Below are 55643 nucleotides of genomic sequence, written 5' to 3'. Positions count from 1 at the left end.
GGTGTTCGCCGATCCGGCCAGGCGCAGCGCCAGGGGACGCACCTTCGACCCGATGGCCTACTCCCCCGCCTGGCCGGCCGTGCTCGAACTGGTCGCGCGGTCCCGCGCCGCCTGCGTGAAGGTCGCCCCGGGCATCCCGTACGAATTCATCCCGGACGGCGCCGAGGCCGAGTGGGTCTCCTACAAGGGGGAGGTGAAGGAGGCCGCGATCTGGGCCGGGACCGGATGCGCCGGGATGGAGCCGGGCCGCCGCCGGGCGACGCTGCTGCCCTCGGGGGCGACGCTGACGCCCAACGGCGCCGAGGCCGTCGCCGGGCCGGTGGGCCGCTACCTCTACGAGCCCGACGGAGCCGCGGTCCGGGCCCACCTGGTGGCGGAGGTCGCCGAAATCGTCAAAGGGCACCTGCTCGACCCGCGAATCGCCTACATAACCGGTGATCACGCCGTCGCGACCGAATGGGCGGCATGCTACGAGATCACCGAGGTCATGCCCTTCTCGCTCAAACGGCTGCGCGCGGCGCTCCGGGAACGAGATGTGGGAAACGTCACCATCAAGAAACGGGGCTCCGCTGTCGACATAGAGCGGCTGCGCAAAGACCTCCGGCTCTCCGGTGCGAATTCGGCGGTCGTCGCGCTGACCCGGATCGGCGACCGGCCGTACGCCCTGCTCTGCCGTACGGCCGGGCCGTGCTGAGTCCCGGCTCCCCCGGGAATGACGAACTGTCTGCGGCCGTTCAGACGTGGACGGTCGTGATCGGCAGGGACGAATCGGCCGGGATGTCCAGCGAGGACGGCGTGACGCCCGCCGCGACCAGGTTCGCGCCGAGCGCGGCGACCATCGCGCCGTTGTCCGTGCACAGCCCGGGCCGGGGCACCCGCAGCCGCACTCCGGCCGCCTCACAGCGCTCCTGCGCCAGCACCCGCAGCCGCGAGTTGGCGGCCACCCCGCCACCGATCAGCAGATCCTTGACGTCGTAACGCGCGCAGGCCTGCAGCGCCTTGCGGGTGAGCACGTCGACGACCGCCTCCTGGAACGACGCGGCCACGTCGGCGAGCGGCACGGGCTCCCCGGCCGCCTCACGGGCCTCCACCCACCGGGCCACCGCCGTCTTCAGGCCGGAGAAGGAGAAGTCCAGCGTGCCGTCGTCGTACTTGCCCCGGGGGAACGCGACGGCCGTGCCCGAGCCCTCGCGGGCGGCCCGGTCGATGTACGGACCACCGGGGAACGGCAGACCCAGCACGCGGGCGACCTTGTCGAACGCCTCGCCGGCCGCGTCGTCCACGGTGGAGCCCAGCGAGACCACGTCCTGGGCCACATCGGGCACCAGCAGCAGCGAGGAGTGGCCGCCGGAGACCAGCAGCGCGATCGACGGCTTGGGCAGCGGACCGTGTTCGAGCTGGTCGACGGCCACGTGCGCGGCGAGGTGGTTGACCCCGTAGAGCGGGACGCCGAGGCCCAGGGCGTACGCCTTGGCGGCGGCGACCCCGACCAGCAGGGCGCCCGCCAGGCCGGGCCCGGCGGTGACCGCGATCGCGTCGACGTCGGACAGCCGCAACCCGGCCGCCGCGAGCGCGCCCTCCACCGTGGGCGCCATGGCCTCCAGGTGGGCGCGCGAGGCCACCTCCGGGACCACACCGCCGAACCGGGCGTGCTCCTCCATGCTGGAGGCGATCGTATTGGCCAGCAGCGTGTGACCGCGGACGATGCCGACGCCGGTCTCGTCGCAGGAGGTCTCGATCCCCAAGACGATCGGCTCGTCAGTCACGCTCATGGCGCTCCCCCGTTCGATCCAGCTCCTTCACCATCGTTATCGCATCCGTCCCGTCGTCGTAGTAGCGTCGCCGCAGCCCGAGCGGCTCGAAGCCGAACCGCTCGTACATCGCCTGGGCGGGGGCGTTGTCGGCGCGCACCTCCAGGAACACCGACCTCGCGCCGCGTCGTACGGCCTCCGCCAGCAGCGCGTTCATCAGCGCGGCCCCGATGCCGGAGCGTCGGTGCCCGGCCGCGACCGCGATCGTCTGGACGTCGGCCTGATCCGCCGCAGCGGCGAGCCCGGCGTACCCGACGATCTCGCCGCCCGTCTCCGCGACCACGTAGTGCCGGGTGCGCGGCTGTTCCCGCAGCTCGCCGCGCATCATCGCCTCGCTCCACGCGTCGGCGGGGAACGTGGCGCGCTCGATCTCCATGACCGCGGGCAGGTCGGCCATGCCCATCTGGCGCAGGACGACGGCCTGCCCGGCCGCGCCGTCCCGCTGCGAGGTGCCTTCGGTCACGGGTCCACCACGTTCACGCCGTCACCCGCTTGGGCGCGCCGGGCACCTGGGCGTCCGGCCTGCGCAGGTAGATCGGTCTGGGCGCGCCGAGCACGCCCAGCTCACGCGCCTTCTCCACCGAGTCGATGCGACCCTCCGGCATATCGGCGAGCCCGGCGGCCTCCTCGGGCGTCAGCCCCGCGAGCCGCTCGGCCGCGAGAGCCGCCAGCGCACCGGCCGACGGATGCTCGGGGCCCACGACCCGGTCGGCGCCGATCGTCTCCGCGTACAGGCGGGCGCCGGCCCCGACCACGGGCAGGTCCGGCGGGAGGTCGTGCGGCCGGTCGACGCACGGTCCGTCCAGGCGGGTCACGGCGTCGCCGTACCTCGCCCAGAAGACCTCCTTGCGCCGCGCGTCGGTGGCGACCAGGAACGGCCCGGTGATCTCTCCGGTCCGCCCGGTCGCGTACGCGATCGCGTCGAGCGTGCACACCCCGAACGCCGGCGCCCCGATCGTCGAGGCGAGCGCCGTGGCGGTCATGAGGCCGACCCGCAGTCCCGTGTACGGCCCGGGCCCGGTCCCCGCGACGATCGCGGTGACGTCTCGGAGTCGTACTCGGGACTCCCGCAGGACCTGCTCGATCGCGGGCGCGAGCAGCTCGCCGTGGCGTCGCGCGTCGACCGTGGTCGACTCGGCCACCACGCGATCGCCGTCGTGCAGGGCGGCGGTGACGGCAGGGGTTGCGGTGTCGAAGGCCAAGACAAGCACGACAGCCAAGCGTAGTCGCTCCGGGAGTCCGGCGGAGTCAGGCGGAGTCGGCCGGGGACGCGTAGACGATGACGTTGTCCCGGTATTCGTGCCGCGACCAGTCGAAATCACCGCCGCAGGTGACCAGCCGCAGGCCGTCCTCCGTGTAGACCCGCTCGGCGGGGAACCGCTCCTTGGGCACGCGCTCGACCGAGTCGACCCGGTACGACACGGTCCTGCCGTCGCTGCGCAGCACCTTAACCACGGCGCCGGCCCGCAGATCGCGCAGGCGGAAGAACACGGCGGGCGCCGCCTTGGTGTCGACATGTCCGATGATCACCGATGCTCCGGGATCGCCCGGTACGGCACTGCCCGTGTACCAGCCCGCGGTGGACGGCCGGTCGAACGGCGGCAGCTCGACATCGCCCTCGTCGGTCAGGCCCAGCTTCATCAGCGGGGCCCGGATCTTCAGCGCCGGGATGTCGATCCGCTCGGGCACGACGGACGACGCCCGCCGGGGCGGGGCCGCGCTCTCCGTGTCGTCATGGGGGCCGCCCAGCACGAACATCGCGAACCCGGTGACGATGCCCGCCACGACCACCCACCGGGTGGGGACCGCCAACGTCAGATCCCCGGCGGCCGGGACACCCCGCGCCGGTCGGACACGGCCCGCCTGCGCACCACACCGATCCCGACACCGGCGGCGGCCAGCAGCGCGGCGACGGCCACGCCCACGGGCAGGGTGGAACCACCCTCCGGGCCGCCCGCCGCCATGCCGCCGCCGCCCGCGTGCGGCGCCCTGGTGGGGTAGTTCTTCGTCTTGGTCGGCTCGGGCTTGGGCTCGACGACACGGAACCGGGCCTCACCGATGTCGTTGGTGGCCTCGCAGCGCACCTGCACCCGGTAGCCGCCCGGCTTGGCGTTCTCCCTGATCACCGCGCTGCCGCGCAGCTCGGGCACGACGGTCGCGGCGGTGGGTGTGGTGGCCGGTTCCCCCGACCGTCTCGCCGGCGGCACCAGCGTGACCAGCCCCGTGAAGGCGTCCGACCTCGCGGTCGCGCGGTATTCGGGACCGCCCTGTGGCAGGGGGCACGCCGCGGTGATGTGGATGGTCTTGCCGGAACCGGCCACGATCCGTTTCGGCTCCACGGTGACACGGATGTCCTGCCGGGAGCTCCGCGGCGGCTCCGCCGACGTGGGCGAGGCGGATTGTGCGCCGGGAGCGGCGGATTCGGCCTGGGCCGTACATCCGATCGCGCCGAGGAGGATGATCCCCGCCGCGGCGCCCCGCGTGACCCTGCCCATCGGCCCCACCCCTCCCACGCCGGGTCCCTTACCCAGAAAATCTATGCCAATTCATGTCCAAAGATCTTCTTTTTCGGCCGCTGCCCGATCGCCCCCTCTCAGATGCGGGAGGAGCAGGTGGAGGGTGGAGGCAGGCGCGCCGGAGGCTTCTCGGGTACCCATCGCGTGCACGTGGTGTGCACGGACCGGAGGTCGGCAGGTTGCGAGCCAGGTCGGCATCCACACCCAGGATGCGCCGGACCAATGTGTCAGAGCGCCCAGATCAGGACCTGCTCGATGTCGTCACGCTCTCGCCAACTGGTGGCCGTCACCGCGAGGGCGACCAGTGGGCGGGTGATGTCGGGGATGAGCCGTTTGGCGATGAGCATCCGTTCGCGTGAACCAAAGGAGGTGTCGGCGGGGTGGAGATGATTGCATGTCCACTGCCGCGCCACCCAATCGGCTCCATCATGTGTCACACAGCGGCGCGGAGACGCTTTGAAGATAAATCGAAGGAGCGAGATGTGATGGACATGTCACGAGAGATGCCTACGGAGAGCCAGTGGGATCTCCTGGAGGAACACGGCTTGAACAGCTGGTTCGATGTGGCCTGGATCGACGTGCCTGACACCGGTCGGGCCGCCGAATGCTTCCGGGCGGATCCGGATTCCGCCATTCCTTGTGATCTCGATGCGGCTTTCGCCCGGGTCGGGGATGACACACAGGACAATCTGCTCTGGATCGGAGCACACTCGTCGGTCTGGTCTGTCGCGGTTGCCATGAGCGGAAGTCTCTCATTCGACAAGGAGGCGAGTGCGGCCGGCAGGCGTATTTTCACCCATAAGCATATGGCCGGCATCTACGAGCTCGGCAATGAAGGAATGCTCTATTACTTCGATGGGAAGTTCATAGGCACGCTGGGGGTGATCGAAGAGTTCCAGGAGTATACGCGAGATCTGGAAGTGGGCTGGGACGTCGGCTTCCAACAGACGGTGGAGAGTTTCTTGATCTTGGCGGGGCGAATCACGGGGCGGTTCCTCGACCGGAACTGGTTCGCGACGCCGCGCGTCCTGTATCGCATTCCCGGCGACGTCTGTTGAGTCTTACGGTGTGCAGCACGCCGCCGAAACCGATCAGCGACCTCGATGACCTGTGCGCCAGCAGAACGGAAGGTCAAACTGTGACGTAGCGGCTGATTTTGCGGCTCGTAAGCTCATCGACGCTTGCCCGGCGCCACCCCGCGGGCCATGGCGACCTTCCACCCGAACGGGCCGGATCAGCGTTGTTCAAGCCGTTGCGACAGATCATCGAGTCGATCGACCAGACCTTCAAGGGCCGGCTTGACCTGGAACGTCACACCGGACGCACGCCGGGCGGCCGAAAGCCCAACTTGCCTTCCTGCTGCAGGATCACGGGTGGGTGAGGGAGGTGGTGGCCCAGCGGGGGCCGACGGGGGTGAGCCGGATCATCCGCTCCTCGGCGTCGGCGGAATGCCCTTCCACGGGGTGCTCGTCGCCTTCGGCGCGTTCGATGAGGATCTCCAGGCGGTCGTCCGACAGCCCCTCGACCAGACCCTCACCCCATTCGACGACGGTGACGGACTCGTCCAGCGAGGCGTCGAGGTCGAGGTCGTCGACCTCCAGCGCGCCGCCGATCCGGTAGGCGTCCACGTGCACAAGCGCCGGGCCGCCGGACAGCGACGGGTGGACCCGGGCGATCACGAAGGTCGGCGACGTGATCGGACCGCGTACCTTCAGCCCCTCGGCGAGGCCCTGCACGAGCGTGGTCTTGCCCGCGCCGAGCGGGCCGGTGAGCACGACGAGATCGCCGGGGCCGAGGAGGGTGGCGATCCGCGCACCCAGCTCCCGTGTCTCCTCGGCGGTCGCCGCCCGGAACTCCAGGGACGCCGACATGTCGGTCATTCGTTCCCCCGTTCTGCTCGCTTCAGCAGCTCGCGCAGCGCCTCGTTGACGAGGTCCGGCCGTTCGAGCTGAACCATGTGAGATGTGTCCGGCACGGTGGTGAGCCGCGCGGTCGGTACGGCCGCCGCGATCGCCCGGCTGTGATCGACCGGAGTGAGCCAGTCGCGCTCGCCTACGATGATCGCGGTCGGCACCTTGTTCAGCACGTCGAGCGCGGTCAGCTTGTCATGCGACATGAGCGCGGGATAGAAGTCGGCGATCACCTCGGAGGGGGTCGCCCGGATCATCGACTCGACGAAGTCCACCAGGGTGGGGCTCACGTTCTTCGCGTCGCCGAAGGCGAGGTGGCGCAGCGCGAGGAAGGACAGGTCGGTCCCGGCCTCGCGGCCCCGGTCGACCAGTTCCCCGCGACGGCGCATGACCGAGACGGCCGACGGGATGGCGATGTGCACCACCTTGGACACCAGGGCGGGCAGGCCCAGCGTGACCTCGGCCAGCTTTCCGGCCGAGGTCGAGATGAGCGACACCCCGCGTACCTTGTCGCCGAACAGCTCGGGCCGCCGTTCCGCGAGCGCCATGATGGTCATGCCGCCCATCGAGTGGCCGACCAGCACGCACGGTCCGGGGACCAGTTCCTCCAGGACGAGGGCGAGATCCTCGCCGAGCCGGTCGATCGTGCAGTCGTCCGCCTGCGCCCGGGCCGAGGTGCCGTGACATCGCTGGTCCCACAGGACCAGCCGATGGGTGTCGCGCAGATCGCGCCGCTGGTAGTGCCAGGAGTCCGAGGACAGGCAGTAGCCGTGGCAGAGGACGACCGTGAGCGGGGCGTCCTCGACGCCGTCGACCTCGGCCTGGATCAACACCCCGTCGGAGGTCGTCAGCGTCACCGGACGGCCCCGCAGCTCACCGAAGGGCTCGCTCGCCTCCGGGTCGGGCCGCAGCCGGATCCGCCCGACGGCGTACCGCTTGGCGAGGGTGGCCACCGCCGCGCCGGCCGAAGCCGCACCGACGACCGCGCCAGCGATCCCGACCTTACGACGTGTGCCCATACCTGCCCTCCTCGCAACCGCGGCTCAGCGTCCGGCCGAGTGAACCCCGGCCAAGTGGACGCGGGGCACGCGGGATCCGATCCTCGTCACGATCTCATAGGTGATCGTGCCCAGGGAATCCGCCCAGTCTTGACATCTCGGCTCGCCGTTGTCCCCGGGCCCGAACAGGATCACCTCGTCTCCGGCCTCGGCCGCGTCGTCGCCGAGGTCGATGACGAACTGGTCCATGCACACCCGGCCGGCGACCCGCCGGCGCTTCCCAGCCGCCAGCACTTCGACCCGATTTGTACCAGATCGCATAATGCCGTCCGCATACCCGAGCGGAACGAGACCAAGCGTGGTCTCACGCTCCGTGACGTACAGATGACCGTAGGAAATACCCGAGCCGGCGGGCACCCGCTTCACGTTCGCCAGCCGCGCGGTGAGGGTCATGGCCGGGCGGAGTCCGAAATCGCCCTGATCGGGGACCGGGCTGAGGCCGTACGTCGCCAGGCCGGGGCGGACCATGTCGTACCTGGCCTGCGGAAGCGTCACGGTCGCCGCCGAGTTGGCGATATGCCGGATCACGCCGCTGGACACGCCCAGTTTGTCCGCGACGGCGAGCGCCTCGTCGAAGACCGCGAGCTGCCGGTGGTTGGACGGGTGATCGGGCATGTCCGCACAGGCGAAGTGCGACCAGATGCCGACGATCTCCATGGCGCCCTCCGCCTGTACGGCGAGCGCCTGCTTGACCAGTGAGGGCCAGTCGGCGGGCGACGCCCCGCCCCGGGACATCCCGGTGTCCACCTTGAGATGCACGCGCACCGGGCGGCCCGTACGGCGGGCGGCGGCGGAGATCTCGTCGATCGCCCAGGGGGCCCCCGCCGACAGTTCGATGTCCCGCAGCGCCGCCTCGTCGAGCGGTTCTCCGGGAGTGATGAGCCACGCGAGGATCGGCGCGGTGACACCGGCCTCGCGCAGCGCCAGGGCCTCGGGGAGGAGGGCGGTGCCGAGCCGGGAGACGCCCGCCTCGAGGCAGGCCGCCGCGACCGCGGCGGCGCCGTGGCCGTAGCCGTCGGACTTGACGATCGCCATCATCTCCGCCGGCCCGGCGTGCTCGGCCAGGACCCCGAGGTTATGCCGTACCGCGCCCAGATCGACCCGTGCTTCGGCATGGGTGACCAGGCGCGTTGTCGAAACGTTCACTTTCCCAGTCTGGCAGGTCGGCCGGACTGAACGGGACCCATCACAGTGTGCGCAACGCCTCTGGGAGCGCCTGAGCCACGTCGAGAGCGGCGATCGGGGCCTCGCCGCGCCCCATCTGATCGCCATGGACGGCGAGGCGCGCCGCCAGTCCGTGGACGTGCGCGGCGCAGGAGGCGGCGTCATAACAGCCGAGCCCGCCCGCCAGCAACGCCCCGGCGATGCCCGCCAGCACGTCGCCGGTGCCGCCGGTGGCCAGCCACGGCGTGCCCGTTGTGTTGACCCGCACGGGCCGGTCCTCCTCGGCGACCAGCGTGGTCGACCCCTTGAGCAGCACGGTCACGCCCAGCTCGACGGCGGCGCGCCGGACGTGCTCCAGCCGCCGCGCCTCGATCCGCTCCCTCGGCACGCCGAGCAGACGGGACAGCTCGCCGGCATGCGGAGTGATCAGGGTGGGGGCGTCCCGGCGCAGCAGCGTCCGATCGCGGGCGATCAGCGTCAGCCCGTCGGCGTCCACGAGCACCGGGACCCGGGTGGACAGCACGGCACGGGCCACCGCGTGCGCCTCGGGACCGGTCCCCAGGCCCGGGCCGAGCACCCACGCCTGCACCCGCCCGACCGCCTCGATGGGGTCTCCCGCGAGGGGATCGGCGATGACCGTGGTGACCGCCTCCGGCCAGCGGGCCCTGACCTGCCGCACCGGCTCGGCCGCACCCGCGAAGCGGACCAGGCCGGCCCCGGCCCGTACGGCTCCGCCGACCGCGAGCACGGCCGCACCCGTGTACAGATCGCTGCCCGCCGCGATGCCGACGACCCCGCGCCGGTATTTGTCGCTCTCGGCGCCCGGCCGGGGCAGCAGGTCGGCCACGTCCTCGTCGGTCGGCGCTGCGACGTCGGGGTCCGGGAGGTGCGGCCCGAGGCCGATGTCCACGAACTCCACGGCTCCGGCGAACCCCGCCCCCGGGTCGACGAGCAGGCCGTTCTTGTAGGCGCCGAAGGTCACGGTCACGTGGGCCCGCACCGCCGCGCCGTCCACCCGCCCGGTGCTCGCGTCGACCCCGCTCGGCACGTCCACCGCGACGACCAGGCCGGGGGCCTGCGCGGTCATCTCGGCCAGCGTGGCGTACGGCTCGCGCAGCGCTCCGCCGCCCCCGATGCCGACGAGGCCGTCCACGACGAGATCGGCGACCCGGATCGATCTGCGAACCCGGATCGATCCGAGGATCTCCTCCTCGCCGCTCAGACCGCGCAGGTCGATCACCCGGCCGCCGACCGCCAGCAGCGCGGCCAGGCCGCTCTCGTGCGCGCGCGACCCGGCGAGCACAGCCGTCACCCGGGCCCCACGACGGGCCAGCCGGGCTCCGGCGTACAACGCGTCACCGCCGTTGTCCCCGCTGCCGACGAGGAGGACGACGTGGGAGCCGTACACCCGGCCGCTGACCCCGGTGAGCAGCCCGGCGCAGACGACGGCGAGACCGGCGGCGGCACGCCCCATCAGCGTGCCCTCGGGCAGCTTCGCCATCAGCGCCTGCTCGGCCGTACGGATCTGATCTGAGGTGTAGGCGGTCCGCATGATCCGACGGTAGCCGCCCGCATGCGAGATCGCGATCACCCTGTGGACGACCGTCACATGGACTCGGCGATCACGTATGCGATGGCCACCCCGCCGTCGTGGGACAGGGACACGTGCCATCGGGTGACGCCGAGGCCGTCGGCCACCTCGGCCGCCCGGCCGGTGATCCGCAGCGCCGGCCTGCCGTACTCGCCTGTGACGATCTCGGCGTCGAGGTGGCTCAACCCGGGCGGTGCGCCGAGCGCCTTGGCGACCGCCTCCTTGGCGGCGAACCGCGCGGCCAGGGACGGCACCGCGAGCTCGCGCTCCGCCTCGGTGAACAGGCGGCCGCGCAGAGCGGGCGTGCGCTCCAGCGCGGCGGCGAAGCGGGCCACGTCCACCACGTCCACCCCGATGCCCACGATCACGCGGCCAGCGTACGCCGGGAAGACCGGGAAACGGCGGCATGGGAGACCGACGCGGAGAGCCCGGCCAGGAGGAGGATCATTCCCCTTCCCGCGCCGAAGTAATCCATCGATTTTCGTCCACAGGCTGTGCATACGGCACGCGCGCACCCTCCGGCGGCGGACCGGGAGGCCGTGGGTACGCTTGGCCGACGTGGCAGATGGGGACGCATACGTCGAACTCAGCCGAGAGCAGTGGCGTGACCGCCGGAAGAACACGCCGCTCACGCTGACCGAGGTGGAGCTGGCCGAGTTGCGCGGCGTCGACGATCCGATCGACCTCGCCGAGGTGACCGACATCTATCTGCCGCTCACCCGGCTGCTCAACCTGCACTTCACCGGCTCCCGGCAGCGCAGTGCGGCCGTCGGGGCGTTCCTGGGCGAGTCCGCCTCGCCGCTGCCGTACGTGCTGGGCATCGCGGGGAGCGTCGCGGTCGGCAAGTCGACCACGGCCCGTCTCCTGCACACGCTGCTGGCCCGCTGGCCCGAGCATCCGCGGGTCGACCTGATCACCACCGACAGCTTCCTCTACCCGAACAAGGTGCTGGAGGAGCGCGGGATCATGCACCGCAAAGGCTTCCCCGAGAGCTACGACAGGCGCGCGCTGGTGCGCTTCGTCGCCGCCGTCAAGGCGGGTAACCCGGCGGTCGACGCACCGGTCTACAGCCACCTGGAGTACGACATCGTGCCCGGCGCGGTGCAGACGGTGCGCCGTCCCGACATCCTCATCGTGGAGGGCCTCAACGTCCTGCAGCCGGCGCCGCCTGCCTCGCTCGCCGTGTGCGACTACTTCGACTTCTCCATCTACGTGGACGCCCGGGTCGAGGACATCAGGAACTGGTACGTCGACCGCTTCCACAAGCTGCGCCGTACGGCCTTCGCCGACCCCAAGTCGTACTTCAACCACATCGCGGCGCTCTCCCACGAGGAGGCGACCTCGTTCGCCGAGAACGTGTGGCGCGACATCAACGAGCGCAACCTGATCGAGAACATCGCGCCCACCCGCGGCCGGGCCGGCCTGATCCTCAGGAAGGGGCCCGACCACTCCGTCCGTCACGTACGGCTCCGCCGTACATAAACGCGCCCCGCGGAGGCCGCGCGCCGGGTCCGCCCGCTGGGTAGGGTGCGGATCATGACAGCGAGCACATGCTTCGCGACCGAGGGCCTGACCAAACGATTCCCCCGGGTCACGGCGCTCGATGAGCTGACGGTGTCGGCGGGGACGGGGGTGACCGGCCTGGTCGGCGCCAACGGCGCGGGCAAATCGACGCTGATCAAGATCCTGCTCGGCCTCGCCGCCCCGACGTCGGGACGGGCCTCCGTCCTCGGCATGGACACGCTCACCCAGGGCCCCCGGATCCGGCGGGCGGTGGGCTACATGCCCGAGCACGACTGCCTGCCGCCCGACATATCGGCCACGGAGTTCGTGGTCCACATGGCCAGGATGTCCGGCCTGCCGCGTACGGCGGCCCGCGAACGCGCGGCGGACACGCTGCGCCACGTGGGGCTCCAGGAGGAGCGCTACCGGCCCATCGGCGGCTACTCCACGGGCATGCGCCAGCGGGTCAAACTCGCCCAGGCGCTCGTCCACGACCCTCAGCTGATCTTCCTCGACGAGCCGACCAACGGCCTCGACCCGCAGGGCCGCGACGACATGCTCGCGCTGATCCGGCGCATCGGCACCGAGTTCGGCATCAGCGTGCTGGTCACCTCGCACCTGCTGGGCGAGCTGGAGCGGGTCTGCGACCACGTCATCGTGATCGACGGCGGGCGGCTGCTGCGTTCGTCGGCCATCCGGGAGTTCACCCAGACCACCCACGCGGTGGCCATCGAGGTGGAGGACGGGCTGGAGCCCCTGGCCGAGCGCCTCGGCCGGATGGGCGAGGCGGTGACCGTACAGGGCAGGCTGCTGACCGTGCAGGTGCCGGCGGACGCTGATCCGGCCCGTACGTTCGACGCGGTGCGCGACGCCGTCTGCGATCTCGACCTCCATCTCGTCCGGCTGGAGCAGCGCCGCGGCCGCATCGAGGATGTGTTCAGGGAACCCGTGCCGAAGGAGCCGGTGACGTCATGAGCTCCGAGCCGACCGCGGTCATCCACGACATCGGATACCGCCGCTATGAGGGCCCGAGACAGGGGCGCGCCGGCGCCGTGTACGCCCTGGCCGTACACAGTCTCCGCGGCGCGTTCGGCCTCGGCCGCCCGGCCCGCGCCAAGATCATCCCGTTCCTGCTGATGGTCATCATGCTGCTGCCGGCCGCGGTGACGATCGCCGTCATGGCCTACCTGAAGGAGCCGGGGGTGGGCATGCGGTATCCGACCTACGCGGTCGTCATGCAGGCCGTCGTCGCGATCTTCATGGCCGCGCAGTCGCCGTACCTGGTCGCACCCGACCTGCGGTTCCGTGTGCTGCCGCTGTACCTGTCCCGCCCGCTCGGCGTCGCCGACTACATCATCGCCAAGGTGGCCGCGCTGACGGTGGCGATCTTCCTGCTGATGGCCGTACCGCTCACGCTCCTGTTCGTCGGCGAGCTGCTCGTCGACATGCCCGGGCCGCCGCTCACCGGGGAGTACGCCGCCGCGATGGGCGGTGCGGTCATCCTGGCCCTGCTGCTCGCGCTGATCGGCATCGCGCTGGCGTCCGTCACGCCGCGCCGTGGGCTGGGCGTGGCGTCCGTGATCGCGTTCTATCTGTTCACCTCGGCCGTCTCGGGGGTGTTCTACCTCGTCCTGTCGGCGACCGGACGGGACGCCACCGCCGCCTGGGCATTGCTGATCAACCCGTTCTTCCTGGTCGAAGCCGTACAGTCCGCGTTGTTCGGCGTCGACGCCTCGAACGTCTACCCGCACGGACCCTGGGCGTCCCTGATCCTGGTGGCCGTGGGTGCCCTCGCGGCGGCCGGTATCCTCCTGCGCTACCGGAAGGCCGCCAACGCATGACCACGACGATCTCCCCCACGACCACCCGGCAGGGCGTCATCGAGCTCGGCCAGGTGTCCCGCTGGTACGGCAACGTCGTCGCGGTCAACGACGTCACGATGACGATCGGGCCCGGCGTCACCGGCCTGCTCGGCCCCAACGGCGCGGGCAAGTCCACGCTGCTGCACATGATGGCGGGCTTCCTCGCCCCCTCGACCGGTACGGCCACGCTGAACGGGCGGCCGATCTGGCGCAACCACGAGATCTACCGGCTGATCGGCCTGGTCCCCGAGAAGGAGGCGGTCTACGGCTTCCTGACCGGCTGGCAGTTCGTGCTCTCGGCCGCCCGGCTGCACCGGCTGCCGTCTCCGGCGGACGCCGCCCTGCGCGCGCTCGACCTGGTGGAGATGACCGCCGCCAAGGACCGCAGGATCGAGACCTACTCCAAGGGCATGCGGCAGCGGGTCAAGGTGGCCGCCGCCCTGGTGCACGACCCGATGGTGCTGCTCCTCGACGAGCCGTTCAACGGCATGGACCCCCGGCAGCGGATGCACCTCATGGACCTGGTCCGGGACATGGGCCGGGCGGGCCGTACGATCCTGTTCAGCTCGCACATCCTGGAAGAGGTCGAGCGGGTCGCCGAGCAGATCGAGGTGCTGGTGGCCGGACGGCACGCGGCGTCGGGCGACTACCGCGAGATCCGGCGCCGGATGACCGACCGGCCGCACCTGTTCCGCGTCAGGTCCAGCGACGATCGCCTCCTGGCCGCCGCGCTGATCTCGGACTCCTCCTCCAGCGCGGTCGCCCTGACGGGACAGGGCATCGAGATCCAGACGGTGGACTTCCACCGTTTCACCGGGCTGCTGCCCAAGGTCGCCCGCGACATCGGCGTCCACCTCTGGCAGGTCTCCCCCACGGACGAGGACCTGGAGAGCGTCTTCTCGTACCTGATCTCCGGCCCGACCTCTGGAGGATCCCGATGAACCCCGTGGTCGCGGGCATCACCTACCGCGCGATGCTCGGGCGCAAGCGGATCTGGCTGCTGGTGCTGCTGCCACTGGCGCTGATCGCCATGGCCGCGCTGCTCAGGGCGATCGACGGGCCCGATGAGCACACCGCCGTGATCCTGATGAAGACCTTCGCCGTCGGCACGATGCTGCCGCTGCTCGGGCTGATCGCGGGAACCGGTGTGATCGCGCCGGAGATCGAGGACGGCACGATCATCCACCTGCTGGCCAAGCCGATCTCCCGGCCGGTGATCGCGGTGACGAAGTTCGCCGTCGCCGCTTCGCTCCTCATCGTGTTCGCCGCGGTGCCGACGTTCGTCGCCGCCTACCTGCTCACCGGTCAGGAGTCGGGGGTCGCGTACGGTTTCACCCTCGGAGCGGTCTTCGGGGGCGTGGCCTACGCCGCGGTGTTCCTGCTGCTGGGGGTGGTGACCCGGCACGCCGTGACGGTGGGAGTGATCTACGCCCTGGTCTGGGAGGGCGTCGTCGGGGGCTACGTCCCGGGGGCGCGCAAGCTCTCCATCCAGCAGTGGGCCCAGTCGGTCGCCGACCACTTCTCGACATCGCCCTTCTTCTTCACCGACGTCACGCTCGGCTTCGCCATACCGGCGATGGTCGTCGTAACGGTCGGTGCGCTGCTGTGGGCCGGCCACCGCCTGCGCGGCCTGTCCCTGACCGGCGACGACTGACCCCCCTCCCCCCGACACCCTCACACCGTGATCTCGCGATTTCGCGCAGAGTGGCCCACCCACCTGCGCGATCACTCTCCATGATCTTGCAGAAACTCGCACACATGGCCATTGACCAGGACGGACACCATTCGTGATCTTGCAGTGCAAGATCACGAATGGTGAAACGCCTGACAGTCGCGGTCACAAGCGAGTTTCTTCAAGATCACGACAGGTGCTATCGCAGGTCGGGGGCCATCCCTGCGAGTTTTCGCAAGATCAAGCGCAGAGGGTGGGGGTCAGAGATCGGCACACTGGCCGGTCTTCGGACCGAGCACCGTGTTGGGCCTTCCGTCGTTGTCCGGTGCCGGGGAGTTGCCGCTGCACGACAGCGGACCGCCGACACGGTTGCCGGCGACGATCGGCGCCGTCGGCCCCGTGTTGTCCTTCAGCCGGACCGGGCCGTGCAGGGTCGCGCCGTCGATCGTCGTCCGGCCCGTCGTGCCGGTGACCGTCACCGAGCCGTGGACCGTCACCGGGCCGCAGTCGCCGTTCCGGTTGCCCACCCAGACCCGCGATCCGCCGGTCAGGGAGAGCGGGCCGGACACGGTGGTGTCGCACAGCAGCACATCGACGGCCCCGGACGCCGTCATCGGGCCGGTCAGCCGGGAACGGGACGCGTACAGTCCGGCGCCGGCCCGCACCACGACGGGACCGGAGATCGTCGCGCCGTCCAGGCACGTCACCCCCGAGGAGACGGTCAACGGGCCGCTCCGGCTCCCGGCGACCGTCAGCGTGCACGAGGGCGCACCGGTCGCCGTGACGTCGAAGCTCGCGGCGACCGAGTCGCCGCCGTCCGCCGACACCGTCACCTTCGCCGGGTAGCGGCCGCTGCCGCGGTAGGTGTGGTCGCCGCTGATCGTGTAAAGACCGTTGGCGGTCTGGCCGGTGGCCTCGGTGCCGGTCACCGTGCCCTTCGAGGCGGTGCCGTCGCCCCAGTCGATCACGGCCGACAGCTCGTCGAGCGCCCGGCCGGGAGCGGCGAGGGTGGCCAGCGCGCCGGAGATCTCGTTCCGGTCGTCGAGCGCCCTGTCTCCGGCGAGGAGGTCGAGGCGCCACGGCACCTGGGTGGAGGGGTAGAAGTTCTGGCCCTTCACCTGCCAGCGTCCGCCCTGGGCCGCTTCGCGTACCTTGAACGAGTCCAGGGTGCGATCGGGGTGATCGGGGCCGGGCTTCGGTGACCAACCGATCTCCGCTACGGCGGTGAGGCGGGGGAAGGCCATGAACTCGATCTGGGCGAGATTCTTGATCGTCTCCGTCCACAGCGGCGCCTCGACGCCGACGATGTCGGCATCGGTGACGGCCGGCAGCGTGGCGCCGCCGACCGTGCGCTCCGGGACCAGCGTGCTCGGCTCCCAGTCGTAGAAGACGTCGTTGTCGCAGACACAGGCCCAGGTGGTGCCGAGCGGCGTGTCGCGGTTGTACTTCATGTCCAGATAGGTCTTGTTGGCCGGGGACATGACGATCTTCATGCCCTTCTGGACCGCCGTGCGCGCCGAGTCGCCACCCGCGCCGGCCGGGGCGACCCCCCAGTACTGCACGACGCCCTCCGGCAGCTCCGGGTCCGACCCGAACGGCGCCACGCCGATCTCGTTCCAGCCCATCGCGGTCTTCCCCTGGACCTTGACGATCTTCGAGGCGCGGGTGACGAAGTCCCGATACTGGTCGTGGGACAGCAGCGCGGTGGAGACCTCGTCACCGCCGATGTGGAAGTACGGCCCCGGCGTCAGCGCGGACAACTGCTCGATCACGTCCGTGACGATCTGCCAGGTGAGCGGGCTCTCCGGACACAGCGCGCTGTAGTTGACCTGGTTGCTGAGGTTCCAGACCGGCGGTTTCCTGTTGCTGCAGTTGACGCTCGGGTCGTAGATCACGCCCCCCTTGTACGCCTGCGCCTCCGCTGAGGCGTACGACATGATGATCGCGTTGGTGTGCCCAGGCAGGTCGATCTCCGGCACGATCGTGACGAAGCGCGAAGCCGCGTACTCCACGAGATCGACGTAGTCGTCCCTGGTCCAGTAGCCGCCCGGGTCGGCGTTCTCGGCGCCGTCGCCCGGCCTGCTCGTGCCTCCCGAGTACTGTCCGCCGATGTCGGTGAGTTCGGGGCGGCCCTCGATCGCGATGCGGAAGCCCTGGTCATCGCTGAGATGCAGGTGAAGCGTGTTCACCTTGTACGCCGCGATCTCGTCGATATACGCCTTGACCACGGAAACCGGCTCGTAATGCCGGCCGATGTCGAGCATCGCGCCCCGGTAGGCGTAGCGCGGATGGTCGGAGATCCGCACCCCGGGGACGCGCCAGACGGCCGGCTGTGGCGTCCTGCTCTCGATCCAGACCGGGAACAGCTGCCGCAGCGACTGCACACCGTTGAACAGGCCGTGCCCGTTGGCCGCGACGATCTCGACTCCGCGGCGGGTGACCTCCAGCCGGTAGCCCTCGGCCTCCGGAACGCCGGGATCACCCACGACCAGGGAGATGTCGCCGATCGCGGCGGCGTCGCGCGAAACCGGCAGGGCGTAGCCCGTCGAGGGGCGCAGAATCTCCGCCAGCCGGTCGGCGACGGCGACGGCCGCTTCGTCGTTCACCACGATGCGGGCGTCCTCGCCGAGGGTGAAGTCATCCCCGGCCGATTCCGTCAGCGAAACCGGGAGCGGGACGAGCCGGGGTGCGGCGGGCCCCTCGGAAACGCCGACGGACACGCCGGTCGGGACGCCGCTCGGGGCGCTGCCGTCCACCGTGGCGCCGGTCAACGACGCGGTGAGCAGCACGCCGGCCGTCACCGCTGAGATCGTACGGGCCCGGGACCATCTCCTCGGGTCGCGGCTCCTCCACCGCTCCCACCTGGCGGCCGAGGCGGATAAGAACGAAATGCTCAAGTCAACTCCTTGACTCGCATACCTCGTGCTGTGATCCGGCCGCCTCGGGCGATGTCCGCCCGTCCCAGAAACAGACCTGCTACCAGTACTCCTCGACGCCCTCCCGCTCGGTCGGCTCTGACGGGCCGGTCCGGCCCGCGTACGGACACCGATCGCGGACGCGGCGGTGGAACGCGCGCGTCATCTGATCATCGCTGCGCAGCATCACCTAGATGGCGGGACAAATCAACGAATCGGGGATCTGACCCGGGACTCGTTACGAGAGCGTGACCCTGTCGGCCGCCATCCGGTCAAGTGGCCTGCAAACCCCCGGAGACCGGCGCCCCGGCCGCACTGGAAAGTCGCGGCGCGAAAGACGACTACGCTATGGGATTGATTCCGGGGCGTCACAGCGGATACGCCTGGTTGTCGAGGAAGGACACGCCGACAGTGGCTCGTAGCATCGAGGCCGACTGGGTCTCTCGTTTCGCGGATGAGGTCATCGCCGAAGCGGAGCGGCGTGCACCGGGCAAAACGATCGTCTGTGCGTCCGGGCTGAGCCCGTCCGGGCCGATCCACCTGGGCAACCTCCGTGAGGTCATGACCCCGCACCTGGTCGCCGACGAGATCCGGCGCCGGGGCCACGACTGCGAGCACATCATCTCCTGGGATGACTTCGACCGGTTCCGCAAGGTCCCCGCGGGCATCGACGAGGCCTGGAACGAGCACATCGGCAAGCCGCTGACCTCGGTGCCGGCTCCTCCCGGAAGCATCTATCCGAACTGGGCGGAACACTTCAAGGCGGCCATGGCCGCCGCGCTGGCCGAGCTGGGCGTCGAATACCGGGGCATCAGCCAGACCCAGATGTACACCTCCGGCGCCTATCGGGAGCAGATCCTCCTCGCGATGCGCGAGCGTGCCAGGATCGACGCGATCCTCGCCCAATATCGGACCAAGCCCAAGGCGACCAAGGTGATCACGGACGCCGACGAGGCCGCCGCGATGGAAGGGTCGGGCGCGGCCGGGGAGGACGACGGCTCGGCGGCGACCGGCTACTTCCCCTACAAGCCGTACTGCTCGGTCTGCGACCGCGACCTGACCACGGTCACGTCCTACGACGACGACACCACCGCGCTGTCCTACACCTGCGTCTGCGGGCACGCCGAGACCGTGCTGCTGTCCGAGCACGACCGCGGCAAGCTGGTGTGGAAGGTCGACTGGCCGATGCGCTGGGCCTACGAGGGCGTCGTGTTCGAGCCCTCCGGGGTCGACCACAGCTCCCCCGGGTCGTCGTTCGTCGTCGGCGGTCAGATCATCCGGGACGTCTTCAAGGCCGACCAGCCCATCGGGCCGATGTACGCCTTCGTCGGCATCTCCGGCATGGCCAAGATGAGCAGCTCGAGGGGCGGCGTGCCGACCCCGGGAGACGCGCTGCAGATCATGGAGCCGCCGCTGCTCCGCTGGATGTACGCCCGCCGCCGGCCGAACCAGTCCTTCAAGATCGCTTTCGATCAGGAGGTCCAGCGGATGTACGACGAGTGGGACTCACTCGTCAGGAAGGTCACGGAAGGTACGGCACAGCCGGCCGACATCGCGGCCTACCAGCGCTCGATCGGCACCGCCGCCGGCCCGCTCCCGACCACGCCGCGGCCGCTGCCGTACCGGACCCTGGCCTCGATCGTGGACATCACCACCGGCGACGAAGAGCAGACCCTGCGCATTCTGCGCGACCTGGACCCGGACAACCCGGTGACCTCCCTGGACGAGGTCCGGCCCCGGCTCGACCGCGCCGAACGGTGGATCACCACGCAGGTCCCGGCCGAGCAGCGCACCCAGGTCCGGGAGAACCCCGATGTCGATCTGCTGAACTCGCTGAGCGAGACCGAGCGCGAGTCGCTGCGCATCCTGCTGGGCGGCCTCGCCGAGCACTGGTCGCTCGACGGCCTGACCACGCTCGTGTACGGCGTGCCGAAGATCCAGGCGGGCCTCACCCCCGACGCCAAGCCCACCCCCGAGCTGAAGACCGCGCAGCGCGAGTTCTTCGCCCTGCTCTACAGGCTGCTCGTGGGCCGCGACACCGGGCCCCGGCTGCCGACCCTGCTGCTCGCCGTCGGCGCCGACCGCGTACGCAAGCTGCTCACCATCTGACGACCCAGACGCTTCGGAAGAGCGGGAACCACAGTGAAGCTGATCCACTCGGGCAAGGTCCGGGACGTTTACGAGGACCGCGGGGACGTCATCCTCGTCGCGTCGGACCGGGTGTCCGTCTATGACGTGATCCTGCCCACGCCCATCCCGGACAAGGGCAAGGTGCTCACGCGGCTCTCACTGTGGTGGTTCGAGCAGCTCGCGGACATCGTGCCGAACCACGTCATCTCCGCCACGGACGTGCCGGAGGAGTTCGCCGGCCGGGCCGTACGGTGCCGCAGGCTGGACATGATCCCGGTCGAGTGCATCGCCCGCGGCTACCTCGCCGGCATGGGACTGAAGGAGTACGAACGCGACGGCTCGGTGTCGGGCGTGCCGCTGCCGGCGGGGCTCCTGGAGGGGTCGCGGCTCCCCGAGCCGATCTTCACTCCCACCACCAAGGCCCAGCTCGGAGCGCACGACGAGTTCATCACGTTCGACGACGTGATGACCCAGGAAGGCTCGGACGTCGCCGCGGAGCTGCGCCGGATCACGCTGGAGATCTACCGGCGTGGCGCGGAGATCGCCCGCGAACGCGGGGTCATCATCGCGGACACCAAGCTGGAGTTCGGCCGGGACGCCGACGGCAGGCTCGTGCTCGGAGACGAGGTCCTCACCCCCGACTCCTCGCGGTTCTGGCCGCTGGACGACTGGAAGCCGGGCGGCTCGCAGTTCGCGTTCGACAAGCAGTACGTCCGCGACTGGGCGACCGGCACCGGCTGGGACAAGACCTCACCGGCCCCGGAGGTCCCGCAGGAGGTCGTCGACGTGACCCGAGCCCGCTACATCGAGGCGTACGAACGCATCACCGGACAATCCTGGTAAGAACACTGAGGGCCGTCCGGATCACCGGACGGCCCTCGATGGGTCTGTGATCACCGCACTAAGGAGTGTTGAAAAAGTGCTGCCCGTCGCGAGCGCGGGCCCAGATGGATGCATCGCAAGGCGGAGGAGGAGCCCGTAGCGGAGCTACGGGCGACGACGACAACGCAGCGAGGCGCCATCTGGACCGTGCGTAGCAGGGCATGACTTTTGAAACACGACCTAGCCGCAGACCGTACGGACGACCTCGGCGAGGTGGTTCGCGACGGAGGCGGCCCGCTCGTGCGACTCGGCCTCGACCATGACCCGGATGATCGGCTCGGTCCCGCTCGGCCGGAGCAGCACCCGGCCGGCGTCGCCCAGCGCCGCCTCGGCCTTCTCCACGGCGATGCGCAGCTCGGGCGCCGCCGCCTTCGACTTCGTCACGTCGCGGACGTTGATCAGCACCTGCGGCAGCTTGGTCATCACCGTGGCCAGCTCGGCCAGGGAACGCCCCGACCTCGCCACCTCGGCGATCAGATGGAGCGAGGTCAGCAGGCCGTCACCGGTGGTGGCGTGATCAAGCATGATCACGTGGCCCGACTGTTCCCCGCCCAGGTTGTAGCCGCCCTTCTGCATGGCCTCCAGGACGTACCGGTCGCCCACCGCGGTCTCCACCGTCGCCAGACCGGCGTTCCGCAGCGCGATCTTGAAACCGAGATTGGACATCACGGTGGCGACGACGGTGTCACCGGCCAGGCGGCCGTCGGCATGCATGGCCAGGGCCAGGATCGCCATGATCTGGTCGCCGTCGATCTCCTCACCCGCACCGGTCACCGCAAGGCACCGGTCCGCGTCTCCGTCGTAGGCGACCCCCAGATCGGCGCCGCGCTCGACGACGACCTCCTTCAGGGCGTCCAGGTGGGTGGAGCCCGCCCCGTCGTTGATGTTCAGGCCGTCCGGGGCGGCCCCGATGGTCTCGACCTCGGCGCCCGCGCGCAGCAGCGCCTCGGGAGCGACCATGTGGGCGGCGCCGTGTGCGCAGTCGACGACGACGCGCAACCCGTCGAGGCGGTGCGGCAGGGTGGTCAGCAGGTGCGAGACGTATCGATCCGCCTCGCCGTACGCGTCCCGGACCCGGCCGACGGACGAACCGATCGGGCGGTCCCACTTCTCCCCGAGCCGCCGTTCGATCTCGTTCTCGACCGCGTCGGGCAGCTTGTAGCCACCCCGGGTGAAGAACTTGATCCCGTTGTCGGGCGCGGGGTTGTGCGAGGCGGAGAGCATGACGCCGAGGTCGGCTCCCAGCGCTGAGGTGAGATACGCGACCGCCGGGGTGGGCAGCACGCCCAGCCGGAGCACGTCCACGCCGGACGACGCGAGGCCGGCGACCACGGCGGCCTCGAGGAATTCCCCCGAGGCTCGCGGGTCCCGGCCTACGACGGCGATCGGGCGGCCGCGCCGCCCGACGCTGGCGTGGAACGCACCGGCATCACCGAGGACGTGCGCCGCTGCCACGGACAGATCCATGGTCAGCTCGGCCGTGAGGTCGCGACCCGCGACCCCACGTACCCCGTCGGTGCCGAAGAGGCGACCCCTGTAGGAGTCGCTCTCGGACTCCGAAGAACTTCCGCAGGAGTCGCCTGCTGGCTCCTGAGACACCACTACTAGCGCTTGCTGTACTGCGGAGCCTTACGGGCCTTCTTGAGACCGTACTTCTTCCGCTCCGTGGCGCGGGCGTCACGGGTGAGGAAGCCGGCCTTCTTCAGCGGCGGGCGGTTGACCTCGACGTCCAGCAGGGCGAGCGCGCGGGACAGCCCCATGCGCAGCGCGCCGGCCTGGCCGGTCACGCCGCCGCCGTCGATGCGGGCGATGACGTCGAAGGCACCCTCGGCGCCGAGCACGACGAACGGCTCGTTGACGATCTGCTGGTGGACCTTGTTCGGGAAGTAGGCGTCGAGAGAACGCCCGTTGATCGTCCACTTTCCGGTGCCCGGCACGATCCGGACCCGGGCGATGGCCTGCTTGCGGCGGCCGGTGCCGTACGAGTTGCCGGTGGTGATGGGCTGGCGGACGGCGGCGTCGCCGGCGGGAGCGGACTCAGTGGTGTACTCGGAGGGGTACTCCTCCGTGGAAAGGTCTTCCTGCTCGCCCTCGACGAGCGTCTCGATACCGGTGGGCTCGGCCACGGTTCTCCTCTAACTTTCCTGGCTCGGCGATTACTGGGCGATCTGGGTGATCTGGTACGGCACCGGCTGCTGGGCCTGGTGCGGGTGCTCGGGGCCGGCGTAGACCTTGAGCTTCTTCGCCATCTTCCGGCCGAGCGAGTTCTTGGGCAGCATGCCGCGGACGGCCTTCTCGACGGCCCGGTCCGGACGCTTCTCCATGAGCTCGCCGTAGGTGACGGAGCGGAGACCGCCGGGGTAGCCCGAGTGGCGGTAGGCCTTCTTCTGCTGGAGCTTGTTGCCGGACAGGGCGATCTTGTCGGCGTTGACGACGATGACGAAGTCACCGGTGTCGACATGCGGAGCGAAGATCGGCTTGTGCTTGCCACGGAGCAGGGTCGCTACCTGACTGGCCAGCCGGCCGAGCACGACGTCGGTGGCGTCGATGACGTACCACTGACGCTCGACGTCGTTGGGCTTCGGTGAGAACGTGCGCACGGCAGTGCTGCCTTCTGTCGGGATGTGAACACTCGGTAGGTTGCGCAGGCACGGCACAGCACAACCTCCGTCTCCACATGTACGGGAGAAGACGCCGGACGCGCCGTGCACCGGTCCGCGCGGGCAGACCGATCCACACACAACGAACTAGCAGATTACCGATCCCGCGGCCCCCGGTCAAAACAGGCCGCCGCCCGTCTCCCGGGCGCGAAGACTACTCCGCAGATACGGCCTGCCGCACGGCCACCTGCCGAACGTTCTCAAATCCATATCTCACGCCACTACCTCCCCATCCGCCAGATCCCTATATTTGACTGCGGTATGTGGCAGACCCCTCACAACCGGCATACCCAACGGATGCCCCCGCGCGGCACTCTTTTGGGTCTGCTCGCATGCTCGACGGCGATCCTGCTGATCGGCGTCGTCATCGGCCGGGCCACCTCACCTGGTGAAGACATCGACGACGTCTACCTGCGCAACCAGGCCCCCTCCCCCACTCCGGCGAAGAGCGCGCAGGACTCCTCCCCCCGCAGAGACCGTCCGCCGCTGGACCACGTGCTGCGCACCGACACCCCCAAACCCGCCAAGACCTCATCGCCTCCCCGTCCGCGCCCGCGCCGGCCCTCCAACATGATCGACGGATCGAACGGCGACAGCCCGCAGTGGAGCACGTTCGGGCCCGGGAGCACCGGCGAGACGATCGACGGCCGCATCAGGCCGGACGCCTTCCCCTCACTGGAACGGGAGGTCGTGCGGCTGGTCAACGCCGAACGCGCCAGGCGTGGCTGTGCAGCGCTGCGGATGGACCGCCGCCTGGTCAGGTCGGCCCGCGCCCACTCCGCCGAGATGGCGGCGGCCAACCATTTCGCCCACTCCTCCCCGGACGGCTCCACGCCCTGGGACCGCATGGCCGCCGCCGGATACACCAACAGCGGCGCGGAGATCATCGCTCGCGGCTACCAGACCGCACAGGAGGTCGTACGCGGCTGGATGGCCGACCGCCGGGACCGTGCGACCCTACTCAACTGCCGTCTGGTGGCAACCGGCGTCGGCGTGAACATGGGACCCGGCGGCCCCTGGTGGACCGAGGACTTCGGTTATTCCTGACCGTTCCTCTCGTATCCGGATGGCCGACTAATCTCGGGGCATGGGTTACCCCGGCGACCAGCAACCGCCCCGCCAGCCGCCTCCATCGCCTTTCACGCCCCCACCCGGAAGGCGAGGCTCATCCCCCTACGGCAACGCCTCCCCCTACGGCGACACCGCCCAACGGCCGTACGGCGACAGGCCGTACGACCCCGTCGAATCGCCGCATGCCGCGCCGTCTTATGAGAACCCCTACGGGAATCCGTATGGGAATCCCCTCGATCAGCCGGAGAATCCGGGCGGGGAACCCTCGCGAGCACGGCGTGAGGAGATCGCGGAGGGCTCGCCGTACGCCGGCCTGCGTCGGGACCGGACCGGCCAGACCGGGGAGACGGCCGCCGTGCCACCGGCAGCGGAGCCCCCGCGCCCGGAGACCGCATGGGATCCGTACGCGCCGGCTCCCCTGTGGCGCCGGCCCATCGTGCTGGGCGGCGCCCTGCTCGCCATGATCGGCGCGCTCTTCCTCGGTCTGTGGGTCGCCGCGCGCAGCGAGAAGCCGCCGCCGCCACGTGTCCACCCGACGCCGACCACCGTCGTGCCCGAGACGCCCAAGGGCAAGTACGGCTATGCCGGCTCGCGCACCACGGACAAGATGCCGCTGACGATCAAGGAGATCTTCGGCGCGAAGAAGTTCGCCAAGAGCGGCCGCTCCTACGTCATGACCGTGCGGCGCAAGGAGAAGAGCTGCGACGACGGGGTCACCGGCGAGAGCATCAAGAAGGCCCTGAAGGCGGGCAGATGCACCCAGCTCATCCGGGCGAGCTTCGCCGGCGCCAAGGGCACGATCATCGGAACGGTCGGCGTGGCCAACCTCAGGACCTCGGCCCATGCCAAGAAGGTCACCTCGGCGGGAGGCGGGGGCGAGCGCAAGGACTACCTCAAACCGCTGCCGGGCACCGACGACGCCACCAAGCAACTGGGCGGCGCCGGAGAGGCCTACGCGGGCGGCTGGGCGTACGGACACTACGCCGTGCTGCTGTGGTTCCAGTTCAAGGACGGCCACAAGCCCACCAAGGCCGAGTTGAAACGGCTGTACCAGGCGGCTTCCGACATCACCGACAAGACAGTCTTCCCGGCCCTTGAGCACCGCTCGCTGACGGGACGCCGGGACTGAAAGCACCCGGTCAGGGCATCGTCGACCGCGTCGGCGCCGCGAGGCGTGCCGCCATCCGTGCCGACGCGGAAACGCCCATAGCGGCACGTCGATCTCGTCTGCGCCGATACGCTTCCGCGTATGCGTGGCCAGGATTCCGGTTCCGAGCACGAAAACGATCCGGCGTGGACTCGCCGAGAGTCGGACGCCGACGGCTCGGCGGCACCCCCCATGCCACCGCCGAGCTTCGGCCAGGCGCCGGCGGGCGAACCCGGCGTCCCGAACGAGTACGGCCCGGCCGAGCACTCCACGGCCGAGTACACCACGGCCGAGTACGGCCCGGCCGAGCACACCACGGCCGAGTACGGCCCGGCCGATGCCGCCTGGACCTACGGGCATGCCCCCGCGCCGGGATATCAGCAGGCGCACTGGCACCAGGAAGCCTGGCATCACGAACCACAGCACCACGAGATTCAGCACCACGAGATTCAGCACCACGAAGCCCGGCGCTCAGAAGTCCGGCACCCCGAGATTCAGCGGCAGAACCTCCCCGCTCTTCCGGACGGCGGGCCGCAGCCGGGCGACCCCGCGGGCCCCGGCGACACGGCGCCGGCGGACGACACGGCACGCTTCCGGGTGCCGAGCCCCGCCGACTTCCCCCAGTGGCCGCCACGCCTGCCCGGCGAGCCCGACCGGTCGTCGGCCGCCGCCCGTCCGTTCGGCGCCCCGTGGCCGCCGCCGGTCCCCCAGGAGAACGGTCAGAGCGTCAGGAGACCCGGGGAGGCGGCGCCCGCCGGGCCTCGGCACGCCCAGCTCCCGCCACCGGACGGACCGCCGCCCGGCCCGCCGGCCGATGGGGCCCAGGCGACGCCTCCCACCGCCGCGGCCGGCTCCCCGACGGCTCCCCCGCTCGGCGCCGGGCCGGGCGGCCCGGCCGACGGCGCTGACGGCGTTGCGAACGGCGTACCCGCTCCACTGGAGACGCCGGAGGAGCGGTCACCCGCGCCGCCGGACCCATCGCACGAGGCGCCGCACGAGGCGACAGATCAGAGATCCCCCCAGACACCCCCAGGACCGATGCCCGCTACCTCACCCCCCGCCGGACCCATGGCGCCCCAGCAGGGAACGCCGCCCGGCACGCCGCCACCAGGCCTTCCAACATTGGGCCCTCCCACACCAGGCCCTCCGACACCGGGCCCTCCGATACCGGGCTCCCCGGCAGCGGGCTCGACGCCGCTGGCCTTCACACCGGTGACGCCGGCCAGGGCCGGAAAGCCGTCCCCGCCGCCGGGGTTCGGACCGGCGTCCGCACCACCGTCGCAGGCGCCGTACGGCATGCCGGGCGGGCCGGGGGACGGGCGCCCGGGAGCGCCCAAGACGGGCGGCGGGGCCGGCCCCCTGCGGAAGGCGCTGCTGACCGTTGGCTCCGTGGCCGCGGTGGCCGCCATCGGCACGGCGGCCTATTTCGCCTACGCCGACCAGCCGGGCGGCTCCGCGAGCGGCGGGAGGGCCGGGGCGAGCGGCGCACCCGCCACGAACGCCGCCACCCCGGGCCCCGAGGCGACCGCCTTCCCCCAGCAGACCAACGCCGCCTCGGCGATCCTGGACTCGGAGACGACCGATCCGCGTACGCTGACCCTCTCCGAGACGTTCCCGACGCAGAAGGTCACGCTGGCCGGCCGGACCTATCGGCGGGTGAAGGTCGACATCACCGAGAAGTGCGAGCAGGCCGCCGCCGGGGCCTTCGCCAAGGCACTCGGCCAGCACCAGTGCCGGCGGGTGCTGCGCGCCACCTATGTGGACGGGAAACGGGCGTACGCCATCACGACGGGCATCGCCGTGCTCCCGTCGAAGGAGGCCGCACTCGCCGTCGACCAGGTCAAGGACCTCGACGGCAACGTCTGGTTCCGTGGCCTCGACGGCAGCGCGGCCAGCAGGGCCGACCGGGTCTCGATCTCCGGCGGCTACGCGGCGGGCATGGTGTGGGGGCGCTACATAGTGTTCAGCTACGCCACCTACGCCGACGGCCACACCCCGGACGCCAAGGACACGGTCCTCGGGCCGATCAGCGGGGCCTTCCGCGATCACACCGCCAAGGTGATCGAAAAGCGCGTCACGGGCTGAGCGGGCGTCGGCATGTCATGAGAGTGTGCGCACCCGGCGCGTCTCGATGGCGCGCCGGGCCAGCTCGTCAGCGGCCGGATAGCGCACCTCCTCCAACGTCAGGCCGTGCGCGGGCGCGACGTGCACCCCCGGATCCCGTACGGCCCGGCCCAGCACCTCTCCCGGCCACTCGACCGGCCGCCTGCCCTCTCCCACCGCCAGCAGCGACCCCACCAGGGCCCGGACCATCGAGTGGCAGAACGCGTCGGCCACGACGGTGACGAGGACGGTCCCGTCGGCTTCCCGCACCAGGTCGAGCCGCCGCAGCTCACGGATGGTGGTGGCGCCCTCGCGTCGCTTGCAGAAGGCGGCGAAGTCGTGCTCGCCCAGCAGCCGGGTGGCCGCCGCGTTCATCAGGCCGACGTCCAGCGGACGGGGGTGGCGCAGCACCTCGCGGCGGCGCAGCGGATCGACGCCCCCGGGCGCGTCGCACACGCGGTAGCCGTACCGGCGGGAAAGCGCGGAGAACCGGGCGTCGAAGCCCTCAGGAGCGGCGGAGACGGCGCGAACCCGGATATCGGGCGGCAGAACACCGGCCAGGCGCCTGATCAAGCCGGCGGTCACTTCAGCGGTCGGCGCGACGGTGTCCCCGGCCACCGTGCCCTCGGCCATGGCGCCGGAGGCGGCGGACGAGCGCGTGCCGACCGCCGCCAGCGCGGAGACGGGGACGTCCACGTGCGCCACCTGACCCCGGGCATGCACGCCGGCGTCGGTGCGTCCGGCCACGGTCAGAGAGGGCGGGTCGGCCAGCCGCAGGATCCGGCCGAGCGCGGCCTCCAGCTCGCCCTGGACGGTGCGCAGACCGGGCTGCCTGGCCCATCCGGAGAACTCGGTCCCGTCATAGCCCAGGTCCAGCCTCAGCCGCACGTCTCGATCCACGAAAGCCCTCCGCACGCGACCAGCCGTACATGAAAAAGCGGACCCGGGATCCCCCTGAGGGGAAGCCGGGTCCGCTCACCACACCTGAAATCAGGCCTTGGTCTCCCCGCTGCCCTCGGCGGGCGCGGTCTCCTCGGCGGACTCCGCCGCGGCGGCCTGCGGAGCCTCCTGAGCGGCGGCCTCCCCGGCGGGAGCCTCCTGAGCCGGGGCCTGTGCCTGCTCGGCCGGCTCGGCCACCGTCTCGGCGGGAGCCGTACGAGTGACGCTGACCGCGTTCAGCGGCTCGCTCACGAGCTCGATGACGGCCATCGGCGCGTTGTCGCCCCGACGCGGGCCGATCTTGGTGATCCGGGTGTAGCCACCGGGACGCTCGGCGAACGTCGGCGCGATCTCGGTGAAGAGGTGGTGGACGACGCTCTTGTCCCGGACGACGGTCAGCACCTGGCGCCGGTTGTGGATGTCGCCCTTCTTCGCCTTGGTGATCAGCTTCTCGGCGAGCGGGCGGAGGCGCTTGGCCTTGGCCTCGGTGGTGCGGATCCGGCCATGCTGGAACAGCTGGGTGGCGAGGTTCGCCAGGATCAGCCGCTCGTGCGCGGGGCTGCCGCCGAAACGGGTGCCCTTGGTGGGCTTGGGCATCTCATGCTCCTCATGAACAACCCGCCCCGGCCGTACGAGGTACCGGGGTCGGGCCGACCGGCGGACCGGTCGTGACTTATCATGACCGTCTCATCGGCTGAGACGGACAGTCGTGATCAGCGGATCGGCGGCCTGCGCCGATCAGTACTGCTCGGTCTCGATGAAGCCGCCGTCCTCATCGTCGAATCCGCCGCCGGCGACCGCTGTGGGGTCGAATCCGGGCGGGGAGTCTTTGAGGGCGAGGCCCATCTCGTGCAGCTTCTGCTTGACTTCCTCTATCGACTTGGCACCGAAGTTCCGGATGTCGAGGAGGTCCTGCTCGCTGCGGGCGACGAGCTCACCCACAGTGTGGATGCCCTCGCGCTTGAGGCAGTTGTAGGAGCGGACCGTGAGGTTGAGCTCCTCGATCGGCAGCGCCAGATCGGCGGCCAGGGCCGCGTCGGTCGGCGACGGGCCGATGTCGATGCCCTCGGCCTCGACGTTGAGCTCGCGGGCCAGGCCGAACAGCTCGACCAGGGTCTTGCCGGCCGAGGCCACCGCGTCGCGGGGCTTCATGGACGGCTTGGTCTCGACGTCGAGGATCAGGCGGTCGAAGTCCGTGCGCTGCTCGACACGGGTGGCCTCGACCTTGTAGGTGACCTTGAGAACCGGGGAGTAGATCGAGTCGATCGGAATCCGGCCGATCTCCTGGCCCGGCTGCTTGTTCTGCGCGGCGGAGACATAGCCGCGACCGCGCTCGACGGTCAGCTCCATCTCCAGCTTCGCCTTGCCGTTCAGCGTGGCGATGTGCAGGTCGGGGTTGTGCACCTCGACACCGGCCGGCGGCGCGATGTCGGCTGCGGTGACCTCACCGGGGCCCTGCTTGCGGAGATACATCACCACGGGCTCGTCGTGCTCCGACGAGACGACCAGCGACTTGAGGTTCAGGATGATGTCGGTGACGTCTTCCTTGACCCCCGGCACGGTCGAGAACTCGTGCAGCACGCCCTCGATGCGGATGCTGGTGACGGCCGCCCCCGGGATGGAGGACAGCAGCGTGCGCCGCAGCGAGTTGCCGATGGTGTAACCGAAGCCCGGCTCGAGCGGCTCGATGACGAACCTGGACCGGTGCTCCTCGAGCGACTCCTCCTGGAGGCTCGGGCGCTGTGCGATCAGCATGTGGGAACTCCCTGTCCCGATTACGGTGACGCCCGCTATTTGACGTCACTCGCCTACAACCATGATGCCGTACGGCTCGCCCGGAGCGGGCCGTACGGCGCCATGCGATCCCTAAACTGCGATCCCTACTTACTTCGAGTAGAGCTCGACGATCAGCTGCTCCTGGACCAGCGTGTCGATCTGCTGGCGGACCGGGAGCTGGTGCACGAGGACGCGCATCTGCTCGGCCGAGACGCCCAGCCACGCCGGGATCGTCTTGTCCCCGGCGACCGCGCGGGCCACCTCGTACGGCATCAGGTTGCGAGCCTTCTCGCGGACCTCGATGATGTCGTGCTCGCGCACCCGGTACGACGGGATGTCGACCTTCTTGCCGTTCACCAGGAAGTGACCGTGGCGCACCTGCTGGCGGGCGGCGTCGCGCGACTCGGCGAAACCGGCGCGGTAGACCACGTTGTCGAGACGGCTCTCCAGGATCTGGAGAAGGTTCTCACCGGTCTTGCCGGCCTTGCGGTTGGCTTCCTCGTAGTAGTTGTGGAACTGCTTCTCGAGGACGCCGTAGATGCGGCGGGTCTTCTGCTTCTCCCGAAGCTGGAGCTGGTACTCAGACTCCTTCGGACGGCCGCGGCCGTGCTCACCCGGCGGGTAAGGACGGATCTCGATGGGGCACTTGGCGGACTCGCACTTCTTGCCCTTGAGGAAGAGCTTGGTCTTCTCGCGGCGGCAGAGCTTGCAGTCCGGACCCGTGTAACGAGCCATTTCTTTCTATTCTCCTGAGCTCAGACGCGACGGCGCTTGGGCGGGCGGCAGCCGTTGTGCGGAACGGGGGTGACGTCCTGGATGGACCCGACCTCCAGGCCGGTGGCCTGAAGCGAACGGATCGCGGTCTCCCGGCCGGAGCCGGGACCCTTGACGAACACGTCGACCTTGCGCATGCCGTGCTCCATGGCCCGGCGAGCGGCGTTCTCGGCAGCCATCTGCGCGGCGAACGGGGTGGACTTGCGAGAGCCCTTGAACCCGACGTGACCGGCGCTGGCCCAGGAGATCACGTTCCCGTTGGGGTCGGTGATCGAAACGATGGTGTTGTTGAACGTGCTCTTGATGTGGGCGTGCCCGTGAGCGACGTTCTTCTTCTCCTTGCGGCGCACCTTCTTCGGTGCGCCCTGGCGGCTCTTCGGCGGCATTTAAGCGCTATCTCCTGGAATGGTGGCTGCTAGGACTACTTCTTGCCCGGCTTCTTCTTGCCGGCCACGGTCTTCTTCTTGCCCTTGCGGGTGCGGGCGTTCGTCTGCGTCCGCTGGCCGTGGACGGGCAGCCCCTTGCGGTGCCGGATGCCCTGGTAACAGCCGATTTCGATCTTGCGACGGATGTCGGCCTGAACCTCGCGACGGAGGTCACCCTCGATCTTGTAGTTCGCCTCGATGTAGTCACGCATCGGCACCAGCTCCGCATCGGTGAGCTGGTGAACGCGCATGTCGGGGCTGATCCCCGTCGCCTCCAGGATCTCCTGGGCACGGGTGCGGCCGATTCCGTAAATGTAGGTGAGAGCGATCTCCAGCCGCTTGTCGCGGGGGAGGTCGACGCCAACCAGGCGGGCCATGGTCGGGCATTCTCCTTCGGTGTGGCGGAGGTCCTGCGCCTCGCCTCCCCTCCCCATGCCCGGGGCGAGGGCCCCGGCCTCCGACCGGGGGTCTCCCGCGTGGTACGGCCTCCGCTACGGGAGACCGCCTGCGCGGGTGTGAGACGCGATTTCTGTTGTCCGGCCCCGGATTCCTCGGTCCGCTACGCGAGCGGACTCGGCGGGGCCGCCGCGACTAGCCCTGGCGCTGCTTGTGGCGCAGGTTGTCGCAGATCACCATGACGCGACCGTGCCGGCGGATCACCTTGCACTTGTCGCAGATCTTCTTGACGCTCGGCTTGACCTTCATAGTCCTAATTCGTTCCGCGTGGGCCCGCCCGCAGGGGACCTACTTGTACCGGTAGACGATCCGCCCACGACTCAGGTCGTAGGGACTCAGTTCGACCACAACTCGGTCGTCGGGGAGGATCCGGATGTAGTGCATCCGCATCCGTCCGCTGATGTGGGCAAGGACCTTGTGGCCATTGTCGAGCTGCACCCGGAACATCGCGTTCGGGAGCGACTCGATCACAGTGCCCTCAATCTCGATGGCGCCGTCTTTCTTGGCCATGGCCCTCGCGTTTCACTGATTGGTCGTCTGAGGCTTCGGAACACTAAGCAGCCGCGACCTTTCGGGCGCTTCCAGAGAGCAGCGGCCTGCCGGGCCGCCTTGGCGCAAAAGGTCATAGTGAACCGACAAAGGAGTGTACGACAACCCGGCGCAGAATGCGAAACGAACACACGATGTCAGGCCGAACGGGCCTCACGGGGAGGAGCCAGGCTATCGGCGACGACCCTGGTCGCCCCCGCCGAAAATCGTGCTCATGAGCAGCACGGCGCCCCACGGGCCCATCACCCACAGGGGCCACGGGTAGATCATGTCGCTGGAGCCGATGGACACGATCAGCCAGATCACCCAGTTGATGGCGCTGGCCGTCGCCCACGCGCCCCAGGCGGCCTTCAGGGCGGTCCGGCCGCGAGGGCTCGGCGGCCTCCCCGCGGTCCTGTCCAAGGCGGCAGGAAGGGTGTGCAGGTCGATCTCGGGCAGGTCTGACGTCAGCCTGGCGAGCTCGCCGTACGTCCGGCTCCCGTAGACCTGCTCCAGCCTCTCGTTGAACTCGTCGACGGTGAGCCTGCCCTCGGCCATGTGCTCACGCAGCGCGGCGGCGACCCGGTCCCGGTCGCCGTCGGAGGCCCGCATCTCCGGCGTCGCCGCCATCCCCAACTCCCGTTGATCGAGCGATAAAACCATTATCCCGCCATCCCGCGCGGACGCCCCCACCGTTCGCCGGAACGGCCGTACGGTCAGAGGCCGTCCGCGCCCGAGCCGAACCGGGAGGCGCCTCCGTCGAGAGCGGTCAGCACCAGCGGACCGTCCTCGGTCACCGCGACGCTGTGCTCGAAATGCGCCGAGGCCCTGCCGTCGAGTGTGACCACCGTCCAGTCGTCGCCGAGGACCTTCGTCCGCTCGGTCCCGAGGTTGACCATGGGCTCGACGGCGAAGCACATGCCCACCTCGAAGCGCGGCCCCCGGCCGGGCTTGCCGTGGTTGGCCACCCACGGGTCCATGTGCATCTCGGTGCCGATGCCGTGCCCGCCGTACTCGGGCGGGATCCCGTACCGACCCTGGGAGCGAACGTACTTCTCGACCCGGAAACCGATGTCCGACAGATGACCGCCCACCCGCAGGGCCGAGATGCCCCGCCACATGGCCTCCTCGGTCACTCGCATCAGCTCGGTCAGCTTCGGGTCGACCTCGCCGACCGGGACCGTGATGGCCGAGTCGCCGTGCCAGCCGTCGAGGATCGCGCCGCAGTCGATGGAGATGATGTCGCCCTCGCGCAGCTTGCGGCGATCGGTCGGGATGCCGTGGACGACCTCATCGTTCACCGAGGCGCAGATGGTCGCGGGAAAGCCCTGGTAGCCCTTGAACGACGGGATGGCGCCCTCGTCCCGGATGGCCTTCTCCGCGATGGCATCGAGATCGAGGGGGGTGAGTCCCGGTTCCACGGACGACCGGAGCAGTTCCAGCGTCCTGGCCACCACCAGGCCCGCGGCACGCATCTTGTCCAGCTGCTCCGCGGTCTTGATCTGGATTCCGTGCCGGCTCTTCTTGAACAATTCGCACCCCCTTTCATGAATTGTCCCATACAAGCTGAACGCCACTCCATGGTTCGGAGTGGCGTTCGAGCCTTTGGTAAGCAATCAGTCGGCGAACCGCCGTAGGACGGCCATGGCCCGCTGGGTTACCTCCTCGACCGGACCCGTCGCGTCCACTCCCACGAGGATGCCCTCGTCGGCGTAGAAGGCGACCAGCGGAGCCGTCTGCTCCTGATAGACCTCCAGGCGGTGCCTGATGGTCTCCTCCCGATCGTCGTCGCGCTGGAACAGCTCGCCGCCGCAGGCGTCGCAGACACCCGGCTGCGTGGGGGGATCGAACAGCTCGTGCCATACCTTGCCGCACGAGCGGCAGGTGCGCCGGCCCGCCAGCCGTCTGACGACCTCGTCGTCGTCGACGACCAGCTCCAGCACCAGGTCGAGTGCCGTGCCGAACTCGGCCAACATCTTCTTGAGCACTTCCGCCTGGGGCACGTTGCGCGGGAAGCCGTCGAGCAGGAAGCCCTCCTGCGCGTCGTCCTCTGACAGGCGGTCGCGGACCATGGCGACCGTGACCTCGTCGGGGACCAGGTCGCCGCGGTCCATGTACTCCTTGGCAAGCTTGCCGAGGGGCGTGCCCCCCGACACGTTGGCGCGGAAAATGTCACCGGTCGATATCTTCGGGATCGACAGGTGCGATGCGATGAACTGGGCCTGCGTCCCCTTGCCCGCTCCGGGGGGCCCGACCAAAACGAGGCGCACTATCTCAGGAAGCCCTCGTAGTTACGCTGCTGAAGCTGACTTTCGATCTGCTTGACCGTGTCCAGGCCCACACCAACCATGATCAGAATACTGGTCCCTCCGAACGGGAAGTTCGCGCTCGCGCCGACCGAGCCGAGCGCCACGATCGGGATCAGCGAGATGAAGCCCAGATACGGAGCGCCGGTGGCCGTGAGCCTGTTGAGCACAAAGCCCAGGTACTCGGCGGTCGGCCGACCCGGACGGATGCCCGGGATGAACCCACCGTACTTCTTCATGTTGTCCGCGACTTCAGTGGGGTTGAAGGTGATGGACACGTAGAAGTAGGTGAAGAAGATGATCAGCAGGAAGTAGGCGGCCGAGTAGACGGGGTCGTCCCCCTGGATCATGTTCTGTGCCAGCCACTCGATGACCACGTTGGGCTTCTCGGTGTTGCCCCACAGGGTGACCGCCAGCTGCGGCAGGTACAGCAGCGAGGACGCGAAGATGACCGGGATGATGCCGGCCTGGTTCACCTTCAGCGGGATGTAGGTGGAGGTCCCGCCGTACATCCGGCGGCCCACCATGCGCTTGGCGTACTGCACCGGGACGCGGCGCTGGGCCTGCTCGATGAAGACCACGAAAGCGATCATGGCGATACCGGTGATCATCACCACGGCGAACTTGAACGCGCTGACCCGGTAGATGTTGATCAGCTCGGCCGGGAAGACCGCGATGACCTGCGTGAAGATCAGGACCGACATGCCGTTGCCGACGCCGCGGTCGGTGATCAGCTCACCGAGCCACATGATCACGGCGGTGCCGGCGGTCATCACGACCACCATGGTCACGAGCGGGAAGATGTCATTGCTCAGCAGGACCGGCAGGTTGCTGTTCGGGAAGAGTTGCCCCGAGCGCGCCAGAGCGACGAAAGCAGTCGACTGGAGCACGGCGAGCCCGATGGTCAGATATCGCGTGTACTGTGTGATCTTCGCCTGGCCCGCCTGACCCTCCTTCTTGAGGGCCTCGAGACGGGGGATCACGACCACGAGCAACTGCAGGATGATGCTTGCGGTGATGTACGGCATGATGCCCAGGGCGAAGACTGAAAGTCTCAGCAGAGCGCCGCCGCTGAAGAGCTGCACCATCCCGTAGATGTTGCTTGACTCTCCGGCCTGCGCCTGCTCTAGCGCCTTGGCGACATTCTCAGAGTTGACGCCGGGCGTGGGAAGCACCGAGCCCAGCCGGAACAGCACGATGATGCCCAAGGTGAAGAGCAGCTTCTTGCGCAGGTCCGGCGTCCGGAATGCCCGGGTAATCGCGGTTAGCACGGTCCCTCCTGCGCGCCAGTGACGCGGTAATGGTCGGCGATGGGCTGGGGGGCGACCATCGACATTTCTACTTGCCAACAAGCTGGGTCGAACGGTGAGTCAACTGACTGCCCTGCGAACTCTAACGCACTACGGGCGCGGAGGCTCATAACGAACCTCCGCGCCTCGTGCACATCCTGACCAGACCTCGGTTCTAGAGCTCAGAAGTCGAACCACCGGCAGCGGTGATCTTCTCCTTGGCCGTGGCCGAGAATGCGTGCGCCTGCACGTTCAACGCCACGGAGATCTCACCGGTTCCCAGCACCTTGACGGGCTGGTTCTTGCGCACCGCACCCTTGGCGACCAGGTCGTCCAGGGTCACGGTCCCGCCTGCCGGGAACAGCTCACCGAGTCTGTCCAGGTTGACGACCTGATAGGTCGTCTTGAACAGGGCGTTGGAGAAGCCCTTCAGCTTCGGCAGCCGCCGCTGGAGGGGAATCTGGCCACCCTCGAAGCCGAGGGCGACGTTCTTACGGGCCTTGGTGCCCTTGGTGCCGCGACCGGCCGTCTTGCCCTTGGAAGCCTCGCCACGGCCCTTGCGGACCTTGGCCTTGTTGGCCCCGGGGGCGGGACGGAGGTCATGAATCTTAAGCGGAGTGTTTTCAGTCATGGCTAATCGACCTCTTCGACGTGGACGAGGTGCGCCACCGTGGCGACCATGCCCCGGATCTCCGGGCGGTCCTCCTTGACGACGACGTCGCCGATCCGCTTCAGGCCCAGCGAGCGCAGCGAGTCACGCTGGTTCTGCTTGCCACCGATCTTCGACCGGAGCTGGGTGATCTTCAGTCGGGCCATCGTCAGCTCACCGCCTTCGCCGCGGCGGCGGCCTCGGCGAGACCCTCCGCACGCGCCCTGAGCATCGCCTTGGGGGCGACGTCCTCGATCGGCAGCCCACGACGGGCGGCGATCTCCTCGGGCCTGCTGAGGTCCTTCAGAGCCCGCACGGTGGCGTGGACGATGTTGATCGGGTTCTGGGAGCCGAGCGACTTCGACAGCACGTCGTGGATCCCGGCGGCCTCCAGGACCGCGCGCACCGGACCACCCGCGATGACACCGGTACCGGGAGAGGCCGGACGCAGCAGGACGACGCCGGCGGCCTCCTCGCCCTGCACGGTGTGCGGGATCGTGCCCTGGATGCGGGGCACCTTGAAGAAGTGCTTCTTGGCCTCCTCGACGCCCTTGGCGATCGCCGCGGGCACCTCCTTGGCCTTGCCGTACCCGACCCCGACCATGCCGTTGCCGTCACCGACGACGACCAGCGCGGTGAAGCTGAAGCGCCGACCGCCCTTGACGACCTTGGCCACTCGGTTGATCTTTACGACGCGCTCGATGTACGAGACGCCCTTGTCGGCGGCGCCGCCGCGGCGATCGTCACGACGGTCCCGCCGCTCGCCACCGCCGCCTGCGCCGCGACGCGGAGCTGCAGCCATCAGTGGTTCCTCTTCTCGTTGCTCATGTCACGGGCCGGGATCATCAGAACTCCAGCCCGCCTTCACGGGCGCTGTCCGCGAGGGCGGCGATGCGCCCCGCGTAGCGGTTGCCACCACGATCGAAAACGACGGCGGTGATCCCGGCGGTCTTGGCCCGCTGAGCGAGAAGCTCGCCGACCTTCTTCGCCTTGTCGGTCTTGTCGCCCTCAGCGCCACGCAGCGAGGCGTCCATGGTGGACGCGCTCACCAGCGTGTGGCCCTTGGTGTCGTCGACGATCTGCACGAACAGGTGCCGCGACGACCGGTTGACGACGAGGCGCGGGCGCTGCTCTGTGCCGACGACCTTCTTGCGGACGCGGCGGTGGCGGCGGGCCCGCGAGACGACGCGGGCGGCCGTGTGCTTGCCGAACGCAGTCTTCCCAGCCATGCCTACTTACCAGCCTTTCCGACCTTGCGGCGGATAACTTCGCCCTGGTAGCGCACGCCCTTGCCCTTGTACGGGTCGGGCTTGCGCAGCTTCCTGATGTTCGCGGCGACCTCGCCGACCTTCTGCTTGTCGATGCCGTCCACGTGGAACAGCGTCGGCTTCTCGACGCGGAAGGTGACGCCCTCGGGGGCGTTCACGACCACCGGGTGGCTGAAGCCCAGCGCGAACTCGAGCTGGGTCGGGCCCTTGGCCTGGACGCGGTAACCCACGCCGACGATCTCCAGCGTTTTCGTGTATCCCTGCGTCACGCCCGTGACCATGTTGGCGATGAGCGTCCGGGACAGCCCGTGAAGCGCCCGCACCTTGTTCTCGTCGTTCGGGCGCGTGACGGCGATGGTGCCGTCCTCCGCCCTGGCGACCTCGATCGGCTCGACGACGGTGTGAGCGAGCGTGCCCTTGGGCCCCTTGACCTGGACATCCCGGCCGTTGATCGTGACCTCGACACCCGACGGTACGGGGATGGGCAGCCGTCCGATTCTCGACATGCTGTGGTTCCTCCCCTCGTTACCAGACGTAGGCGAGGACTTCCCCGCCCACTCCACGCTTGCCGGCCTGCTTGTCGGTCATCAGGCCGCTGGACGTCGAAATGATCGCAACGCCCAGCCCGCCCAGAACCCGGGGCAGGTTGTCCTTCCTTGCATAGACCCGCAGACCGGGCTTCGACACCCGGCGCAGGCCCGCGATCGCGCGCTCGCGGCTGGGCCCGAACTTGAGCTCAACCACGAGGTTCTTGCCGACTTTGGCGTCCTCCACGTTCCAGGCCTGGATGTAGCCCTCCTGCTGCAGGATCTCGGCGATGTGCGCCTTGATCTTGGAGTAGGGCATGCTCACGGTGTCGTGATAGGCCGAGTTCGCGTTACGCAGACGCGTCAGCATGTCTGCGATCGGGTCGGTCATCGTCATGGCCGGTGGCCCTCCTCACCGCGGTTTCCGCCCTGGTCCTCCCGCCTCGGCGGGCCCTGACACGCGCGGACCTTCGGTGTGGTCGTGGGCGCTGATGACAGCGCCCGGTTGGTTATGACTTCCCGCGGGGGGCTGGCCCCCCGCCTCCTCCCGCAAGCCCCTCAGGGCCCTCGGGAGGACAACTGACATCCGGCGGAGCGACCCCCGCCTCCCTCCGAAAGCCCCTCACGGTTCCTTCAGAAGGACCGCTGACATCCCTGGCGGGATGTCAGCGAGATGTCACCAGCTCGCCTTGGTGATGCCGGGCAGCTCACCGCGGTGCGCCATCTCACGGAAGCACACGCGGCACAGCCCGAACTTACGGTAGACAGCGCGCGGCCGGCCACAGCGGGAGCAACGAGTGTACGCCCGGACCTGGAACTTCTGCTTGCGCGCTGCCTTGACCTTCAGCGACGTCTTCGCCATGATCAGGTCTCCCTTACGCTTCCTTGAACGGGAAGCCGAGGTGCCTCAGCAGCGCCCGGCCCTGCTCGTCGTTCTTCGCGGTGGTCACGACCGTGATGTCCATGCCCCGCTGCCGGTCGACCTTGTCCTGGTCGACCTCGTGGAACATGACCTGCTCGGTGAGCCCGAAGGTGTAGTTGCCGTTGCCGTCGAACTGCTTCGGCGACAGGCCGCGGAAGTCCCGGATGCGGGGCAGCGCGAGCGAGAGCAGCCGGTCGAGGAACTCCCACATGCGGTCGCCGCGCAGCGTCACGTGCGCGCCGATCGGCATGCCCTCGCGCAGCTTGAACTGGGCGATGGACTTGCGGGCGCGGGCCACGGCGGGCTTCTGGCCGGTGATCGCGGTGAGGTCGCGTACGGCGCCCTCGATCAGCTTCGAGTCGCGAGCGGCCTCGCCGACGCCCATGTTCACCTTGATCTTGGTGATCGTGGGCACCTGCATGATGTTCTCGATGCCGAACTCCTCACGCAGCTTCGCGATGATCTCCTCGCGGTAGCGCTGCTTGAGGCGCGGAACGACGCGTTCTTCAGTCGTGGCGGTCATCAGTTGTCCTCACCCGTCTCGTCGGCGGCGTCGCTCTTCGCGGCGGCCTTCTTCTCGGGCTTGTCGGCCTTGTCCTCGTCCTTGAGCTTCTTCACGTTGCTCACGTGGATGGGGGCCTCCATGGTCCGCACGCCGCCCTCCTGAGCGCCGCGCGGGCCCTGGTGGGTCACCTTGGAGTGCTTCTTGATCATGTTGACGCCCTCGACCACCACACGCTCCTCGCGCGGGTAGGCGGCGATCACACGACCCTTGGCGCCCTTGTCCTTGCCGGCGATGACCTGGACGAGGTCACCCTTCTTCACATGCAGCTTCGGCATCACAGCACCTCCGGGGCGAGCGAGATGATGCGCATGAACTTCTTGTCACGCAGCTCCCGGCCCACGGGGCCGAAGATGCGGGTGCCCCTCGGGTCGCCGCTGTCCTTGATGATGACCGCCGCGTTCTCGTCGAAGCGGATGTAGGAGCCGTCGGGGCGGCGGCGCTCCTTGACGGTGCGCACCACGACAGCCTTGACAACGTCGCCCTTCTTCACGCCTCCGCCGGGAATGGCGTCTTTCACCGTGGCGACGATGATGTCGCCGATTCCCGCGTAGCGCCGACCGGAGCCGCCGAGAACACGGATGCAGAGGATCTCCTTCGCACCCGTGTTGTCGGCGACCTTGAGCCGCGACTCCTGCTGGATCACGTCAACTCCTGTTTGTCTCGCCGGTTCTCACCCTCGCGGGTGAGCCTGGCGGAACCGATGTGGTCTTGTTCCTCCGGCGACAGCCGTACGACCGCCGCCGCAGGCGGGCCGGGCGGGTGATCCGTCCGACCCCTTGGACACCGTCATGGGGGGTGGTCCGCCCACCCCCCACGAGGCGCGTTCGTGTTACTTGGCCTTCTCGAGGATCTCGACGATCCGCCAGCGCTTGGTGGCGGACATCGGCCGGGTCTCCATCAGGAGGACACGGTCGCCGACACCGCACGCGTTCTGCTCGTCGTGGGCCTTGTACTTGGTCGTCCGGCGGATGACCTTGCCGTACAGCGGGTGCTTGACGCGGTCCTCGACGGCGACGACGACGGTCTTGTCCATCTTGTCGCTCACCACGAGACCCTCACGGGTCTTGCGGTAGTTCCGCACGCTCTTGCGGCCGGTCTCGGTCGCCTCGGTTGCCTCAGTTGTCTCAGCCATCGCTCGACTCCTTCTCGACCGTGACGATGCCGAGCTCCCGCTCGCGCATCACGGTGTAGATACGGGCGATCTCGCGGCGGACGGCACGGAGCCGCCCGTGGCTCTCCAACTGGCCGGTCGCCGCCTGGAAGCGGAGGTTGAACAGCTCCTCCTTGGCTTCCTTCAGCTTCTGGACCAGGACGTCCTGATCCTCCACCCGCAGCTCAGCGGCGGTCAGACCCTTAGCCATCACGCCTCACCCACTTCACGCTTGACGAACCGGCACTTCATCGGGAGCTTGTGCATCGCGCGCCGCAGGGCCTCGCGGGCCACGGGCTCGGCGACACCGGACAGCTCGAACATGACGCGACCGGGCTTGACATTGGCGACCCACCACTCCGGCGAACCCTTACCGGAACCCATTCGGGTCTCGGCCGGCTTCTTCGTGAGCGGACGGTCCGGGAAGATGTTGATCCAGACCTTTCCACCACGGCGGATGTGCCGGGTCATGGCGATACGGGCAGCCTCGATCTGACGGTTCGTCACGTAGGCGTGCTCAAGCGCCTGAATGCCGAACTCGCCGAACGCGACCCTGGTGCCGCCCTTGGCGGCGCCGCTACGGTCGGGCCGGTGCTGCTTGCGGTGCTTGACCCTGCGCGGGATCAGCATGGTCAGCTCCCTTCAGCACCCGGCTGCTCCGCCGGGCCGGTCTCGGGGGCGGCCTGCACGGCCGCCTCACTCCTGGTTGCCTCGGTCCTGGCGCGGTCCCCACGGCCCGCACCGCCGCGGCGCGGACGGTCGCCACCGCGACGCGGGCGCTCGCCGCGCCGGTCCTCGCGGCGCTGACCCGCCCGGGCGCCGGCGGCAGCGGCGGCAGCCGCCTCACGCTCGGCGCGGCTGGTCGGGGCCTCGCCCTTGTAGATCCACACCTTCACGCCGATCCGGCCGAAGGTGGTGCGGGCCTCGAAGAAGCCGTAGTCGATGTCGGCGCGCAGCGTGTGCAGCGGCACCCGACCCTCACGGTAGAACTCCGAGCGCGACATCTCGGCGCCGCCCAGACGACCCGAGCACTGGACCCGGATGCCCTTGGCCCCGCTCTTCATCGCGGACTGCATCGCCTTGCGCATGGCCCGGCGGAACGACACACGGCTGGAGAGCTGCTCGGCCACGCCCTGCGCGACGAGCTGCGCGTCGATCTCGGGGTTCTTCACCTCGAGGATGTTGAGCTGGACCTGCTTCTTGGTCAGCTTCTCCAGGCTGCCCCGGATGCGGTCGGCCTCCGCGCCGCGGCGGCCGATGACGATGCCCGGCCGGGCGGTGTGGATGTCGACCTGGACCCGGTCGGTGGTGCGCTCGATCTCGATCTTCGAGACGCCGGCCCGCTCCAAGCCCTTCTCCCGGTCCGTGCCCTTCTGCAGCGTGCCCTTCAGCAGCAGGCGGCGGATCGCCACGTCCTCGGCGACGTACGACTTGTAGAGCTTGTCGGCGTACCACCGGCTCTTGAAGTCGGTCGTGATACCTAGGCGGAACCCGTGCGGGTTGACTTTCTGGCCCACTAGCGGGTCCTCCCCTTCGGCTCGCGGGACTCCACGATCACCGTGATGTGGCTCGTCCTCTTGTTGATCCGATAGGCGCGACCCTGGGCACGCGGGCGGAACCGCTTCAGCGTCGGCCCCTCGTCGACCCACGCGCGGCTCACGACCAGCGTGTCCCGGTCGAGCTTGAAATTGTGCTCGGCGTTCGCGATCGCGCTCGAGAGCACCTTGTAAACCGTCTCACTCGCCGACTGGGGAGCGAACTTCAGCACGGCCTGCGCCTCCGAAGCGGGCAGCCCGCGAATGAGGTCCACCACGCGGCGGGCCTTCCGGGGCGTGTGGCGCGCGTACCGCGCCTGTGCCCTGGCTTCCATCGCTGTCTCCTCTGATGCTTGCTTTGAAGGCGCTTACCGCCGGCTGCGGCGGTCTTCCTTGACGTGGCTGCGGAACGTCCGCGTCGGGGCGAACTCTCCGAGCTTGTGGCCGATCATCGACTCGGTGATGAAGACCGGAACGTGCTTGCGGCCGTCGTGCACGGCGATCGTGTGACCGATCATGTCCGGCACGATCATGGAACGCCGCGACCACGTCTTGATGACGTTCTTGGTGCCCTTCTCGTTCTGGGCGTCCACCTTCTTGATCAGGTGGCCGTCCACGAAGGGGCCCTTCTTGAGGCTACGTGGCATGTCGGCTGCTCCTACCGCTTCTTCCTCTTGCTCCGACGACGGATGATCAGCCGGTCGCTCGCCTTGTTCGACTGACGGGTGCGGCCCTCGGGCTTGCCCTTCGGGTTCACCGGGTGGCGACCGCCGGAGGTCTTGCCCTCACCACCACCGTGCGGGTGGTCGACCGGGTTCATGGCGACACCGCGGACCGAGGGGCGCTTGCCCTTCCACCGGTTGCGGCCCGCCTTGCCGATGCTGATGTTGGCCTGCTCGGTGTTGCCGACCTGGCCCACCGAGGCCCGGCACCGCACGTCGACCTGGCGCATCTCGCCGGACGGCATGCGCAGCGTGGCGTAGTTGCCCTCCTTGGCGAGGAGCTGGATCTGCGCGCCGGCGCTGCGGCCCAGCTTGGCGCCACCGCCCGGACGGAGCTCCACCGCGTGGATGAAAGTACCGGTGGGGATGTTGCGCAGCGGCAGGCAGTTGCCCGGCTTGATGTCGGCGCCGGGACCGTTCTCGACACGATCCCCCTGCTTGAGACCGACCGGCGCGATGATGTACCGCTTCTCGCCGTCGGCGTAGTGGAGCAGCGCGATGCGGGACGTCCGGTTCGGGTCGTACTCGATGTGTGCGACCTTGGCCGGGATCCCGTCCTTGTCGTGGCGGCGGAAGTCGATGATCCGGTAGGCGCGCTTGTGCCCGCCTCCCTGGTGCCGGGCCGTCACCCGGCCATGCACGTTACGGCCGCCCTTGTTGTGCAGGGGGGCAAGCAGCGACTTCTCCGGGGTGCTGCGCGTGAGCTCGGAGAAGTCCGAGACGCTCGCGCCGCGACGACCCGGGGTCGTCGGCTTGTACTTACGGATGCCCATCTCTTTCGTTCATCCTTTGTCGGTTCGTACCGGTCGGGGTCCGCCTCACGGCGGTCCCCCCGGCGCTGACATAAGTGGCGATCCCGCCGCGTTAGCCGATCTGACCGAAGATGTCGATCCGCTCACCCTCGGCCAGGCTCACGATCGCGCGCTTGGTGTTGGGACGCTGCCCATAGCCGTGCCGGGTCCGCTTGCGCTTACCCTGCCGGTTGATCGTGTTCACGCCGGTCACCTTGACCCCGAAGATCTGCTCAACGGCGATCTTCACCTGGGTCTTGTTCGCGTCCTTGCGCACCAGGAACGTGTACTGGTTGTGCTCGTCGATCAGACCGTAGCTCTTCTCGGAGACGATCGGCTTGACGATGATGTCGCGCGGGTCGGTGATCTTCTCCATCAGGCCTCTTCCTTCCCGCTGTTCGCCAGCCGGGCCACGACCTGGTCGTACGCCTCGCGGGTGAAGACCACGTCGTCGCTGCAGAGCACGTCGTAGGTGTTGAGCTGGCCCGCCTCCAGGAGGTGGACCTCGGGCACGTTGCGCAGGCTCAGCCAGGTGACCTCGTCCTGCGCGTCGAGGACGACCAGCACCCGGCGGGCCTGGGTCACCTTGCGCAGCGCCTCCATGGCCACCTTGGTCTTGGGCGTCTCACCGGTGATCAGGTTGGTCACCACGTGGACACGACCGCCGCCCGCCCGGTCGGACAGGGCGCCGCGCAGCGCGGCCGCCTTCATCTTCTTGGGCGTCCGCTGGTCGTACGAGCGCGGCTTCGGGCCGTGCACGATGCCGCCGCCGGTGAACTGCGGCGCACGGGTCGAGCCCTGGCGGGCGCGGCCGGTGCCCTTCTGGCGGTACGGCTTCTTGCCACCGCCGCGGACCTCGCCGCGGGTCTTGGTGGAGTGGGTCCCCTGCCGGGCCGCGGCGAGCTGCGCGACCACGACCTGGTGGATCAGCGGCACGTTGACCTTGGCGCCGAAGATCTCCGCGGGCAGGTCCACGGAGTCCGTCTTGGCACCGGTCGCGTCGAGGACGTCAATGCTGGTCATTTGGCAGCAACCCCCTTCTTGGCGGCGGTGCGGATGAGGACGAGGCTGCCGTTGGGGCCGGGGATAGCACCCTTGATCAGGATGATGTTCTTCTCGGCGTCCACGGCGTGGACCTTGAGGCTCTGGATGGTCGTGCGGGCGTTGCCCATCCGGCCGGCCATGCGCAGGCCCTTGAAGACGCGGCCCGGGGTGGCGCAGCCGCCGATGGAGCCCGGCGAACGGTGCTTGCGCTGGGTACCGTGCGAAGCGGCCAGACCACGGAAGTTGTGGCGCTTCATGACACCCGCGTAGCCCTTGCCCTTGCTCTTGCCGGTGACGTCCACGTACTGCCCGGCCTCGAAGGTGTCGGCGAGGATCTCCTGACCGAGCGTGTACTCGGAGGCGTCGTCCGTCCGGACCTCGACGAAGTAGCGCCGGGGCGTGATGTCGTGCTTGCGCAGGTAGTCACCGAGCGGCTTGTTCACCTTGCGCGGGTCGATCTGCCCGTAACCGAGCTGAATCGCGGAGTAGCCGTCCTTCTCAGGAGTGCGAACCCGGGTCACCACGCACGGACCGGCCTCGACGACGGTCACCGGGACCACCCGGTTCGCCTCGTCGAAGACCTGGGTCATGCCGAGCTTCTTGCCCAGGACGCCCTTGATCTGCTTAGCCATGTCAGTGCGTTCCTTAGAGCTTGATCGAGATGTCGACGCCGGCAGGCAGGTCGAGGCGCATGAGCGAGTCGACCGTCTTCGGCGTGGGGTCGATGATGTCAATCAGCCGCTTGTGGGTGCGCATCTCAAAGTGCTCACGGCTGTCCTTGTACTTGTGCGGCGACCGGATGACGCAGTACACGTTCTTCTCGGTCGGCAGCGGCACCGGGCCAGCGACCTTGGCGCCGGTCCGCGTCACCGTCTCGACGATCTTCTTGGCCGAGCTGTCGATGACCTCGTGGTCATACGCCTTGAGCCGGATGCGGATCTTCTGTCCCGCCATGATGGCCTCGGTGTCCTTCGCTGTCGTCGTATAAAGCTTCACGCGGCCGATAGGTCACAGTGCCTACGCCGCAGGTCTTCCCACCCAGCCGAACCGTGATCTGGCAGCGGACTCGGCCGGTGGCCGAGACGACTGCGAGATCACGGTGTCGCCGCCCGTGGGCGGGGCCGGCTGGCGGCCCCTCCGCGGTGCGGCGGTCAGGCCCGGGTCGTGTCCTCGGACACTCCTCCGGCGGTCCCGACCGCCGCCCAGCGATGGTACTACTTGATGATCTTCGTCACGCGACCGGCGCCGACGGTGCGGCCACCCTCGCGGATCGCGAACTTCAGACCCTCTTCCATGGCGATCGGCTGGATGAGCTCGACGCGCATCTCCGTGTTGTCGCCCGGCATGACCATCTCGGTGCCCTCGGGGAGGTTCACCACGCCGGTCACGTCGGTCGTACGGAAGTAGAACTGAGGACGGTAGTTGTTGAAGAACGGCGTGTGGCGGCCGCCCTCGTCCTTGTTCAGGATGTAGACCTGCGCCTCGAACTCGGTGTGCGGGGTGGTCGTGCCCGGCTTGATGACACACTGACCGCGCTCGACGTCCTCACGCTTGATGCCACGCAGGAGCAGACCGACGTTGTCACCGGCCTGGCCCTCGTCGAGGAGCTTGCGGAACATCTCGACGCCGGTGACGGTCGTCGAGGTGCCCTTCTCCTTGATGCCGATGATGTCGACGACCTCGTTGACCTTGACGATGCCGCGCTCGATACGGCCGGTGACGACGGTGCCGCGACCGGTGATCGAGAAGACGTCCTCGATCGGCATCAGGAACGGCTTGTCGGTGTCACGGACCGGCTCGGGAACGTTGTCGTCGACCGCGGTCATGAGCTCGACGATGGCGTCGCCCCACTTCTCGTCGCCCTCGAGCGCCTTCAGCGCCGAGACGCGGATGACCGGCACGTCGTCGCCCGGGAACTCCTGGGCGGACAGCAGCTCGCGGACCTCGAGCTCGACGAGCTCCAGGATCTCCTCGTCGTCGACCATGTCCGACTTGTTGAGCGCCACGACGATGTAGGGAACGCCGACCTGGCGGGCCAGGAGGACGTGCTCCTTCGTCTGCGGCATCGGGCCGTCGGTCGCCGCGACCACCAGGATCGCACCGTCCATCTGGGCGGCACCGGTGATCATGTTCTTCACGTAGTCGGCGTGACCGGGGCAGTCCACGTGGGCGTAGTGGCGCTTCTCGGTCTGGTACTCCACGTGCGAAATGGAGATGGTGATACCGCGAGCCTTCTCCTCGGGCGCCTTGTCGATCTTGTCGAACGGGGTCGCCTCGTTGAGGTGCGGGAAACGGTCGTGAAGCACCTTGGTGATCGCCGCGGTCAGAGTGGTCTTGCCGTGGTCGATGTGCCCAATGGTGCCGATGTTCACGTGCGGCTTGTTCCGCTCGAACTTGGCCTTGGCCACTGGTCTGTCTCCTTAGAGATTCTGACTTGACTTGCGTCTTCTAACTCAGGCTCCGTATGGCGGGGCACCGGCGAAGGTGCTCCGCCATACGTGGCGGACTCGCGTCCCGAGCGAAACTTATTCGCCCCGAGCCTTCGCGACGATCTCCTTGGCGATGCCCGGAGGCACCTCCGCGTAGGAGTCGAACTGCATGCTGTAGACGGCCCGGCCCTGGGTCCTGCTGCGCAGGTCGCCCACGTAACCGAACATCTCTGACAGCGGGACGAGGGCCTGGATGACCTTGGCCCCGGTCCGGTCTTCCATTGCCTGGATCTGTCCGCGGCGTCCGTTGAGGTCACCGATGACGTCACCCATGTAATCCTCGGGCGTGATGACCTCAACGGCCATCATCGGCTCGAGGAGAACGGCGTCCGCCTTCCGAGCGGCCTCCTTGAAGGCCATCGAACCAGCGATCTTGAAAGCCATTTCGGACGAGTCGACCTCGTGGTACGCACCGTCCAGGAGGGTGACCTTGACCCCCACCATCGGGTAGCCGGCGAGCACACCGAACTCGGCGGCCTCCTGGCAGCCCGCGTCCACCGACGGGATGTACTCCCGCGGGATGCGGCCACCGGTGACCTTGTTCTCGAACTCGTACCCGTCGTTGCCCTCGCCCAGCGGCTCGAGCGCGATGATCACACGACCGAACTGACCGGAACCACCGGTCTGCTTCTTGTGCGTGTACTCGACCTTCTCCACCTTCCGGCGGATGGTCTCGCGGTAGGCGACCTGCGGGCGGCCGACGTTGGCCTCGACCTTGAACTCGCGGCGCATCCGGTCGACGAAGACCTCCAGGTGGAGCTCGCCCATTCCCCAGATGACCGTCTGCCCGGTCTCCTCGTCGCGGCGAACCTGGAAGGACGGGTCCTCCTCGGTCAGGCGCTGGATCGCGGTGCCCAACTTCTCCTGGTCGCCCTTGGTCTTGGGCTCGATGGCCACGTTGATGACCGGGGCGGGGAAGTTCATCGACTCGAGGATCACCTGGTTCGCCGGGTCGCTGAGCGTGTCACCGGTGGTGGTGTCCTTCAGGCCCATGACGGCGACGATCTGACCGGCGGACGCGGACGAGCGCTCCTCGCGCTTGTTCGCGTGCATCTGGTAGATCTTGCCGATCCGCTCCTTCTTACCCTTGGTCGAGTTGACGACCCCGGTGCCGGCGTCGATCTTGCCCGAGTAGACGCGGATGTAGGTGAGCTTGCCCAGGTGCGGGTCGCTCATGATCTTGAAGGCGAGCGCGGAGAACGGCTCGGCCGGGTCGGCGTGCCGCTCGACGACCTTCTCCTCGTTGCCGGGGGCGTGCCCGTCTATGGCGGGAATGTCGATCGGCGCCGGCAGGTAGGCCACGATCGCGTCGAGCAGGGGCTGCACGCCCTTGTTCTTGAACGCGGTGCCGCACAGGACCGGGTTGACCGCACCCTTGATGGTGGCGCGGCGGATGGCCGCGACCAGCTGCTCCTCGCTGGGCTCGATGCCCTCGAGGAACAGCTCCATCAGCTCGTCGTCGTTCTCGGCGACGGTCTCGACCAGCTTGTCGCGCCACTCACGGGCCGCGTCGGCGTGGTCGGCCGGGACGTCGACGGTGTCGTACATCTCGCCCTTGGCCGCCTCGGCGCTCCAGATCAGGCCCTTCATCCTCACCAGGTCGATGACGCCCTTGAACTCGGCCTCGACACCCCAGGGGAGCTGAACGACCAGCGGCGTCGCGCCCAGCCGGGACACGATCATGTCGACACAGCGGTGGAACTCCGCGCCGACCCGGTCCATCTTGTTCACGAAGCAGATGCGGGGCACGCCGTACCGGTCGGCCTGCCGCCAGACCGTCTCCGACTGCGGCTCCACGCCGGCGACCGCGTCGAACACCGCGACGGCGCCGTCGAGGACGCGGAGCGAGCGCTCCACCTCGATGGTGAAGTCCACGTGACCGGGAGTGTCGATGATGTTGATCGTGTGATCAAGCCAGCTACAGGTGGTCGCGGCAGACGTGATCGTGATGCCGCGCTCCTGCTCCTGTTCCATCCAGTCCATGGTGGCGGCGCCCTCATGGGTTTCACCGAGCTTGTAGTTGATGCCGGTGTAGAACAGGATGCGCTCAGTCGTCGTGGTCTTGCCCGCGTCGATGTGGGCCATGATCCCGATGTTGCGGACCTTGGCCAGGTCAAGAGCGGTCGTGGTGGCCACTTCTCTCGCGTCCTAACTCGTCGTAGTTGCCTACTACCAGCGGTAGTGGGCGAAAGCCTTGTTGGACTCGGCCATCTTGTGCGTGTCCTCGCGCCGCTTCACGCTGGCGCCGAGGCCGTTGCTCGCGTCGAGCAGCTCGTTCATGAGGCGCTCGGTCATGGTCTTCTCGCGGCGCGCCCGCGCGTACTGGACGATCCACCGCAGGGCCAGGGTGGTGCTGCGCGACGCGCGCACCTCGACCGGCACCTGGTAGGTCGCGCCACCGACACGACGGCTGCGGACCTCGAGGGTGGGCTTGACGTTGTCCAGAGCCCGCTTGAGCGTGACGACCGGGTCGTTGCCCGTCTTCTCCCGGCAGCCGTCGAGGGCGCCGTAGACGATCGACTGGGCGATGGAGCGCTTGCCGTCCAGGAGAACCTTGTTGATCAGCGCGGTGACCAGCGGTGAGTTGTGCACCGGGTCGGCGATCAACTGGCGGCGGCCAGGGGAACCCTTGCGCGGCATGTCAGCTCTTCTCCTTCTTCGCGCCGTAACGGCTGCGGGCCTGCTTGCGGTTGCGGACACCCTGAGCGTCGAGCGCCCCACGGACGATCTTGTAACGAACGCCCGGCAAGTCCTTCACACGACCGCCACGCACGAGCACGATGGAGTGCTCCTGAAGGTTGTGCCCAACGCCCGGGATATATGCGGTGACCTCGATGCCGCTGGTGAGGCGGACACGCGCCACCTTGCGCAGGGCGGAGTTGGGCTTCTTGGGAGTCGTAGTGTAGACGCGCACGCAGTGGCCCCGGAGCTGCGGACTTCCCTTCAGCGCCGGTGTCTTCGTCTTCGTTACCTTGTCCTGTCGGCCCTTACGGACCAACTGCTGGATAGTAGGCACTACGTCTCCATTTCGCGCCTTGGCCGGTGCTACGTCGTTGTCGGTTCGAGGTCTCTCGGCCACGCTCGGCCCAGTTTCTTCGCCCGACTGTGCTTTTTCGCAGGTACTGCCGGTGTCATGACCTGCTGGTCTTCCTCGCCCTCCGACCCACGCGCTCGGGCGTGTCGCGGACTGGCCGTATCACACCCGGGCGGACCCGGTCGATCTGGAGGAATCACGCGGCGCCTACACCCGTCTCCCGCGTGGGGAGAAGGCTCTCGAGCACACGCATGCGAGCCCACGAACCATGGGCACGAAGGACAACACTACCCAGGCAGACGCGAGTCGTCAAAACGAACGCGCCTGGGCCGACATTGTCCGTACCCCGGCTCCGACGGCCCGCTTCCACGCGGGCCGCACATAAGACTCTCGCCGATTCTACCGGTACGGACCCGGTTCCGATGCCAGGAATGCGGAAACGCCCGGAGTGGCGGACCACTCCGGGCGTTTCCCATCGACCTAAGTCGTGTTCAAAAGCATGTCCCGCCGTGCGCGGCCCGGCTGGGCCCCGCGACGGACACCGCTTTTCTCGACACTCCCTAACGGCCGTACTGGCCGAAGTCGTACTCCTCCAGCGGGACGGCCTCGCCGCTGCCGGCGCCGAACGTGTAGTCCGCCGCCGAGCCGTCGTAACCGCCCACGGTGTACATCGCGGCCTTCGCCTCCTCGGTCGGCTCCACCCGGATGTTGCGGTACTGCGGCATGCCCGTACCGGCCGGGATGAGCTTTCCGATGATGACGTTCTCCTTGAGGCCGAGCAGCGAGTCCGACTTGGCGTGGATCGCCGCGTCGGTGAGCACCCGCGTCGTCTCCTGGAAGGACGCCGCCGACAGCCACGACTCGGTGGCCAGCGACGCCTTCGTGATGCCCATCAGCACCGGACGGCCGGCGGCGGGCTGGCCGCCCTCCGCCACGGTCTGGCGGTTCATGGCCTCGAAGCGCGGCCGCTCGACGAGCTCACCGGGCAGCAGCTCGGTGTCACCCGACTCGAGCACGTTCACCCGCTTGAGCATCTGCCGGACGATGACCTCGATGTGCTTGTCGTGGATCGACACACCCTGCGAGCGGTAGACCTGCTGCACCTCGTCGACCAGGTGGAGCTGGACGGCACGCGGGCCGAGGATGCGCAGAACCTCGTTCGGGTTGCGGGCACCCGCGACGAGCAGCTGGCCGACCTCGACGTGCTGCCCCTCCGAGACGAGCAGCCGAGCCCGCATCGAGACCGGGTAGGCCACCTCGTCGGAGCCGTCGTCCGGCGTGATGACGACCTTGCGCGTCTTGTCGGTCTCGTCGATCCGCACCCGACCGGCGACCTCGCTGATCGGGGCCACACCCTTGGGGATGCGGGCCTCGAAGAGCTCGGTGACTCGCGGCAGACCGTGGGTGATGTCCGCACCCGCCACACCACCGGTGTGGAAGGTACGCATGGTCAGCTGCGTGCCCGGCTCACCGATCGACTGGGCGGCGATGATGCCGACGGCCTCGCCGACGTCGACGAGCTTGCCGGTGGCCAGCGAACGGCCGTAGCACATCGCGCAGACACCGATCTTGGCCTCGCACACGAGTGTGCTGCGGGTCCTGACCGTCTCGACGCCGGCCGCGACGAGCGCGGTGACCACGGCGTCGTTGATGTCGGTGCCCCTCGATGCGACCAGCTTGCCGTCCGCCTCGACGTCCTCGGCCAGGATCCGGCCGTGCACGTTGCTCTCGGCGTTCTCCGCCTTGACCAGGTTGCCCTGGAAGTCGCGCTCGCCCACCCGCAGCGGGACGGCCCTGTCGGTGCCGCAGTCGATCTCCCGGACGATGACGTCCTGGGCCACGTCGACCAGACGACGGGTCAGGTAACCGGAGTCGGCGGTCCGCAGCGCGGTGTCCGCCAGACCCTTCCGCTGACCGTGGGTGGAGATGAAGTACTCCAGCACCGACAGGCCCTCGCGGAAGGAGGACTTGATCGGCCGCGGGATCGTCTCACCCTTGGTGTTGGACACCAGGCCGCGGATGCCGGCGATCTGCCGGACCTGCATCTTGTTACCGCGGGCGCCGGAGTTGACCATCATCCACACCGGGTTGGTGGCCGGGAAGGCGTTGACCATGTCGGTCTCGACGTCCGCCGTGGCGTGCGTCCAGATCTCGATGAGCTCCTGACGGCGCTCCTCGTCGGTGATCAGACCGCGGTCGTACTCGCGCTGGACCTTGTCGGCCCGCCGCTCGTACGAATCCATGATCTCCGCCTTGTTGGGCGGCGCCACGACGTCCTCGATGGAGATGGTGACACCGGCGCGGGTGGCCCAGTAGAACCCGGTGTCCTTGAGCGCGTCGAGCGCGTTGGCGACCTCCACCTTCCGGTACCGCTCGGCCAGCTCGTTCACGATTCCGGAGAGCTGCTTCTTGCCGACCTGGTAGTCCACGAAGGGGTAGTTGTCGGGCAGCGTCTGGTTGAACAGGCACCGGCCCAGCGTGGTCTCCAGCCGGAACGGCTGTCCGGCCTCCCAGCCCTCGGGCGCCTCCCAGCCGCGCGGCGGCGGGAAGTCCTTCATCCTGATCTGGACCCTGGCCTGTACGTCCAACTCGCGACGGTCGAACGCCATGAGCGCCTCGGCCACGGACGAGAACACCCGGCCGGCACCCAGCGCGTCCTCCTTCTCCGTGGTCAGCCAGTACAGCCCGATGACCATGTCCTGGGTGGGCATCGTCACCGGCTTGCCGTCCGCCGGCTTGAGGATGTTGTTGGTGGACAGCATCAGGATGCGCGCCTCGGCCTGGGCCTCGGCGGACAGCGGCAGGTGCACGGCCATCTGGTCGCCGTCGAAGTCCGCGTTGAAAGCGGTGCAGACCAGCGGGTGGATCTGGATGGCCTTGCCCTCGACGAGCTGCGGCTCGAACGCCTGGATGCCCAGGCGGTGCAGCGTGGGCGCGCGGTTGAGCAGCACCGGGTGCTCGGTGATGACCTCTTCCAGCACGTCCCACACGACCGGGCGGGCCCGCTCGACCATGCGCTTGGCCGACTTGATGTTCTGCGCGTGGTTCAGGTCCACCAGGCGCTTCATCACGAACGGCTTGAACAGCTCCAGCGCCATCTGCTTGGGCAGGCCGCACTGGTGCAGCTTGAGCTGCGGGCCGACGACGATGACGGAACGGCCGGAGTAGTCGACTCGCTTGCCCAGCAGGTTCTGCCGGAAGCGGCCCTGCTTACCCTTCAGCATGTCGCTGAGGGACTTCAGCGGGCGGTTGCCCGGGCCCGTGACCGGACGTCCGCGGCGGCCGTTGTCGAACAGCGCGTCGACGGCCTCCTGCAGCATCCGCTTCTCGTTGTTCACGATGATCTCGGGCGCGCCGAGGTCGAGCAGCCGCTTGAGGCGGTTGTTCCGGTTGATGACGCGGCGGTAGAGGTCGTTCAGGTCGGAGGTCGCGAACCGGCCACCGTCGAGCTGCACCATCGGGCGCAGGTCCGGCGGGATGACCGGAATGCAGTCCAGCACCATGCCGCTGGGCGAGTTCCGCGTGTTGAGGAACGCCGCCACGACCTTGAGCCGCTTGAGCGCACGGGCCTTCTTCTGGCCCTTGCCGCTGCGGATGGTCTCGCGCAGGTTCTCCGCCTCGGCCTCCAGGTCGAAGCTGCTCAGCCGCTCCTGGATCGCCTGGGCGCCCATGCCCCCGCGGAAGTAGCGGCCGAAGCGGTCGCGCATCTCCCGGTAGAGCAGCTCGTCGCCCTCGAGGTCCTGAACCTTGAGGTTCTTGAACCGGCTCCAGACCTCCTCCAGCCGGTCCAGCTCGCGCTGGGCCCGGTCGCGGAGCTGACGCATCTCGCGGTCGGCGCCCTCGCGCACCTTGCGGCGGGCGTCGCCCTTGGCACCGGCCGCCTCCAGCTCGGCCAGGTCGGCCTCGAGCTTCTTCTGGCGGGCCTCGATGTCGGCGTCGCGGCGCTGCTCGATGTGCTGCCGCTCGACGGAGATCTTGGCCTCCAGCGACGGCAGGTCACGCTCACGCATCTCGGTGTCGACATGCGTGATCATGTAGGCCGCGAAGTAGATGACCTTCTCCAGGTCCTTCGGGGCCAGGTCGAGCAGGTAACCCAGGCGCGAAGGAACGCCCTTGAAGTACCAGATGTGGGTGACGGGAGCGGCCAGCTCGATGTGGCCCATCCGCTCGCGGCGCACCTTGGCACGGGTGACCTCGACGCCGCAGCGCTCACAGATGATGCCCTTGAAGCGGACCCGCTTGTACTTACCGCAGTAGCACTCCCAGTCCCGGGTCGGGCCGAAGATCTTCTCGCAGAAGAGCCCGTCCTTTTCCGGCTTGAGAGTCCGGTAGTTGATGGTCTCCGGCTTCTTCACTTCGCCGTGCGACCACTGGCGGATGTCGTCGGCGGTCGCCAGACCGATGCGCAGCTCGTCGAAGAAGTTGACGTCCAGCACTTTTTGTCCCCTCAGCTTTTAGA

The 55643-nt window shown here is 68.8% G+C and carries 64 protein-coding genes and 2 pseudogenes (1 of these 66 running past the window's edge); 13 read left to right on the top strand and 53 right to left on the bottom strand.

Annotated elements, in window-relative coordinates; translation table 11 throughout:
• A protein-coding gene (locus tag AP234_RS28405; protein ID WP_055482819.1) for a THUMP-like domain-containing protein crosses the window boundary here: on the top strand, positions 1-694 show its 3' portion. Its footprint begins 512 nt before the window's first position; 694 of the gene's 1206 nt are visible here — the last part of the coding sequence; the start codon falls outside the window, past its left edge; the stop codon is at positions 692-694.
• A 40-nt stretch (positions 695-734) separates the two neighbouring features.
• Here AP234_RS28405 and tsaD read toward each other — a convergent pair whose 3' ends face one another.
• The 5 genes from tsaD to AP234_RS28380 all read right to left on the bottom strand — a co-directional run bounded on the left by tsaD (position 735) and on the right by AP234_RS28380 (position 4306).
• Positions 735-1772 (bottom strand): tRNA (adenosine(37)-N6)-threonylcarbamoyltransferase complex transferase subunit TsaD, encoded by a 1038-nt coding sequence (gene tsaD, locus AP234_RS28400; RefSeq protein WP_055482818.1) that lies wholly within the window; start codon positions 1770-1772, stop codon positions 735-737.
• On the bottom strand, positions 1759-2214 hold the full coding sequence (gene rimI / locus AP234_RS28395; RefSeq protein WP_055482893.1) for a ribosomal protein S18-alanine N-acetyltransferase: 456 nt from the start codon (positions 2212-2214) through the stop codon (positions 1759-1761). Before rimI ends, tsaD begins: the two co-directional genes overlap by 14 nt.
• Before the next feature lie 73 nt (positions 2215-2287).
• Complete coding sequence (gene tsaB, locus AP234_RS28390; RefSeq protein ID WP_055482817.1) at positions 2288-3022, bottom strand: tRNA (adenosine(37)-N6)-threonylcarbamoyltransferase complex dimerization subunit type 1 TsaB; 735 nt, start codon at positions 3020-3022, stop codon at positions 2288-2290.
• A 37-nt stretch (positions 3023-3059) separates the two neighbouring features.
• The gene (locus AP234_RS28385; protein WP_055482816.1) at positions 3060-3623 is read right to left on the bottom strand and encodes a class F sortase; all 564 of its coding nucleotides are present in this window, start codon (positions 3621-3623) and stop codon (positions 3060-3062) included.
• A gap of 2 nt (positions 3624-3625) precedes the next feature.
• Complete coding sequence (locus AP234_RS28380) at positions 3626-4306, bottom strand: hypothetical protein (RefSeq protein ID WP_055482815.1); 681 nt, start codon at positions 4304-4306, stop codon at positions 3626-3628.
• A 566-nt stretch (positions 4307-4872) separates the two neighbouring features.
• Here AP234_RS28380 and AP234_RS28375 point away from each other — a divergent pair.
• Both AP234_RS28375 and AP234_RS39695 read left to right on the top strand, forming a co-directional pair.
• On the top strand, positions 4873-5385 hold the full coding sequence (locus AP234_RS28375) for a hypothetical protein (RefSeq protein WP_152990656.1): 513 nt from the start codon (positions 4873-4875) through the stop codon (positions 5383-5385).
• A gap of 161 nt (positions 5386-5546) precedes the next feature.
• Positions 5547-5663, top strand: a pseudogene (locus AP234_RS39695) (IS982 family transposase); the annotation flags it as partial.
• 31 nt (positions 5664-5694) lie between these two features.
• On the opposite strand, the gene tsaE reads toward AP234_RS39695, so the two are convergent.
• Genes tsaE through AP234_RS28350 form a run of 5 tightly spaced genes read right to left on the bottom strand, consistent with a single transcriptional unit; the run spans position 5695 to position 10418 of the window.
• Positions 5695-6207, bottom strand: a complete 513-nt coding sequence (gene tsaE / locus AP234_RS28370; RefSeq protein ID WP_055482813.1) for a tRNA (adenosine(37)-N6)-threonylcarbamoyltransferase complex ATPase subunit type 1 TsaE — start codon at positions 6205-6207, stop codon at positions 5695-5697.
• Positions 6204-7256: an alpha/beta fold hydrolase gene (locus tag AP234_RS28365; RefSeq protein WP_055482812.1), complete on the bottom strand. Its 1053-nt coding sequence runs from the start codon at positions 7254-7256 to the stop codon at positions 6204-6206. The genes tsaE and AP234_RS28365 overlap by 4 nt, the downstream gene beginning before the upstream one ends.
• Before the next feature lie 24 nt (positions 7257-7280).
• Complete coding sequence (gene alr, locus AP234_RS28360) at positions 7281-8441, bottom strand: alanine racemase (RefSeq protein ID WP_235558419.1); 1161 nt, start codon at positions 8439-8441, stop codon at positions 7281-7283.
• Between the two features lie 40 nt (positions 8442-8481).
• Positions 8482-10011 carry a bifunctional ADP-dependent NAD(P)H-hydrate dehydratase/NAD(P)H-hydrate epimerase gene (locus AP234_RS28355; protein WP_055482891.1) on the bottom strand — a complete coding sequence of 510 codons (1530 nt, stop codon included), beginning with the start codon at positions 10009-10011 and terminating at the stop codon, positions 8482-8484.
• 53 nt (positions 10012-10064) lie between these two features.
• Positions 10065-10418: a holo-ACP synthase gene (locus AP234_RS28350; RefSeq protein ID WP_055482811.1), complete on the bottom strand. Its 354-nt coding sequence runs from the start codon at positions 10416-10418 to the stop codon at positions 10065-10067.
• 190 nt (positions 10419-10608) lie between these two features.
• On the opposite strand from AP234_RS28350, the gene coaA reads away from it, so the two are divergent.
• The 5 genes from coaA to AP234_RS28325 are packed head-to-tail and all read left to right on the top strand — an operon-like array spanning position 10609 to position 15069.
• On the top strand, positions 10609-11532 hold the full coding sequence (gene coaA / locus AP234_RS28345) for a type I pantothenate kinase (protein ID WP_055482890.1): 924 nt from the start codon (positions 10609-10611) through the stop codon (positions 11530-11532).
• 54 nt (positions 11533-11586) lie between these two features.
• Positions 11587-12528, top strand: coding sequence for an ABC transporter ATP-binding protein (locus tag AP234_RS28340; protein ID WP_055482889.1), 942 nt, complete (start codon positions 11587-11589; stop codon positions 12526-12528).
• Positions 12525-13394, top strand: coding sequence for a hypothetical protein (locus tag AP234_RS28335; RefSeq protein WP_055482810.1), 870 nt, complete (start codon positions 12525-12527; stop codon positions 13392-13394). Before AP234_RS28340 ends, AP234_RS28335 begins: the two co-directional genes overlap by 4 nt.
• Positions 13391-14356 carry an ABC transporter ATP-binding protein gene (locus AP234_RS28330; protein ID WP_055482809.1) on the top strand — a complete coding sequence of 322 codons (966 nt, stop codon included), beginning with the start codon at positions 13391-13393 and terminating at the stop codon, positions 14354-14356. Before AP234_RS28335 ends, AP234_RS28330 begins: the two co-directional genes overlap by 4 nt.
• Complete coding sequence (locus AP234_RS28325; protein ID WP_055482808.1) at positions 14353-15069, top strand: ABC transporter permease; 717 nt, start codon at positions 14353-14355, stop codon at positions 15067-15069. Before AP234_RS28330 ends, AP234_RS28325 begins: the two co-directional genes overlap by 4 nt.
• A 278-nt stretch (positions 15070-15347) precedes the next feature.
• Here AP234_RS28325 and AP234_RS28320 read toward each other — a convergent pair whose 3' ends face one another.
• Both AP234_RS28320 and AP234_RS39290 read right to left on the bottom strand, forming a co-directional pair.
• Positions 15348-17888: a beta-N-acetylhexosaminidase gene (locus AP234_RS28320; protein WP_055482807.1), complete on the bottom strand. Its 2541-nt coding sequence runs from the start codon at positions 17886-17888 to the stop codon at positions 15348-15350.
• Between the two features lie 175 nt (positions 17889-18063).
• Positions 18064-18189 carry a hypothetical protein gene (locus AP234_RS39290; protein WP_268778089.1) on the bottom strand — a complete coding sequence of 42 codons (126 nt, stop codon included), beginning with the start codon at positions 18187-18189 and terminating at the stop codon, positions 18064-18066.
• A 224-nt stretch (positions 18190-18413) separates the two neighbouring features.
• Between AP234_RS39290 and lysS the strand changes: the two genes are divergently transcribed.
• Entirely contained in the window at positions 18414-20111 is a 1698-nt protein-coding gene (gene lysS, locus AP234_RS28315; RefSeq protein WP_055482806.1) for a lysine--tRNA ligase, read from the top strand.
• A gap of 33 nt (positions 20112-20144) precedes the next feature.
• On the top strand, positions 20145-20975 hold the full coding sequence (locus AP234_RS28310; protein ID WP_055482805.1) for a phosphoribosylaminoimidazolesuccinocarboxamide synthase: 831 nt from the start codon (positions 20145-20147) through the stop codon (positions 20973-20975).
• 219 nt (positions 20976-21194) lie between these two features.
• Here AP234_RS28310 and glmM read toward each other — a convergent pair.
• The 3 genes and pseudogenes from glmM to rplM form a co-directional block, all read right to left on the bottom strand.
• A pseudogene (glmM, locus tag AP234_RS28305) lies at positions 21195-22541 on the bottom strand (phosphoglucosamine mutase); the annotation flags it as partial.
• Positions 22542-22618: 77 nt separating this feature from the next.
• Positions 22619-23140 (bottom strand): 30S ribosomal protein S9, encoded by a 522-nt coding sequence (rpsI, locus tag AP234_RS28300; RefSeq protein WP_055482804.1) that lies wholly within the window; start codon positions 23138-23140, stop codon positions 22619-22621.
• 30 nt (positions 23141-23170) lie between these two features.
• Entirely contained in the window at positions 23171-23614 is a 444-nt protein-coding gene (gene rplM / locus AP234_RS28295; RefSeq protein WP_055482803.1) for a 50S ribosomal protein L13, read from the bottom strand.
• Positions 23615-23992: 378 nt separating this feature from the next.
• On the opposite strand from rplM, the gene AP234_RS28290 reads away from it, so the two are divergent.
• The 3 genes from AP234_RS28290 to AP234_RS37415 all read left to right on the top strand — a co-directional run bounded on the left by AP234_RS28290 (position 23993) and on the right by AP234_RS37415 (position 27977).
• Entirely contained in the window at positions 23993-24721 is a 729-nt protein-coding gene (locus tag AP234_RS28290) for a CAP domain-containing protein (protein ID WP_055482802.1), read from the top strand.
• Between the two features lie 40 nt (positions 24722-24761).
• Positions 24762-25874, top strand: coding sequence for a hypothetical protein (locus AP234_RS28285; RefSeq protein WP_152990655.1), 1113 nt, complete (start codon positions 24762-24764; stop codon positions 25872-25874).
• A 120-nt stretch (positions 25875-25994) separates the two neighbouring features.
• Positions 25995-27977: a hypothetical protein gene (locus AP234_RS37415; RefSeq protein ID WP_160330501.1), complete on the top strand. Its 1983-nt coding sequence runs from the start codon at positions 25995-25997 to the stop codon at positions 27975-27977.
• 15 nt (positions 27978-27992) lie between these two features.
• Here the strand turns inward: AP234_RS37415 and truA are convergent, their stop codons facing one another.
• The 38 genes from truA to AP234_RS28090 all read right to left on the bottom strand — a co-directional run bounded on the left by truA (position 27993) and on the right by AP234_RS28090 (position 55620).
• Positions 27993-28895, bottom strand: a complete 903-nt coding sequence (gene truA / locus AP234_RS28275; protein WP_055482799.1) for a tRNA pseudouridine(38-40) synthase TruA — start codon at positions 28893-28895, stop codon at positions 27993-27995.
• Between the two features lie 90 nt (positions 28896-28985).
• The gene (gene rplQ, locus AP234_RS28270) at positions 28986-29531 is read right to left on the bottom strand and encodes a 50S ribosomal protein L17 (RefSeq protein WP_055482798.1); all 546 of its coding nucleotides are present in this window, start codon (positions 29529-29531) and stop codon (positions 28986-28988) included.
• A gap of 141 nt (positions 29532-29672) precedes the next feature.
• Entirely contained in the window at positions 29673-30689 is a 1017-nt protein-coding gene (locus AP234_RS28265) for a DNA-directed RNA polymerase subunit alpha (protein WP_055482797.1), read from the bottom strand.
• 129 nt (positions 30690-30818) lie between these two features.
• Entirely contained in the window at positions 30819-31445 is a 627-nt protein-coding gene (rpsD, locus tag AP234_RS28260; RefSeq protein ID WP_055482796.1) for a 30S ribosomal protein S4, read from the bottom strand.
• A 20-nt stretch (positions 31446-31465) separates the two neighbouring features.
• Positions 31466-31870: a 30S ribosomal protein S11 gene (gene rpsK / locus AP234_RS28255; protein ID WP_020542285.1), complete on the bottom strand. Its 405-nt coding sequence runs from the start codon at positions 31868-31870 to the stop codon at positions 31466-31468.
• A 35-nt stretch (positions 31871-31905) separates the two neighbouring features.
• Positions 31906-32286, bottom strand: coding sequence for a 30S ribosomal protein S13 (rpsM, locus tag AP234_RS28250; RefSeq protein ID WP_055482795.1), 381 nt, complete (start codon positions 32284-32286; stop codon positions 31906-31908).
• Between the two features lie 214 nt (positions 32287-32500).
• Positions 32501-32614 carry a 50S ribosomal protein L36 gene (gene rpmJ, locus AP234_RS28245; RefSeq protein ID WP_003956441.1) on the bottom strand — a complete coding sequence of 38 codons (114 nt, stop codon included), beginning with the start codon at positions 32612-32614 and terminating at the stop codon, positions 32501-32503.
• A gap of 39 nt (positions 32615-32653) precedes the next feature.
• Positions 32654-32875 (bottom strand): translation initiation factor IF-1, encoded by a 222-nt coding sequence (infA, locus tag AP234_RS28240; RefSeq protein ID WP_030508344.1) that lies wholly within the window; start codon positions 32873-32875, stop codon positions 32654-32656.
• 210 nt (positions 32876-33085) lie between these two features.
• Positions 33086-33523 (bottom strand): DUF1707 SHOCT-like domain-containing protein, encoded by a 438-nt coding sequence (locus tag AP234_RS28235; protein ID WP_055482794.1) that lies wholly within the window; start codon positions 33521-33523, stop codon positions 33086-33088.
• Positions 33524-33609: 86 nt separating this feature from the next.
• The gene (map, locus tag AP234_RS28230) at positions 33610-34425 is read right to left on the bottom strand and encodes a type I methionyl aminopeptidase (RefSeq protein WP_055482793.1); all 816 of its coding nucleotides are present in this window, start codon (positions 34423-34425) and stop codon (positions 33610-33612) included.
• An 84-nt stretch (positions 34426-34509) separates the two neighbouring features.
• Entirely contained in the window at positions 34510-35163 is a 654-nt protein-coding gene (locus AP234_RS28225) for an adenylate kinase (protein WP_055482792.1), read from the bottom strand.
• Positions 35163-36470: a preprotein translocase subunit SecY gene (gene secY / locus AP234_RS28220; RefSeq protein ID WP_055482791.1), complete on the bottom strand. Its 1308-nt coding sequence runs from the start codon at positions 36468-36470 to the stop codon at positions 35163-35165. The genes AP234_RS28225 and secY overlap by 1 nt, the downstream gene beginning before the upstream one ends.
• A 193-nt stretch (positions 36471-36663) precedes the next feature.
• Positions 36664-37119 carry a 50S ribosomal protein L15 gene (rplO, locus tag AP234_RS28215; protein ID WP_055482790.1) on the bottom strand — a complete coding sequence of 152 codons (456 nt, stop codon included), beginning with the start codon at positions 37117-37119 and terminating at the stop codon, positions 36664-36666.
• A gap of 2 nt (positions 37120-37121) precedes the next feature.
• On the bottom strand, positions 37122-37304 hold the full coding sequence (gene rpmD, locus AP234_RS28210; protein ID WP_055482789.1) for a 50S ribosomal protein L30: 183 nt from the start codon (positions 37302-37304) through the stop codon (positions 37122-37124).
• Positions 37305-37306: 2 nt separating this feature from the next.
• Positions 37307-37939 carry a 30S ribosomal protein S5 gene (gene rpsE / locus AP234_RS28205; RefSeq protein WP_055482788.1) on the bottom strand — a complete coding sequence of 211 codons (633 nt, stop codon included), beginning with the start codon at positions 37937-37939 and terminating at the stop codon, positions 37307-37309.
• 43 nt (positions 37940-37982) lie between these two features.
• Positions 37983-38366, bottom strand: coding sequence for a 50S ribosomal protein L18 (gene rplR, locus AP234_RS28200; protein WP_055482787.1), 384 nt, complete (start codon positions 38364-38366; stop codon positions 37983-37985).
• A gap of 2 nt (positions 38367-38368) precedes the next feature.
• Entirely contained in the window at positions 38369-38911 is a 543-nt protein-coding gene (gene rplF / locus AP234_RS28195) for a 50S ribosomal protein L6 (protein WP_055482786.1), read from the bottom strand.
• Positions 38912-38930: 19 nt separating this feature from the next.
• On the bottom strand, positions 38931-39329 hold the full coding sequence (gene rpsH / locus AP234_RS28190; protein WP_055482785.1) for a 30S ribosomal protein S8: 399 nt from the start codon (positions 39327-39329) through the stop codon (positions 38931-38933).
• A 279-nt stretch (positions 39330-39608) separates the two neighbouring features.
• Positions 39609-39794, bottom strand: a complete 186-nt coding sequence (locus AP234_RS28185) for a type Z 30S ribosomal protein S14 (RefSeq protein WP_055482784.1) — start codon at positions 39792-39794, stop codon at positions 39609-39611.
• 13 nt (positions 39795-39807) lie between these two features.
• Positions 39808-40377: a 50S ribosomal protein L5 gene (rplE, locus tag AP234_RS28180; protein ID WP_055482783.1), complete on the bottom strand. Its 570-nt coding sequence runs from the start codon at positions 40375-40377 to the stop codon at positions 39808-39810.
• Entirely contained in the window at positions 40377-40685 is a 309-nt protein-coding gene (gene rplX / locus AP234_RS28175; protein WP_083502524.1) for a 50S ribosomal protein L24, read from the bottom strand. The genes rplE and rplX overlap by 1 nt, the downstream gene beginning before the upstream one ends.
• Positions 40686-40693: 8 nt before the next feature.
• A complete protein-coding gene (rplN, locus tag AP234_RS28170; RefSeq protein ID WP_055482781.1) occupies positions 40694-41062 on the bottom strand; it encodes a 50S ribosomal protein L14 in 369 nt (122 codons plus the stop codon).
• Positions 41063-41248: 186 nt separating this feature from the next.
• Positions 41249-41551 (bottom strand): 30S ribosomal protein S17, encoded by a 303-nt coding sequence (rpsQ, locus tag AP234_RS28165; RefSeq protein WP_055482780.1) that lies wholly within the window; start codon positions 41549-41551, stop codon positions 41249-41251.
• On the bottom strand, positions 41544-41780 hold the full coding sequence (gene rpmC / locus AP234_RS28160; RefSeq protein WP_055482779.1) for a 50S ribosomal protein L29: 237 nt from the start codon (positions 41778-41780) through the stop codon (positions 41544-41546). The genes rpsQ and rpmC overlap by 8 nt, the downstream gene beginning before the upstream one ends.
• Positions 41780-42199, bottom strand: coding sequence for a 50S ribosomal protein L16 (gene rplP, locus AP234_RS28155; RefSeq protein WP_055482778.1), 420 nt, complete (start codon positions 42197-42199; stop codon positions 41780-41782). The genes rpmC and rplP overlap by 1 nt, the downstream gene beginning before the upstream one ends.
• 2 nt (positions 42200-42201) lie before the next feature.
• Positions 42202-43086 carry a 30S ribosomal protein S3 gene (gene rpsC / locus AP234_RS28150; protein ID WP_055482777.1) on the bottom strand — a complete coding sequence of 295 codons (885 nt, stop codon included), beginning with the start codon at positions 43084-43086 and terminating at the stop codon, positions 42202-42204.
• On the bottom strand, positions 43086-43439 hold the full coding sequence (gene rplV, locus AP234_RS28145) for a 50S ribosomal protein L22 (protein WP_055482776.1): 354 nt from the start codon (positions 43437-43439) through the stop codon (positions 43086-43088). The genes rpsC and rplV overlap by 1 nt, the downstream gene beginning before the upstream one ends.
• Before the next feature lie 33 nt (positions 43440-43472).
• Positions 43473-43751, bottom strand: coding sequence for a 30S ribosomal protein S19 (gene rpsS, locus AP234_RS28140; RefSeq protein WP_055482775.1), 279 nt, complete (start codon positions 43749-43751; stop codon positions 43473-43475).
• An 11-nt stretch (positions 43752-43762) separates the two neighbouring features.
• Entirely contained in the window at positions 43763-44599 is an 837-nt protein-coding gene (gene rplB, locus AP234_RS28135) for a 50S ribosomal protein L2 (protein WP_055482774.1), read from the bottom strand.
• 91 nt (positions 44600-44690) lie between these two features.
• Positions 44691-44993: a 50S ribosomal protein L23 gene (gene rplW, locus AP234_RS28130; protein ID WP_055482773.1), complete on the bottom strand. Its 303-nt coding sequence runs from the start codon at positions 44991-44993 to the stop codon at positions 44691-44693.
• Positions 44993-45640, bottom strand: coding sequence for a 50S ribosomal protein L4 (gene rplD, locus AP234_RS28125; RefSeq protein WP_055482772.1), 648 nt, complete (start codon positions 45638-45640; stop codon positions 44993-44995). Before rplD ends, rplW begins: the two co-directional genes overlap by 1 nt.
• Positions 45637-46293, bottom strand: coding sequence for a 50S ribosomal protein L3 (rplC, locus tag AP234_RS28120; protein WP_055482771.1), 657 nt, complete (start codon positions 46291-46293; stop codon positions 45637-45639). Before rplC ends, rplD begins: the two co-directional genes overlap by 4 nt.
• A gap of 13 nt (positions 46294-46306) precedes the next feature.
• Positions 46307-46615 carry a 30S ribosomal protein S10 gene (gene rpsJ, locus AP234_RS28115; RefSeq protein WP_012887830.1) on the bottom strand — a complete coding sequence of 103 codons (309 nt, stop codon included), beginning with the start codon at positions 46613-46615 and terminating at the stop codon, positions 46307-46309.
• 260 nt (positions 46616-46875) lie between these two features.
• Positions 46876-48069 carry an elongation factor Tu gene (gene tuf, locus AP234_RS28110; protein ID WP_055482770.1) on the bottom strand — a complete coding sequence of 398 codons (1194 nt, stop codon included), beginning with the start codon at positions 48067-48069 and terminating at the stop codon, positions 46876-46878.
• A gap of 117 nt (positions 48070-48186) precedes the next feature.
• Positions 48187-50235 (bottom strand): elongation factor G, encoded by a 2049-nt coding sequence (gene fusA / locus AP234_RS28105; RefSeq protein ID WP_055482887.1) that lies wholly within the window; start codon positions 50233-50235, stop codon positions 48187-48189.
• 84 nt (positions 50236-50319) lie between these two features.
• Positions 50320-50790, bottom strand: a complete 471-nt coding sequence (rpsG, locus tag AP234_RS28100; protein WP_055482769.1) for a 30S ribosomal protein S7 — start codon at positions 50788-50790, stop codon at positions 50320-50322.
• Between the two features lies 1 nt (position 50791).
• Positions 50792-51166, bottom strand: coding sequence for a 30S ribosomal protein S12 (rpsL, locus tag AP234_RS28095; protein ID WP_055482768.1), 375 nt, complete (start codon positions 51164-51166; stop codon positions 50792-50794).
• Positions 51167-51744: 578 nt separating this feature from the next.
• The gene (locus tag AP234_RS28090) at positions 51745-55620 is read right to left on the bottom strand and encodes a DNA-directed RNA polymerase subunit beta' (protein WP_055482767.1); all 3876 of its coding nucleotides are present in this window, start codon (positions 55618-55620) and stop codon (positions 51745-51747) included.
• Between the last annotated feature and the right edge of the window lie 23 nt (positions 55621-55643).

The organism is Sphaerimonospora mesophila, assembly GCF_001417795.1.
GTDB classification, from domain to species: domain Bacteria; phylum Actinomycetota; class Actinomycetes; order Streptosporangiales; family Streptosporangiaceae; genus Sphaerimonospora; species Sphaerimonospora mesophila.
This window is presented reverse-complemented; position numbering and strand designations above follow the sequence as displayed.

Coding starts and splice junctions, on each gene's coding strand:
- rplP (WP_055482778.1), bottom strand. CDS start 42,199: ATGCTGATCCCGCGCAGGGTCAAGCACCGCAAGCAGCACCGGCCCGAC.
- rpmC (WP_055482779.1), bottom strand. CDS start 41,780: ATGGCTAAGGGTCTGACCGCCGCTGAGCTGCGGGTGGAGGATCAGGAC.
- rplW (WP_055482773.1), bottom strand. CDS start 44,993: ATGGAGAAGATCACCGACCCGCGCGACATCATCGTCAAGCCGATCGTC.
- rpsH (WP_055482785.1), bottom strand. CDS start 39,329: ATGACGATGACCGACCCGATCGCAGACATGCTGACGCGTCTGCGTAAC.
- rpsS (WP_055482775.1), bottom strand. CDS start 43,751: ATGCCACGTAGCCTCAAGAAGGGCCCCTTCGTGGACGGCCACCTGATC.
- rplO (WP_055482790.1), bottom strand. CDS start 37,119: ATGACTGAAAACACTCCGCTTAAGATTCATGACCTCCGTCCCGCCCCC.
- rpsJ (WP_012887830.1), bottom strand. CDS start 46,615: ATGGCGGGACAGAAGATCCGCATCCGGCTCAAGGCGTATGACCACGAG.
- rpsQ (WP_055482780.1), bottom strand. CDS start 41,551: ATGGCTGAGACAACTGAGGCAACCGAGGCGACCGAGACCGGCCGCAAG.
- AP234_RS28330 (WP_055482809.1), top strand. CDS start 13,391: ATGACCACGACGATCTCCCCCACGACCACCCGGCAGGGCGTCATCGAG.
- rplB (WP_055482774.1), bottom strand. CDS start 44,599: ATGGGCATCCGTAAGTACAAGCCGACGACCCCGGGTCGTCGCGGCGCG.
- rpsD (WP_055482796.1), bottom strand. CDS start 31,445: ATGGCTCGTTACACGGGTCCGGACTGCAAGCTCTGCCGCCGCGAGAAG.
- rpsG (WP_055482769.1), bottom strand. CDS start 50,790: ATGCCGCGCAAGGGTTCCCCTGGCCGCCGCCAGTTGATCGCCGACCCG.
- rplQ (WP_055482798.1), bottom strand. CDS start 29,531: ATGCCCAAGCCCACCAAGGGCACCCGTTTCGGCGGCAGCCCCGCGCAC.
- AP234_RS37415 (WP_160330501.1), top strand. CDS start 25,995: ATGCGTGGCCAGGATTCCGGTTCCGAGCACGAAAACGATCCGGCGTGG.
- rplF (WP_055482786.1), bottom strand. CDS start 38,911: ATGTCGAGAATCGGACGGCTGCCCATCCCCGTACCGTCGGGTGTCGAG.
- tsaD (WP_055482818.1), bottom strand. CDS start 1,772: ATGAGCGTGACTGACGAGCCGATCGTCTTGGGGATCGAGACCTCCTGC.
- rplC (WP_055482771.1), bottom strand. CDS start 46,293: ATGGCTAAGCAGATCAAGGGCGTCCTGGGCAAGAAGCTCGGCATGACC.
- rplV (WP_055482776.1), bottom strand. CDS start 43,439: ATGGAAGCCAGGGCACAGGCGCGGTACGCGCGCCACACGCCCCGGAAG.
- AP234_RS28285 (WP_152990655.1), top strand. CDS start 24,762: ATGGGTTACCCCGGCGACCAGCAACCGCCCCGCCAGCCGCCTCCATCG.
- AP234_RS28380 (WP_055482815.1), bottom strand. CDS start 4,306: ATGGGCAGGGTCACGCGGGGCGCCGCGGCGGGGATCATCCTCCTCGGC.
- AP234_RS28365 (WP_055482812.1), bottom strand. CDS start 7,256: ATGGGCACACGTCGTAAGGTCGGGATCGCTGGCGCGGTCGTCGGTGCG.
- AP234_RS28185 (WP_055482784.1), bottom strand. CDS start 39,794: ATGGCGAAGACGTCGCTGAAGGTCAAGGCAGCGCGCAAGCAGAAGTTC.
- rplR (WP_055482787.1), bottom strand. CDS start 38,366: ATGGCTGGGAAGACTGCGTTCGGCAAGCACACGGCCGCCCGCGTCGTC.
- infA (WP_030508344.1), bottom strand. CDS start 32,875: ATGGCCAAGAAAGACGGCGCCATCGAGATTGAGGGCACTGTGATCGAG.
- rpsM (WP_055482795.1), bottom strand. CDS start 32,286: ATGGCCCGCCTGGTTGGCGTCGACCTCCCCCGCGACAAGCGGCTGGAG.
- tsaE (WP_055482813.1), bottom strand. CDS start 6,207: ATGACCGACATGTCGGCGTCCCTGGAGTTCCGGGCGGCGACCGCCGAG.
- fusA (WP_055482887.1), bottom strand. CDS start 50,235: ATGGCCCACATCGACGCGGGCAAGACCACGACGACTGAGCGCATCCTG.
- AP234_RS28335 (WP_055482810.1), top strand. CDS start 12,525: ATGAGCTCCGAGCCGACCGCGGTCATCCACGACATCGGATACCGCCGC.
- AP234_RS28355 (WP_055482891.1), bottom strand. CDS start 10,011: ATGCGGACCGCCTACACCTCAGATCAGATCCGTACGGCCGAGCAGGCG.
- rimI (WP_055482893.1), bottom strand. CDS start 2,214: ATGGGCATGGCCGACCTGCCCGCGGTCATGGAGATCGAGCGCGCCACG.
- rplD (WP_055482772.1), bottom strand. CDS start 45,640: ATGACCAGCATTGACGTCCTCGACGCGACCGGTGCCAAGACGGACTCC.
- AP234_RS28265 (WP_055482797.1), bottom strand. CDS start 30,689: ATGCTGATCGCACAGCGCCCGAGCCTCCAGGAGGAGTCGCTCGAGGAG.
- AP234_RS39290 (WP_268778089.1), bottom strand. CDS start 18,189: ATGCTGCGCAGCGATGATCAGATGACGCGCGCGTTCCACCGCCGCGTC.
- rpmD (WP_055482789.1), bottom strand. CDS start 37,304: ATGGCCCGACTGAAGATCACCCAGCTCCGGTCGAAGATCGGTGGCAAG.
- rpsK (WP_020542285.1), bottom strand. CDS start 31,870: ATGCCGCCGAAGAGCCGCCAGGGCGCACCGAAGAAGGTGCGCCGCAAG.
- AP234_RS28235 (WP_055482794.1), bottom strand. CDS start 33,523: ATGGCGGCGACGCCGGAGATGCGGGCCTCCGACGGCGACCGGGACCGG.
- rpmJ (WP_003956441.1), bottom strand. CDS start 32,614: ATGAAGGTCAAGCCGAGCGTCAAGAAGATCTGCGACAAGTGCAAGGTG.
- AP234_RS28340 (WP_055482889.1), top strand. CDS start 11,587: ATGACAGCGAGCACATGCTTCGCGACCGAGGGCCTGACCAAACGATTC.
- rplE (WP_055482783.1), bottom strand. CDS start 40,377: ATGACCGCCACGACTGAAGAACGCGTCGTTCCGCGCCTCAAGCAGCGC.
- AP234_RS28325 (WP_055482808.1), top strand. CDS start 14,353: ATGAACCCCGTGGTCGCGGGCATCACCTACCGCGCGATGCTCGGGCGC.
- rpsE (WP_055482788.1), bottom strand. CDS start 37,939: ATGGCTGCAGCTCCGCGTCGCGGCGCAGGCGGCGGTGGCGAGCGGCGG.